Source organism: Leptolyngbya sp. Cla-17 (assembly GCF_016807185.1).
Lineage (GTDB): Bacteria > Cyanobacteriota > Cyanobacteriia > Leptolyngbyales > Leptolyngbyaceae > ULC077BIN1.
Genome location: NZ_JAEVYN010000002.1, coordinates 2,522,445 through 2,579,577, shown reverse-complemented (window position 1 = coordinate 2,579,577; position 57,133 = coordinate 2,522,445). Strand labels below are relative to the sequence as shown.

Below are 57,133 nucleotides of genomic sequence, written 5' to 3'. Positions count from 1 at the left end.
GAGCAGTGGCATACTTTCGATGCTGCTCGACAGAGCATGATCCCAAATTTCAACCAAGTACACGCCGCCGATCGTTATCGCCTCGTGACTTCTGATCAGAGCTAGCTTTCACGTGTGCAATCTCAATATTGAATTTGATGGAATCCAGTTTTAGAAGCGTTTGTTGGATCAACGATTCTAGCGACTTAGCCCTTTCAAATCGCCCTCGAACCTATCAGCCCCATCTTAATCGTGCTAGATGATCAGAATGACACGATCTCATCTTTGCCATGACAGGGAAAGACCATACGAGAAGGGCTGGATTGGCTCCAGCAAGCGATTTCTAAACTTGGTGCCGATGTCAGCAAAATTGTGTTTTTAGACTATCCACCGGATGACTTTCCCGATCATCCCCTTGCTCATGGTGCATCCTTTGATGCCAGCTTGGCACTGCATTGCGTGAATTAGCGGCTACTACATTACTACGCAGCGGCTGCTTCAGACGCTTGCCACAACGAATAAGAATACTTCAGCCATTCACATCTGCCCCACCATTTTGATATCGCAACGCTGATTACACTTCCTGACACCAAAAATGGGTCGAGTAGAGAGGGTTCCTCCAATGTTTAGGCTTGCTTTGTATTCCCCGTTGCTCTCCCCTTTCGGAATACGAGAGTGTCACACGATTTAGCCTTGCATCGTTGGAAACCTCCCCCTCACAGAAGCCTGCCTGCGGTTTTCCCGCACAAGCCTCTTCATTGAGCCATTCACCTGCTCTAATAAAGCGACACTAAGCGACCAGGTCTGGGGAGAGGATGCCACGCCAGATAGCGTAGAAAGCTCTCCCAGCGAAAGCTACGTCGTTGACTCCGTCGATTCAGCCATTTGAAGACCAGCTTGTGAACTGCGTCTTCAAAGTGGTAGAGCGCATGACCGTTGTCGGTGACCCCAAAGTAGTTGAAGTGTCCGCGCAGCTTTTGCCCGATTGCTTGCCATAGCTGAGGCAGCTTATGAGCATTGCGTTTTTGCTGCAACCATTGATTGAGGGTGACTAACGCACGGCGAAATCGTTTCTTTGAAGTCTTGCGCTTTAATCGGGCTTTTCCGTTGCGACTCTTGCCCCAGTAATGGGTGAACCCCAGAAAATCAAAGCTGGGGAATTTTCTCCCGTACTTGAGGGCTAGACCCGCTTGCCGCTTGCCGCAGGGAAGAAGTTGGGTTTTCTCCTCATTGAGGCGCAAGCCGAACTTCTCCAATCGCTTGGGCAGAACCCGCATGAATCGTCGAGCATCGTCCTCGAACTCAAACAAGGCAATGCTATCGTCCGCATACCGGATCAGAGCGCAGTAGCCTCGGCAGTGCTGGCGCACAATGGTGGTAAACCACTGATCTAGCACAAAATCCAAGAACACATTTGCAATGACGGGGGAGACTATCGAGCCTTGCGGGCTACCCAATTCATCCTGTACTACGCCGCCTAGGGTTTGGACTCCGGCTTTGAGCATTCGCGCAATCACCTGTAGGAATCTTCTATCCCGAATCCGCAGGGCTAATACCTTGAGGATTTCCTGGTGCGGCATGGTGTCGAAGAATTGAGCCAGGTCTAGGTCTGCAATCCACCCAACGGGTTGCCCCATGACCTCCTGATGCAGTTGCCGCAGGGCATCATGACATCCTTTATGGGGTCGAAACCCATAGGAGTTACTGAGGAATACCGGTTCGTAAATTGATTCTAAGACCCGACGAGTCATCTCCTGAACGATTTTGTCTTCAACGCAACTAATTCCCAGAGGGCGCAAGCTGCCATCTTCTTTGGGAATCTCGACTCGTCGTACCGCTTGGGGTCGATACGACATCTGGTTCAGTTTCCGGTGCAACCCCTGTAGATTTTCCTCCAGGTTCTGTCCGTACTCCGTTTTCGTCACTCCATCGATTCCAGGCGCTTTGTTGTCTAGCGACTGAAAGCAGGCTCGCAGATTCTCCACACTATAGTGGTGCATCAGGGCACTGAAGACAGTCCCTGGTTCTCTGTGAGCCCGTTCGGCTATCCGCTCGATTCCTGTTGTCACCATACTTCCACCTCTGAGTGTGGTTGATGTTGCCTTCGAGTGTTCGACCCAATGTGTCCCCCTTCGCTCCGTGGGCGTTACCCCACTTCTTCACTACTATGGGGACATCCGACTTCCCATGAATCGTTGAGCGTTCTTCCGGTTTGCCGGTTGTGCGGCTCTACCCCCCGATGGAGGAGTTCATGGGACCTCCCAAGTTCCCGACTCTACCTTGATGACGTGCTACGGTCTCCGACCCCGGTGGACCCTCCAGAACCCTGGCAGTTGGCTCTGTTGGTTTTGCCTTCCACAACACGAACTGTGTCGGCATCCACGTGTATGTCTAATTTCGGGGCTCAATCCCTTCACGCTTTCGCATTGCAGCCCATCATCTCCCTGTGTACGCTTCACTGTCCTCGTTGCCGATGACAGCGCAACACTCGGTACTTGGTGCCTTGCCAAGGCTTCCCTGACCAGGTTCTTCCCCTGGTTGGCAGAGCCGAGCTTCGCTCGGCGCACTAATGTTCTAGACCTGTGGATAGCTCTAAACCAGCAAGCCAAATTCATAGCGATTGATGAACAGTCCAATGACTAATCGTGCAACCAGATGGACTTAGAAAAGCAAATAGTTTTGCGAGCTAATCGCTTGATCCGAGTCCGTAAAGTCAAATGCTTACGCTCAATCGTCTGAGTATTGTGTTTACCAACGGTATGAAACGCTGGCTCCAGATGTCGCTCATAAGCACCCCAGCCGTCCGTATAGAACTGCATAATCCCAAATGGCTCCAACAATGACTTGAGTTCGAGAAAAGCCGTGTCTTGATGGTTCGACAAGACATATGCCAATACTTCGCCTGTTGCATGATCAATGGCGTGCCACAACCAACGTTGCTGTTGCTTGGAGTGGACAAAACGACCCATCTCATCCACTTCTGCCTCTACATCCTCCCATTGGCACAGCTTGACGATGGTTTGAGTCGGTTCAAGCTGGGCTAGACGAGCTTCATTGACTGCTTTGAGATGTCGATCTTTTTTTTAACTCTTCAATCACCGTAGTCGGACTAATCTTCAACACTCGTGCAGTATCTCGGATGCCACTCCCGTTGACTGCCATATCAACAATCTGCTGTTTGACTTCGGGCAAGTAGCCTCGGTAAGCATAGTCTCGAATGAAGGTGCTGCGAGCGCATTCCGAATTACGACATTTATAACGTTGCTTGCTCTCCTCAGAGCGACCGTGCTTGACCACGTTATTGCTTCCACAATCAGGACAAAGAACAGGTTCTAAAACCATGCTGTAAGTTCACGGGTAAACGCCTGTCTGTATTCTCGCATTTCCACAGGTCTAGAACATTACCTCCAGAATCTTATTGGTATGTGTCCCCTTATCCATATCCAGACATCGCCAATCTTCCGATTCTTGATGGTCAGGCTTTTTGGCATACCCAACATTGGGTTGGGGCGGTGCTGCAATCAGCTCGATTGACTGAGAATGCCAAGACTGAAACTCAGCAACAGCAGGTTGCGACATTTCTACATTCTGCTCTAAAAGCATCAATCACCCTGCTTAAAACAGAGCATGTCATGAGACCGAGCGTTTAACGATCCAGTGCGGCGAAGACAGCGCAAAGGACAACATGCAACGAAACACATTCAAAACGTCCGATGATGTCCACTTAAGCTACATCAGTGCGGGCAAAGGACAACCGATCGTGATGATTCCCGGTTGGTCGCAATCGGCGGAGCAATTCAAATATCAAATTCCCGTTTTTGCCGAACAGTATCATGTGATCGCGATCGATCCACGAGGACACGGTGAGTCAGAAAAAGTGACGTTCGGTTATCGCATTGCTCGCTTGGCTCAAGATATTCATGAATTATACCAAATTAAATTGGAGCCATTACAGATCAGATAAACTGAGCGATGTAGAGGTGAGAGTCTAACAATGGCTGGAGTAAGCGCAATCGCAATTAAAGAAAGTCTCGAGGAGCTAGGCACCCGTTTGCGAGCGGTTGAACAGCCGATACTCAAAGAGCGATTGCAAGTGTTGTACTGGCTCAAACAAGCGCACGCACCGAGTGTCAGTCAGATTGCGATTGCAATTGGCAGGCATCGGGGCACGGTGCAAAAATGGTTAGCCCTGTACCGAGCGCAAGGATTAGAAGCATTGCTGGTGGTTAAACCCACTCCAGGAGGAGGCAACCGGGTGATTCCAATGTGGGCGGAGGTTGCCTTAGCCAAGCGATTGCAGGAACCGAGCAATGGGTTTAGCAGCTATGGGAAGGTGCAGCAGTGGCTGTTAGAGAGTTTAGGGGTAGAAGCCGAGTATCATGCGGTCTACCAGATGACGCGCTATCGACTCAAAGCGAAACTCAAGGTCGCCCGTCCTCAAAACATCAAGCAGAACCGAGTCCAGCGAGAGGCATTTAAGCAAACCTCGCAGACGACCTCGACTTATTGAGTCAGTACTATCGGCAGGTGCGCCAGGATGAGCGACCGATTCGTTACTTCGCACAAGATGAGAGTCGCTTTGGACTTCACACGCTCATCGGACGATTAATTACGGCAGTTGGGGTTAAACCCATCGGGGCGTGGCAATGGATATTCAAAGCATTCTGGCTATACGGTGCTGTGGAACCTACCACAGGAGAGTCCTTTTTCTTGCAATTCTCCCATGTCGATACCGCATGCTACCAATGGTTCTTAGATGAGTTCTCCAAGGCTTACCCCGATAGTCTCAACATCCTGCAAGTGGATAACGGACGGTTCCACAAAGGCAAAGACCTTATTGTGCCAGAGAACATTATCTTGGTGTTTCAACCGCCTTACTGCCCAGAGTTAAATCCTATCGAGCGTTTATGGGAACATCTCAAGGCGGATCTCAAGTGGGCTGCGTTCAAAACGCTTGACCAACTGCAATCCAGGGTTGATCAACTCTTAGCCCAGCTAACCCCTCAAGTGATTGCTTCCCTTACAGGCTACCCCTTTATCCTCAATGCACTATCTGTCATTGACACCATTTAAATTGGTATTAATCAGCGCTCTGCAACTTAAAAACACACATCTATTCGGTCACTCAATGGGGTGTTCCCTAATCTGGAGCTATCTTGATCTGTTTGGATTCAATGAAATTGCTCGATTAGTGTTGGTTGATCAATCGCCGTTGGTCATTTCGAGGATGCATTGGAATGCTCAAGAAATAGTAGAGTCCGGGGCAGTGTTTACTGCCGACCAACTCGATGCAGCAGTACACGCACTAGAGAATTGTAAAGCTGAGGAATTTACCCGCAATCTTCTGGTTTCAATGGTCACGCCAATGATGTCAAAGGATCAGTTTGAATGGATTGTCGAGTGCAATCTGCGCTGTCCACGGGCGATCGCTGCGACACTGCTGTACAACCACGCTCACACCGACTGGCGCGATCAAATTGTCAGAATTCGCAAGCCAACTTTGGTCATTTCTAGAAGAAAAAGTATCATCCCATGGCGATCGCAAGCCTGGATTCATCAAAGCATTCCGAACTCTGAATTAGAAATTTTTGAAGCCGCTGAAGGCGGCGGACATTTTATGTTTATTAGACTTAATCGGAAATAGAATAGGATGCGAAAAAGATAACGCAAGTCGAACGGAACCAGCGATGTTGAGCTATAGCAAAGTTCAAGGTAAGCCCTACGTGTTGCAAAGTCTCACGGGATTAAAGCCTGCGGAATTTGAGCAATTGCTGGAAAGCTTTGAGGTGGCATGGCAAGAATATATCGAACGGGAATACATTAAGCGACCTCGTGCCCGTCGCTATGGGGGAGGACGACACGCTGAGGTGTCCAGCAGTGCAGACAAACTGTTATTTATTTTGGTGTACTTCCGAGTGTATCCCACCCAAACGGTGCAAGGGTTTTTGTTTGGGATTGGACAAACCCAAGCCTGGGAATGGATTCACAAGTTGAGCCGAATATTGAATCAAGCATTGGGCTATGAGAAACAATTACCGGAGCGAGAACCCGCACGGCTAGAAGCGGTGTTAAGGGAGTGTCCCAGTTTGGAGTTCATCATCGACGGCACTGAGCGCCCGATGAATCGGCCAAAAGACCCAGAGCGCCAGCAGGATTATTACAGTGGCAAAAAGAAGCGTCATACGATGACCAACAATATCATCAGTGAGCGGGGGGGAAAGGTTGTGTTTTTAAGCGACACCTACTGTGGCAGTGTGCATGACAAAGCCATTTGTGACGGCGAGGAATACCAGTTTCCACCCGGCAGTACCTTGTGGCAAGACAGAGGGTTTCAAGGGTTTGCACCCCCTGGAGTGACGATTAGACAACCGAAGAAAAAGCCTCGAAACCAGCAGTTAAGCGACCAAGATAAACACCACAACCGGGAGATTTCCAGCGAACGAGTCGAAATAGAACATCAAATCAGTGGCATCAAACGCTGCAACATTGTGGCACACAAGTTTCGCAACCGAACTGGCTATTATGCGGATGATGTGATGGAAACTGCCTGCGGACTGCACAACTTTCGGCTCACTCATCGTCAACTCACCCATCCTCAACTCAAAACCGCCTAAGCTTAAAATTGCTAGAAGTACTCTCTTGTCGTGCTTTCTAGTGCTTCGCTATTTCCAATAATGTCTATTGAAAATTCAGAGAAGTTCAACCGACGAGTTTTGCAGTTCCTGTGCCTACAAAACCAATTCATTCAGGGAAGATAATTTATGGAAAACTTTTCAAAACGAACGTTAGGCTGCTACTCGAGACAACGAAAGGAGCATATGAAAACTCATACATTGTTCGATCTCACCGGACGCGTTGCTATCGTAATTAGCGGGCATGGCGGAATCGGCCGCAGCATAGCGATCGGATTGGCCAAAGCTAGCGCTACGGTAATGGACTAGACCTGTGGAATAAATCTAAACATTTAAGCCAAACTCATAGCGGTTGATGAACAATCCAATGACGACATCATGCAACCAGATGGATTTGGAAAAGCAAATGGTTTTGCGAGCCAACCGTTTAATTCGGGTGCGTAAGGTCAGATGCTTGCGCTCAATCTTCTGAGTATGGCGTTTACCCACCCTGTGTAGACTTGGATCGAGGTGTCTTTCATAAGCACCCCAAGCATCGGTGTAGAACTGCATAATCCCAAAGGGTTCTAACAACGCTTTGAGTGCCAAGAAAGCACTGTCTTGATGATGAGACAACACATACGCCAACACTTCACCCGTCTGATGGTCAATGGCGTGCCACAACCACCGTTGCTGTTTCTTTGAACCGACGTAACTCCACATTTCGTCAGCTTCAGCCTCCAGATCTTCCCACTGGCACAGTTTCACTATCGTTTGAGTCGGTTCAAGTTCTGCCAAACGAGCTTCATTGATTGCTTTGAGGTGACGGTCTTTTTTTTAGCGTTTCAATCACCGTTGTGCGGCTAATCTTGAGAACACGGGCGGTATCTCGAATCCCACTCCCGTTGACTGCCATATCTGCAATTTGCCGTTTCACTTCTGGGAGGTATCCACGATACCGATAGTCGCGAATAAAAGTAGAGCGAGAACATTGGGAATTGCGACATTTGTAGCGTTGCTTGCCTTCACCTGATTGACCATGCTTGACGACATCGTTACTTCCGCAGGTTGGGCAAAGAATCGGTTCAAGCACCATATTCAAGTCTCCAGACAACTACCCTTTTGATTGTTACCTGTTTCTACAGGTCTAGTCCATTACCGAGCTTTATATTCTGGAGTTTGGCAAGCAATATACTTTGGGAAACGGATGACAGTCTTTCATCGGGGGAGAATTCAATGATTACCCTGCCTGGAATTACTATCCACAGCAAAATCTATGAGAGCTTAGCTTCTTTGGTGTATCGGGGCATCAGAGAGCAAGATAACTGTGCAGTGATTGCCAAAGTTCTCAAGCAGGATTATCCCTCTCCTCAGGATTTAACTCGCTATAGGCAGGAGTATGAAATTACTCGCTTTCTCAACATTGAAGGCGTAGTCAAGGCATACAGCCAGCAAGACTACCAGCGCACGCTGGTTATTCTTTTGGAAGACTTTGGCGGTGAGTCTTTAGAATGCTGGATGCGGCAACAATTAGACTTCTGTCCCATGCCGCTGTCGGTTTTTTTGAATATGGCGATCGCCATTACTGATACTCTAGGCAAAATCCATGCGGCTCATGTCATCCATAAAGATATTAATCCTGGCAACATTGTCTTTAATCCGAGGACTAGCGTTGTTAAAATCATTGATTTTGGCATTGCCACTCGCTTCAGTCGCACCAATCCCACATTCAAAAGTCTCCATCTTCTAGAAGGAACCCCCGCCTATTTGTCGCCAGAGCAAACCGGACGAATGAACCGGATGCTCGACTATCGCACTGATTTCTACTCACTGGGCGTAACCTTCTACGAACTGTTGACGGGACAATTACCGTTTCCCACTAAAGATCTCCTAGAGCTAGTCCACTGCCACATTGCCAGACCGCCGACTCCCCCGCATGAATTGAACGCAACGATTCCCCAACCTGTTTCAGATCTTATTTTGAAACTGATGGCAAAGAATGCGGAGGATCGCTATCAAAGTGCTTGGGGCATCAAAGCAGATTTAGAACGCTGTGCCCAGCAACTGGCAGAAGTGGGTTTAATTGAACCGATGCCATTGGGTCTGCAAGATGTTTCTGAACAGTTTTGCATTCCTCAAAAACTGTATGGGCGAGAAGCGAAGATTGCAGCCTTATTGGCGGCGTTCGACAGGGTGGCAGGAAATGAGGGAGTAGGGGAATGGGGAAGTGGGGGATTAGAAGAAGACATTACCCTACCATCGCATCGTGAAATGATGCTGGTCTCCGGTTATGCTGGCATCGGCAAAACGGCATTGGTGCAGGAACTCCATAAACCGATCACCGCAAACCAAGGCTATTTTATCTCTGGCAAATTTGACCAATTTGGGCGCAACATTCCCTACAGCGCCATTGTGAATGCCCTGCAAAAGTTAGTGCAGCAACTCTTGAGCGAACCGGAGGAGCAGGTGGAAGTGTGGCGATCGCGCCTGCTCACGGCTCTGGGCAGCAACGGACAAATCATCATTGATGTCATTCCCGAAGTTGAGTTAATCATTGGCAAGCAGTCGCCTATACCCGAAGTTGGAGCAACTGAGGCACAGAATCGCTTCAATCTCACGTTTCAAAGGTTTGTGCGGGCGTTTTGTGCCAGAGAGCATCCCCTGGTCATCTTTTTAGACGATCTACAGTGGATCGATTCTGCGACTTTGAAGTTAATCGAACTCATCTTACTGGATGAGCAAAGCCAGTATCTGTTTTTGATCGGAGCCTATCGAGATCATGAAGTATCTCCAACGCATTCATTAATTTTGATGCTGGAAAGCTTGCGAAAGCAGGGGGCAGCGCTTCAAGAAATCACCCTGACCCCCTTAACGCTGGAACCGTTAACTCAACTGGTGGCTGAGACATTACATCGCAATCCTGATACCGTTCGTTCTTTAGCCCAAGTCGTGTTGCGTAAAACCGAGGGCAACCCTTTCTTTGTGGGTGAATTTTTGAAGCTGCTGCATAGCGAAAATCTGTTGACCTTTGATGCCCAACAATTGAGTTGGCAGTGGAACCTGGAAGAGATTGAAGCTCAAAATATCACGGATAATGTGGTGGAGTTGCTACTGCGTCAGTTGCAGAAATTGCCCGAAGCAACACAGCAAGTTCTCTCCATCGCCGCTTGTACTGGGGCTGAATTTGATTTAGAGACATTGGCGATCGTTTGCGAAAAGTCACCGAAAGCAGTTTTTCAGGACCTACTAGCAGCAATACAAGCGGGATTAATTCAACCTCTGTCTGAATTGGACGAAGATTTGTTGGTTCAAGAGTATAAGTTTCTGCACGATCGCGTGCAGCAAGCGGCTTATGCCCTAATTGATGAGTCGTGCAAACAAGTGGTTCATCTCCAAATCGGTCGCAATTTACTCGAAAAAACTTCACCGGAGCAACGATTCGATCGACTGTTTACTATTGTGGATCATCTCGATCAAGGAACGGAGCTTGTCACTGCTCAACCAGAACGAACTGAAATTGCCAGATTGAATTTAACGGCAGGTCAGAAAGCAAAAACAGCAACGGCTTATGAAGCAGCTTTTAAGTATTTCACTACAGGTCTTCAACTTCTCGATACAGAGAGTTGGCAGAGTGAGTATGACCTGACCTTAGCGCTGTATTCAGAAGCAGCAGAAGCGGCGTATCTCCAGGGTCGCTTTGATGAGATGGAACAGTTGGTAAAAGTGGTACTCGATCGTGCCAAAACAGTGGTTGACAAAGTGCAGGCTTACGATAGCAGCATTCAAGCATATTTGTCACAGGGCAACCTGAAAGAAGCACTCAAAACTGGATTGGAAGCGCTAAAGCTCTTGGGAATAGATTTAATAGAAAATCCAAGTCAGTCAGATATTCAAAAGGAATTGAAGTCAACGGCTGCACTACTTGCTGAACGAGAAATCGAAGACCTGATTAATTTACCAGAGATGACTGCACTAGAACCGCTGGCAGCTATGTCAATCCTATCAAATATGGGATCTGCTGCATTTATAATGTTACCAGCCCTTTGGATACTGATTACTTGCAAAACAATAAATTTATTAATTAACTACGGTAATGCTATCTGGTCATCATTGTATTATGCCTGCTATGGGTTTGTTCTATGTGGAGTTGTTCAAGACATTGAATTCGGTTATGAGTTCGGCAAATTGGCTCTCAGTTTGGCAGAACGATTGAATGCCAAAAATGGAAACTCGAAAACATTAATGTTTTCGAGTTTCCATATCCTGCACTGGAAGGTGCATCTTAGGAAGATAATACCCATTCTGGCTGATGTGTATCGAAATGGAGTGGAAACTGGAGACTTTGAAACTGCTGGTTATGCTGCGTATGGCGTGTGCCACAACTCATTTTTTGCTGGAGAGGAACTTACCCAACTAAAACAAAAAACAGCAATTTACAGCAAAGCGATTAACCAGATCAGACGAGAAAGCCCCTCGAATTGGCTGGCAATATTGCGGCAGACCATTCTTAACTTGCTAGACGGGGCTGAGAATCCCAGCCGCTTAATCGGTAGACTATGTATTGAAGATGAGGCGTTGCCACACGCTATTGCAATCAAAGATGGAACTGCAATCCAAATACTCTATTTGCACAAAGTCATGTTGTGTTATCTATTTGGAGAACACCACCAAGCTGTACAAATTGCTATTTTGGCAAGGCAATATTTTGAAGAGGTGACAGCAATAACGGTTCTACCTATATTCTGTTTCTATCATTCTCTGGCGCTTTTGAGTCTATGGCTTGAGGCTTCAAACTCTGAAAAAGTAGCTTGGCTAAATTGTGTTAGCTCCAATCAAGAAAAGATGCAGAAATGGGCAGAACACGCCCCAATGAATTATCTCCATAAATTTCATCTGGTCGAAGCAGAGAAAGCGCGAGTCTCAGGACAATTCTTTGAGGCCGAGGAACTTTATGAACGAGCGATCGCAGGTGCTGCCGAAAATGAGTATATCCAGGAAGAAGCATTAGCTTATGAATTAGCGGCAAAGCATTATCTAGCGCGAGGTCGGTCAAAAATTGCTCAAACCTACATGAAAGAGGCGCACTATTGCTACGATCGCTGGGGCGCAACCGCTAAAGTTAAAGACTTAGAAAACCGCTATCCACAGTTCTTTTGTCAGTCGCCTAAAGCCGCTTCCACATCAATTCCTATTACTGCTGAAACTATCACTCATCCCTTCCATACTGCTTTCGATTTAGCAGCAGTGATGAAAGCTTCACAGGCGATTTCTCGTGAAATTGAACTGAAGCAATTGCTGCGATCACTGATGCAAACTTTGATTGAGAATGCTGGCGCACAAACCGGCTATCTGATTTTAGAAAATTCAGGAGAATGGTCGATTGAAGCGGCTTGTGAACTCAATGCCGATGAGAATGCTTGTGCGACTCAGGTGTTACAGTCTATTCCAATTGCCGATCAATTGCCAGAATCAATCATTCAATATGTAATTCGGACTCTGAAGCCTGTCACCTTAAATGATGCGACTCGTGAAGGTGCTTTTATTAATGAGCCATACATTCAACAGCACCAGCCTCAATCTATTTTCTGTTTGCCGCTGCTAAATCAAGCCAAGCTGGTCGGTGTATTGTATTTAGAAAATCGGTTAGCAGTTGGAGTATTTACACCAGAGCGATCGCAGGTCTTGCAGCTATTATCGACTCAAGCAGCGATCGCCATCGAAAATGCCAACCTTTACTCAGAACTGCAGGCTAAGGAAAGCAAGATCACCCAGTTCCTCGAAGCGATTCCGGTGGGAATTGCGATCGTGGATGCGACGGGTTGCCCTTACTATGCCAACCAATGCGGCAATCAACTCCTGGGCAAAGAAACTGATACTTCCATAGCACCGGAGCAGCTCTCAGAGGCTTATCAGCTTTATGTAGCGGGAACGGATCAAATCTATCCAGCGGAGAGCTTGCCTGCTGTGCGGGCATTAAGGGGCGAACGCATTAGGACTGAAGATATAGAAATTCGTCGAGATCATGTCACAACTCTAATTGAGGCACGGGGAACACCAGTTTTTGATCAACAGGGCAATATCACTTATGCGATTGCTACCTTTCAGGACATTACAGAGCGCAAACAAGCCGAGAAACTCCTAGCCGACTACAACTGCACTTTAGAGCAACAGGTCGCAGAACGAACTGCTGCGTTACGACAAAGTGAAGCCAATTACCGCAACCTGCTACAAACCGCGAATTCCGTCATCATTCGCTATGACACGCAAGGACGAATTCGATACATCAACGATTATGGGGTAAAACTCCTGGGCTATGAAGAACATCAGATTGTAGGGCGAACCTTATTTGAAACCATCATTCCAGACATCGAAACCTCTGGACGCGATGTCAAACCATTTGTTCACGATTTACTTCGTAATCCTCAATCGTACCCGCAAGGCGAGAGTGAAAACCTGTGTCGAGACGGTCGGCGAGTTTGGATGGCCTGGTCGAATCAAGCCATCTTCAATGACCAGGGAGATGTCATTGAAATCTTATCGGTTGGCAGTGACACCACCCAGCGTAGACAAGCAGAAGAGGCACTACAACGCAGTGAGGCTAAGTTCCGAACAATCTTCGAAAACTCACAGGTTGGTATCTACCGCACTCGCCCCTCGGATGGATTAATTCTCGATGCCAATCAACGCCTGGTAGAGCTGTTTGGCTTTGATTCACCCGATGAGATTATTGGCATCAAACGCACCACAGACTTTTATGTGAATCCAGTTGAATCGCACAAGCATCTGGGTAAGATGCAAATCTTTGATAAGCATGTGCGAAACATTGAAGTGCAGATACGAAAACGAAATGGCACGCTATTTTGGGGACTTTACTCCTCTCGTCCGAATACAGCCGATGGACACATAGAATGTGTAATTGCAGATATTAACGATCACAAGCGAGCAGAAGCCGCTCTACAAGCCTCAGAAACAGAGCTGCAAACTTTATTTGCGGCAATTCCCGACCCGCTGTATGTACTAACTGCTGAAGGGGAAGTACTCGATGCCGTCGAGAGAGAGCCCAATCAGTTATATAAACCAATCGAGGAGCAAATTGGTAAAACACTGCATCAACTCCATGCCAAGGAACAAGCCGATGAATTCCTGAGTTACATTCAGCAGGCGCTGAGAACCCAACAAGTCCTCACTGTTGAATACAGCCAGTGGATAGCTGGACGAGAAACCTGGTTTTCGGCTCGTATTGCCCCGATTCGGCACGAGCAGGTGATTTGGTTAGTGCGAGATATTACGGCGCTGAAGCAAGCAGAAGAAGCCTCAATTTTAGAGGAGCGCAACCGCATGGCACGCGAGATTCACGATACACTCGCTCAGGCGTTTACAGGCATTCTGGCTCAGGTAGGAGCTGCGAACCAGGTGCTAACGGATGATTTAGAAGCAGCTCAGGCACACCTAGACCTGATCAAAGAATTGGCGCGAACTGGACTGACTGAAGCGCGGCGATCAGTCGTCGCGCTCCGTCCTCAGCTTTTGGAGGAGGGTAGTTTACAGAGCGCTCTGCACCGTCTCATCGCTCAAATCAGAACTGCCGCACTGGATACCACTTTATATTATGAGATTGAAGGTACGGTGTATGCTCTACCGACTGAAGTCGAGAGTAACCTACTGCGGATTGGGCAGGAAGCCTTAACCAATGCGATTCGACACGCCAATGCTGACGAAATTCGAGTGGAGCTAGTCTACGATCGCGATCAGGTTTGCTTGCGCGTGAGAGACAATGGGCAGGGCTTTGGAGTTGGGAGTATGCCATCCTCTGAGGGTTTTGGCTTACTCGGCATGAGCGAACGGGCAGAGCGCATCGGCGCACAACTGACGATTAGGAGTCAACCTAGACAAGGAACAGAGATTATCGTCACCGTCAACCCTTGAGTGAGCATCACGATGAGCCAAGCTACGACCATTCGGGTTTTGATTGCGGACGACCATGCTATTTTTCGGCAAGGATTAGCCACGATTATTAACCATGACCCAGATATGCAGGTGATTGCCCAAGCCGAGAATGGGGAACAGGCGATCGCTCTATTTGGGGAACATCAACCGGATGTTACACTCATGGATTTGCGAATGCCGGAAGTGGAAGGAGTTGCTGCCATCGGCGTAATTTGTGCTGCTGCTAAATCGGCTCGGATTATTGTACTGACCACGTATGATAGCGACGAAGATATTTACCGGGGATTGCAGGCAGGCGCAAAAGGATACTTGTTGAAAGAAACTGAACCTGACGAGCTTCTGAATGCGATTCGTACCGTTCATCGGGGTCAGAAGTATATTCCGCCCGATGTGGGAGCAAAGTTGGTACAGCGCCTCAGCAATCCAGAACTGAGTGAAAGAGAACTAACGGTACTCTGTTCACTGGCACAGGGGATGAGTAACGCTGATATTGCGGCGGCTTTGAGCATCGGTGAAGGTACTGTTAAATCCCATGTCAATCGGATTTTGAATAAGCTAGATGTTAGCGATCGCACCCAAGCTGTGATTGTTGCCGTTAAGCGCGGCATTGTCAGTTTGTAGGGTGTACTTTCGATCAATTCGGCTTCTAACTTAAGTTAGAGCCAGCCTTCTACTCCGCGATAGCATCGTTACTCTATCAATTTGTACTGTAAAAGTTTTAACTCGCTATAGACGACGGCTTGAAAGCGATCTCCTATATTGAACTTATTCCGAAAGAAGCTGAGTACTAGAACTGGACACGCCCCAGATAGCTAGGAAAAAACGACATTGATTGAATTTGAATCAAAAGAGAGACAAACCCATGAGCAACACCATCGACACAATGATCGATCCCAATGACAGCGTGCTGCTGCTGATTGATCGTCAAAGCGGACTCTTCCAACTTGTGCGTGACATTGAACTCCCAGTGCTCCGCGCCAATGCCACCCCAATGCGCGGCATGTGCCGTGCGGAGAAGACCTTACAGGGGTAATGAAATGAAAGGCAATCAAACAATCAACGCAACAGAACAGAGCCGCCGAGACTTTGCTGGGCGCGCTGGCCGAGCAGAGTTTGACGTCATCATCGTCGGTGGCGGATCCGCCGGCGCAGTGCTGGCCAATCGCCTGAGTGCTGATCCATCTCGCCGTGTCTTGCTGATCGAAGCGGGCAAGGCCTATCCCCCAAACGCCTATCCCGACCCAGTCCGCCGCCAGGACCTAGTGGGTGGCGATCCGCAGCACGACTGGGGCTTTTACAGCGAGCCTGGCGTGCTGGGCAGAAGGCTTCAGCTCAACCGCGGCAAGGTGCTGGGTGGCTCGTCTGCCATCAACGGTGCAGTGGCGATGCGGGTGCCGAAATACGACCACGATCGCTGGGCCAAGGCGCATGACCTCGACGCCTTGAACTGGCAAAGCTCGCAGGCCTTCTATCGTTCGCTGGAGCGTACCTCCGGCACTGGCGGCGACGGCCGCGACGGCTGCGTCCCCATCCACCAGCTCGGCGATGAAGAAGTGTCTGACCAGCATCGCGACTTCATCGCGTCGGCACTGGCTGCGGGCTACCAGCGCACATCGGGTTTTACGACGGGGCAGCCGCTGGGCGTTGGTCCCTATGTGATGAATACCCGCATGGGTGTGAGGCTTAACACAGGAATGACTTTGTTGGGCGATGCGGTGCGCGCCCGACCTAATCTGACCATCCGCGACGAGACGCTGGTCGATGCCGTGTTAGTGGAGCATGGCCAGGCCCAAGGCGTCCGACTGGCTGGCGGGGCGATCATCCTAGCCGGTGAAATCATCCTTTCAGCGGGCACCTATGTCAGCCCGGCGATCCTGATGCGTTCCGGCATTGGCCCCTCTGAGGTGCTGCGAGGCCTTGACATCCCGGTCGTGTCCGAGTTGCCGGTCGGTCGCCGTCTACAGGATCACCCGATGGTCCCGACCGTCTGGTCGATTCGCAAGGAAGCAGTAGGCCTTCCGTATCCACCCATCGGCGCAATGCTGTGGACGGCATCCAACCACGCGACGAACGGCGAGGCAGATCTGAACATCAGCACCGCGACCCTGCCCGACGGTGGGCAGACTTCCGACGGCGCGATATTCCTGCTGTTTGCTGCGCTCGTGAGACCGCGTTCCATAGGTTCCCTCACCATCGCCAGCCGTGATCCCTATGCTGCGCCCATCATCGATCTCGGCTTCCTGACGGACAGCGGTGACCGCGAGCGATTGGTCGATGGTGTCGAAGTCATCCGGAACATTGCGCGTCAGGAGCCTTTTGCCGATATGGTGGGTGCAGAACTGGCGCCGGGCGCGGCAAAGAGCGACCGCGCTTCGATCAACGCCGCGCTCGCGACCTCTGTGCAGAGCTATCAGCATCCGACCTCCACTGTACCCATGGGCGGACCGCGCGATGCCGGGGCCGTGGTGGATATTGACGGGCACGTTCGTGGCGTCAAGAGCCTGCGAGTCGTCGATGCCTCGATCTGGCCTGACGTGCCCTCCGTCGCAACGGCTTTCCCGACCATGATGCTGGCCGAAAGCATCGCTGCCCGGATGGCCTAAGAGAAGTACGCAATCAGTGAAAGCAACCCCGCCCAAAAGAGCGATAGCTCTGAGATTTGCCGCAGGGGCAAGTCAACATCATCAACCCCAACTTGGACACAATCACATGAAACAAGATCATCTCACAAGCGACGTCACGCTCGCCACCGCCGCACCCGCATACACGCAAGAGGCTGGCAAGGGTCTGACCGCAGCGCAATTGCTGAAGCGCAGTCTGGACACTTTCCTAGCCAAAGATATTAAGGGCTGGGCTGAACTCTGCGACGAAAACGTCATCGTCGAATTCCCCTTCGCGCCCGACGTGGCGTCCAGAAAGCTGGTGGGCCGAGCGGCTATCTACGAGTATTTGAAGAACTATCCCAGCGTCATTGACGTGCAGCGGACTCCCACGCTGAAGATCAACTCTACCGATGACCCCAACATGGCTATTGCCGAATGGAGCGTCTCAGGCCGGGTGATCAGTAACGGCAACCCCTATGAAATGAGCTACGCCACGTTTGTCACGGTCAAGAACGGGCTAATCGTCACCTACCGCGAGTACTGGAACCCGATGGCGTTCATGGCCGCCATGGACGGCGCAAAGTTCTGGTGACCTTGGCGAGTTGCTAAAACCGTTCGTGTTCCTTGACCTAGCCAGTTTTGATGCCACTGTGGGGAACCCTTGGTTCCCCATGCACCCGCACTCCGGCATCGCGACGCTGACGTTCATGACTCAGGGTAACTTTCGCTATGTGGACACGACCGGTCAGCAAGGCGTTTTGGCGGCTGGCGGTGTTGAATGGATCAAGGCAGGAAACGGCGTGTGGCACTCAGGCACCCCCGTTGGCGACACGCAGGTTAAAGGCCTCCAGCTCTGGATCGCCTTGCCCGCTGCGGAAGAAAACACGCCTGCGCAAAGCGTCTACCTGGCTCCGTCCGACGTGCCGCAGGAAGGGCCTGCGCGGGCACTGCTCGGGCGCTATGGCGAGGCGAAAAGCCCTATCAACGCACTGGCGCAGATGACATACCTCTCCGTCTCCATGCGTCGTAGCCAATGCTTGAATTTCTGTTGACTTTCCATCGCAATATATTCAAAGGAATTTACGTTGATTGGCTACGGATTGTTGCGATCGCCTTTTCCAACCAATCTAAATAAGTCTGTTCCCGTTGCTTCACTAAGTCCAAAACCAATCGATGCAGTTTTTGTTCACACGATGCAGTCGGATTACTCAAAGATAAAGCCTCGATCGCCTCACACTGGGCTAGCTTTTCTTGGCGTGCTTCCAGTTCCTGCTCTAGCAGATACACGATCGCTTCGTTAGGCAACTGAGCCGCAAAATAGAGTTGCACCAGTAACGGCTCTCGCAACACGGGCAACGGATGATGCGTCTGAAGCCAGTGGGTTAACTCTGCTTCACCTGCTTCGGTAATCCGGTAAACCTTGCGATTGGGGCGATCGTGCTGAATCTCAACAGTACAGGTAATCCACCCCTGTGACTCCAGTTTGTCTAAAGTCCGATAAATCTGTGCCTGATCTGCTGGCCACAGATGGGAAATACAATCGTCAAAGCACTCGGTTTTGAGGTCGTAGCCGGTCCGCTCCTGTTGCTGGAGCAGACCCAGAATCACATGGGCAAGAGACATAGGCGGTTTACCAAACGAACAGGGAGGACAAGCCCTACCCATAGAGTTTATATCCTTCTATGCTAGTATATGACTAATCATATATAGGATAAATCTTATAAACTGTCTGATTGGAGGCAACTGTATGACAACTCAAACTCAAACACTCCGAACCGTTGCTGGAATCATTAATAGTGTAGAAACGCTTGAAGGAGCAGGCTTCTTGGTGCGTCGTCCCTTTCCCAAGAGTAGCTTTTCCGAGTTTGATCCCTTTCTCCTCCTCGATGAATTGGGTCCCGTGAATCTGAAGTCCGGTCAAGCAAAGGGCGCACCGGATCATCCCCATCGTGGCTTTGAAATCGTCAGCTACGTCCTGGATGGACGGCTGGAACACAAGGACTCGGTCGGTCATGCCGGACTGCTCAATCCCGGTGATGCGCAGTGGATGACCTCTGGGGCAGGCGTAGTGCATTCCGAAATGCCAGAAGCTGAGTTTACTCGCACGGGTGGGCGACTGCACGGCATTCAACTCTGGGTCAACTTGCCGCAGCGGGACAAGATGATTGCTCCTCGCTATCAGGAAATTCCATCAGCGCAGATTCCGGTGGCTCAGACCAAAGATGGGTCCGTGACGGTGCGCGTGATTGCGGGAGAAGCGTTGGGGGCGAAAGCGGTGATTGAAACCCGCACCCCGATTATCTACCTGCACTTCACGCTACAACCGGGAGCAAGCATTGTTCAACCGGTACCGAAAGAGTACAACGCCTTTACCTATGTCCTCGATGGGTCTGGTTTGTTTGGCACTGAGCAGGAACGGGGTGAGGATGGGCAAATGGTGATTTTTGCACCGGATGGTGAGGAAGTGGCGATCGCCAATCCTGCGGATGCCACCCAACCCCTCGATCTACTGCTAATTGCTGGAGTGCCGCTGAATGAACCTGTGGTGCGCTATGGTCCCTTTGTGATGAACACTGAAGCCGAAATACAGCAAGCGATCGACGATTACCGAAATGGAAGGATGGGACAGATTCATGCTTAACACGCTTCAAAACCGCATTACCCAAGATCAACTGCTGACCGATATACGCATCAAGCTATTGCATTTGCATCAACTGTTGTTGGATACAGAGCGTATTCGTTACGAACAAGTGCGCGGACAGGTCTCTAAAGGTGAATTGCTGCAACTGGTGATCAATCACGATCAATTTGCCTGGTTGCATCACCTCTCAGAATTGATTGTGCAAATTGATGAGTTAATCCACTCTGATGAGCCTATCACCTCCGAGGCGATCGCTGCTCTCATTGCTGATGTTCAGATTCTACTCACACCTGATGAAGTTGGAAATGACTTTGCTGTGAAGTATGATACGGCGTTTCAGCGTAACCCTGATGTGGTGTTAGCTCATGCTGATGTGGTCACGCTGCTAGCGACTAAAGTTCAACTATAAATTGAGCAGTTCGTCCAGATTAAAATTAACCTGGACGAACTGCTTTTATGTATTATATTTACCGAATCGTAAGCATTCGCGGCGTGTTCAGGTGTTTATTGATTTCCTGATTCAACGATTTGGGAATCTGCCCTATTGGGAAAGAAACCTTTGACGAACGATACTGCCTACTCTGACAGTTAGTTTGCGAATTGATATATTTTCTAAACGAATCGATAAGCCCGATTCTAACTTAAGTTATAGCCCGCCTTCTACTCTGCGATCGCATGGTTGCTCTATCAATTTATACTGCAAAAATTTTAACTTACTGTAGACGACAGCTTGAAGGTAATCACTTACATTGAATTTATGCGAACAGTCACGCAGGCAATGAATTGAGCAAGTTAATTGCAAAGTTCCTTGCTTGATGCAGATGTAGAAAGATGAACGACGATCGTAACCACAGTTCCTTGCTTGTACCACCTTCAACCCAAGATCATATTCAAGGTGTGTTGAGTGCCAAGGTAGTGCTGGTGATGTATGGAGACTATCAATGCTCCAGAAGTGCAGACGTTTACAAGCTGATTAAAGCCATCAAACGAGAGCTTAGGGCTTCCTTTGGAGAGAATTATTTATGCTTGATCTTCCGTCATTTTCCGCAAGTACAGATTCATCCTCATGCTCAACGGGCTGCCCAAGCTGCTCAAGCCGCCGCCGCCCAAGGAAAGTTTTGGTTGATGAGCGATACTTTATTTGACCATCAACAAAGGTTGGAGAACGGTTATCTTGTCGAGTACGCCAATGATTTAGGGCTTGACATTCCTCAATTTCTCAAAGAGTTGTCTAAACAAGTGCATGTCGATCGCATCAATGAAGATATCGACGGCGGAATAGAGAGTGGAGTGACGACTACCCCAGCCCTGTTTATCAATGGAAGTCGGTATATCGGGCACTGGAACACGACGGAGTTGATGGCAGCCATGATTGCTGCAAGTCATTAAGCTCCCCGATCCTTACTCCCGATTCACATCTGACTTGTTGGTTAGTGCCAGTCAGCGATCGAATGCGCGATCGCTAGTTTTACCTGTTTTGTTGAACAACTTGCCAATTTTTGAACCATGCTAACAACTACAACGCCAACCATTGAAGCCAATTACCAAGGCTTAACGCACACCCGATTGCAGCAAGTACTTGACTATATTCAGACTCACCTTGATCGAGATTTGTCACTGTCCAAACTTGCAGAAGTGATCAACATTAGCCCAACTTACTTTGCCAGTGCATTCAAACAAGCGATCGACATTTCTCCACACCAGTATGTGATTCAACAACGAGTGGAGCAAGCGAAATTGATGCTGTCGAAAACGGATTTGGCGATCGCAGACATCGCTCTACAAGTCGGCTTCTCTAGCCAAAGCCATCTGACACAACAATTCAAGCGCATTACGGGAATGACCCCAAAACAGATTCGCTAACGTCCAAGCGCTACATACACGCACGAGTCAAGGAGACAAAGATGAAGATCAACGCAATCAAAACAGAAGTGCAAGATGCGACTTACGTGGAGGCCGCCCGGTGGGGTAAGCATCGGGGGTGGCGGTATGTTCTGGGACTAGTGATCATCCTCTTTGCGTGGCTGGTGGTCGGAACTGGTGCCAGCGTACTCGTCGCGAGCGCGCTCACCGGCCAGGATTACTTCGTGCTGGATTACTTCGTGCTTGGTCCTTTCGGGAAGTTCCTGTTTGTTATGGCAGGTTTCCCATTTTTCCTCGCGGGGGTTCTCATCGCCGTTACCCTTATCCTGCGCCGCTCCCCCCGGACGCTGGTTACGGCGCAGGAGCGGATCGATTGGCGTCGCATCGGTCAGGGGTTTGTGGCGTGGTCCGTTCCAGCGTGTCTGATAGGCGTGCTGGGACAGTACCTCTTCTACCCCGACACCTTTTCCTTCAACTCCTACCTGGCGACGTTCGCGCTCTTCGTGCCACTGGCACTGGTCTTCACCGCGATCCAGACCACCACGGAGGAGCTTTTCTTTCGCGGATACATCGTGCAGGGCGCGAGCATGATCTCGACCAACCGCGTTTTTCTGGCGCTCGCGGCAGCCATGGTATTCACCTTGCCGCACCTCTTAAACCCGGAGGTGAGCACAGGCGGCTGGCTCACGGTTTTCTCCAACTACTTCCTCGTTCCGGGTCTGTTGTGGACCGTGGTCTCGTTGATTGACGGAACCACTGAACTCGCCATCGGCGCACACTTCGCGAACAACATCGGCAGCATACTCCTGTTTAACATCACTGGAAGTGCCGTGACCACACCGGCTCTGTTCACAATCAGCAAATTCCATGCGACTTACGGGGCGCTATCAGTGCTGGTTGCAATACCCATATTCCTGGCGATCGCCTACAAGGTGTTCAAACGCGACAAGGCATCCGAACCCGTTTTTCAGAGCGATCGGATTGGTCGTTGGTGATCTCGTCAGTTCGTTGCTGAAGGTCATTTAATTACAACAGGAGAAACAAAATGATACTGCAAGATAAAGTGGCGTTAGTCACTGGTGGAATTTCAGGAATTGGTCGTGCAACCGCGTTAGCGTTCGCGTAGCGTTCCGAAGGAAAGCTTAACGAAGTTATCGCCTTCGGTGCTGCTGGAGCAAAGGTAGTATTTTCAGGCAGACGCGACGCAGAAGGTGAAAAAACCGCCAAACTGATTCGCGAAACAGGCGCTGAATGCTTATACGTCCATTGAAACAAGTTCACTAACATCACAAGAATCTGACAAATCATTTTAAGAATCTGAAAGCAGTCAAGCATTGGAACTCAAGACACTTTAGATAGAACCAGGAGTATCTAATCATGGTCAAAGAGCAAACTGTAGACGGACAAGCAAATTTGCAAGCAGCTACCAATTTGACACCAGCCCAGGAGTCTTTGCAAGCACTTTGGGAAGAGCATTTACAGTACGAGTTTGGCACTCACAGTGCTGAAGATGCCCTCGCTACGATGGTTGAAGATGCTTACGTTAACCACATCCCGGTAATGACTGGGGGAGTCGGGAAACCAGCACTGCGCGAGTTTTATTCCAAATACCTCATTCCACAGATGCCGCCGGCCATGGAGTTGACCCCAATCTCGCGCACGATCGGGACAGATCAACTCGTGGATGAAATGGTGGCTAAGTTCACTCATACTGTTTGGATGGAATGGATATTACCCAGCGTTGCTCCCACCGGAAAACGGGTGGAAGTGCCACTAGTAGCGGTCGTCCAGTTCCGTGACGGCAAACTAGCCCACGAACACATTTACTGGGATCAGGCAAGTGTATTGGTTCAAGTCGGCTTGCTCGATCCGGGTACACTTCCCGTCGTGGGCGTTGACAGTGCGCGTAAGGCGATCAATCCCAACTTACCTTCAAACACACTAATCGAGCGCGACTAAGTGTAGGAGTCAGCAAACATCAATGCCTAAACCCGCCATTTTGCAACCAGGATCGTTTAGTGTCAGCCCGCAGAAACCATCGAGAAAATATGTCAGCGACGTGTACATCCAGCACAACCCAGCGGTGGCCGACGGGAAGCAGACCATCCCGGAAGCGTCGGCTAACGATAACACGATGTTCTGAACAGTTGAGTGCTGGTAGGGTGAAGGCCGGTTTGTACAACGGCACTGTTTATTCTAAATCAAGGAGAGTTGGCACAGATGGAATCTATGAAAGCAGCCGTATTAACTGCGTTTGGTGATGCTGAGAAGTTTGAGATTCAAACTGTTCCCACACCAACACTGAAGGCGAATCAGGTGTTAGTCAGAGTTTGTGCAACCTCGATTAACCCGGTCGATTACCAAACTCGTCGTGGTGATTACAAGGAACTGGTTCAATTACCCGCCATCCTTGGAGTCGATGTCTCAGGGTTGATTGAGGCAATTGGCGAAGCTGTGACTGATTTCAAGGTGGGAGACAACGTGTATTACTCGCCGCAAATTTTTGGAGAATTCGGTAGCTACGCTCAGTATCATGTGGCTGATGCAGCGATTGTTGCATTGAAGCCTGCAAATCTATCGCACATTGAAGCAGCTTCTTTTCCGCTTGCAGGCGGAACTGCTTGGGATTGTCTAGTGACTAGGGGCAATCTACAAGTTGGTGAAACAGTTCTCATCCATGCGGGTGCGGGTGGAGTGGGTTCGATCGCAGTTCAACTCGCCAAAGCGATGGGGGCATACGTTTTTGCAACGTGTAGTTCTAGAAACCGAGATTTCGTGACAGAACTGGGCGCAGATCGGGTGATTGATTACAAAAATGAAGATTACGTAGAAGTCATTCGTCAAGAAACAAATGGACTGGGTGTGGATTTAGTTCTAGATACGATCGGCGGGGAAACAATTCAGCGTAGTCTAGAAATCATTCGTCCCTTTGGTAGGCTTACAAGCATTGTAGACATTGCAATACCGCAATCGCTTCTTAAAGCATGGGGCAAGAATCTGACGATTCATTTTGTTCTTTCACCCCAGTACCGAGCAAAATTAGAGGCTTTGACAAAACTCATCGAGCGTCATCAGCTTCGGCCAGTGATTGATTCAGTATTTTCTTGGGATCAGGTCATTCTGGCACATCAGCGTCTAGAGCAGGGAGGGACACGGGGCAAGATCGTGCTGAAATTTACAGAAGATTAAACCAGCCTTACGAGGTTGGTAATTGCTAAACGGATCGGAGTTTGATTTTGTGCTGAAGGTCAATTTAATTACAACAGGAGAAACAGAATGATACTGCAAGACAAAGTGGCGTTAGTCACTGGTGGCACATCGGGAATTGGCAGAGCAACGGCGATCACTTATGCCCAACAACAGGCAAAGGTAGTGGTGGTAGGTCGTCGAATGGATGAAGGTGAAGAAACGGTTCGATTAATTAAGGACGCTGGCGGAGAGGCTATTTTTGTGCAAGCAGATGTCACAAAAATAGCCGATGTTAAAGCAATGGTTGATAAAGCAGTTAGCGTTTTTGGTCGGTTAGATATTGCCTTTAATAATGCAGGAATGGTCGGCGAAAACCCCTCATTGATTGAGCAAACAGAAGCGGAATACGATCGCATTATGAACGTCAATGTCAAAGGCGTTTGGTTGTCAATGAAATATGAAATCGCTCAGATGTTGAAACAGGGAAGTGGTGCAATCGTCAATACGGCATCTGCGATTGGAGTCGTTGCACTTCCTGCCGTCCCACTCTACACCGCGAGTAAACATGCGGTAGTAGGCTTGACAAAAGCAGCCGCGCTCCAATACGCCAAAGCGGGTATTCGCATCAATGTAGTTGCGCCAGCGGCAATCGAAACAGATATGTTTGAAGCTGCTACAGGTGGACAGGATGAAGCTAAGGCATATATGGCAGGACTTCACCCGATCGGACGAGTTGGCCAGCCTGTTGAAGTTGCAAATGCAGTCCTGTTTTTATCATCTGACATGGCATCGTTCGTAACAGGTGAAACGTTGATGGTAGATGGTGGGTATATAGCACAGTAGTCGATCGGCAGTGCGAAAGGTTGGGACCAAGTGGCGATCGACCTGCATCATCCGCTCGATCCCTCTCCATACCGTTGGTTCCTCAAGGACATCCCGATATTAAGCAGTGTTTGATTGAGCAGTAATACATCTAAATGAGTCCATCATGACGACAACACTTGCAGGCAAAGTTGCACTGGTAACGGGTGGTTCTCGCGGTTTAGGAGCGGCGATCGTAGGGTATGCGAAAGGTGTCCAGCGCGATCTTGATCCGCGCAACATCACTGTGTGCATCCAGGTATCATGCCGACGGACATGGCAACAGCCGCAGCCGACAAATTGCCGGAAGCAGCGGAAGCGATCATGGATCTTCACGCCATCCGCCGGATCGTAACCTTGGAGGAGGTAGCGGCGACCGTTTGCTTCCTCGCAGGTTCAGACACTGGCTACATCAGCGGCAATGTAGTGGATGTGGCCGGCGAATTCCAAATCTGAGCGTCGCAGTTCAGTCCGAAGCAGATCAAAACTTTTACCCGCGCAATCAAAGGAAAAGAGATGAAAATACGCTACGGGTTTCGACAGGTTGGTGATGTCGAAGTGTTCTACCGCGAAGCGGGGGCAAGCGATGCGCCGGTAATACTTCTGTTGCACGGCTTTCCGACCGCTAGCCACATGTTCCGCGACCTGATCCCTCTGCTCGCCGATCGCTTTCGGCTCGTCGCGCCGGATCTGCCTGGTTTTGGGCAGACCAAGGTACCACCACGCGGAACGTTCGACTACACGTTCGACCGCCTTGCCGACGTAATCGAGGGCTTCGTCGATGCTTTGTCCCTTGATCAATACGTACTCTACATCTTCGACTACGGTGCGCCAGTAGGTCTGCGTCTGGCGATGCGCCATCCTGAACGGGTATCTGCGATTGTCTCGCAGAACGGCAACGCCTACATCGAGGGTTTTAGTGATGAATGGGGGCCGTGGGAAACCTATTGGCGCGAACCGAGCGCAGCGAACCGGGAAGCCTGCCGCTCCTCGCTCGCGCCAGACACAATCCGGAATTGGCAGTATGGCACCGGAGCCGATCCAAACCTTTTGTCGCCCGACGGCTACGAACTCGACATCGCCTACATGGGGCGGCCAGACGCGGAGGAGATCCAGCTCGATCTGATCCTCGACTACCGCAGTAACGTCGCGCTCTATCCAGCCTTCCAGTCGTACTTTCGCGAGCACCGTCCACCGCTTCTCGCCGTCTGGGGAAGTCATGATCCGGCATTTCTGCCCGCTGGTGCCGCCGCTTATCAGCGAGATCTCCCGGATGCAAAGATTCATCTGCTCGACGCCGGACATTTCGCGCTGGAGACGCATGCGGAAGAGGTGGCAGCTTTTATCCGCACGTTCCTCGACAGAGAGATCGGTTCCACACTGCATCTTGAAGGTAATTGCACAAGAATCTGACAAAACACCCTAAGAATTTGAAAGAAACCGAGCCTTGGAACTCATTACATTTAATTTAAGTTAGGCAAGAATCTGAAGCAGCACTCATAGGAGATTTCATTGCCTTACGTTGCCATTCCAAAAAAGTTCTGCAACCATCGATCTCTAAAAGGAAACCTATAGCTATGTCTGAAAATCAAAAAATCGGTCTAGAAGGACTGCTTCGTCTAAAAGATATCATCCTGGTACTGATTGACCACCAGCCCTATCAGTTCACCAACATGAACAGCCATGAACGAACCCACGATGATCATTAACAATGTTATTGGTCTTGCCAAATCGGCAAAAGTGTTCAATGTATCAACATTTCTTACTATCTTATGAAACAGAACTAAGACTGTATCTTCGTCCACAACGTCAACTAAGAATGGATCGTACAAAAATGAGTATTCAGCAATTAATCACACCTGAAAAGCACAACTTAGGTGGGTTTAGTGTACAGCGCATCTTACCGAGTGAAACCCTAAAAATGGTTGGACCTTTCATCTTCTTTGATCACTTAGGCCCAGCTATTTTCCCGGCTGGAAAAGGCGTCGATGTTAGACCCCATCCACACATAAATTTGGCGACGGTTACCTATTTGTTTGAAGGAAGCCTTCTGCATAGAGATAGTTTAGGTACAGTACAAGAGATTTTTCCGGGCGAGGTGAACTGGATGACAGCGGGCAAAGGTATTGTTCATTCTGAGCGATCGCCCGAGAGCTTTAGAGAGAAAGAATCTACTCTTCACGGCATTCAGACCTGGATCGCCCTCCCCGAAATCGCTGAAGAAGTTGAACCCAGCTTTTCACATTATCCGGCGACTGATTTACCGAGGTGGATTCAAACAGGAACCAGCGCGACCTTGATCGCCGGTAGCTACCAGTCTCACCAATCACCCGTTAAAATCTACTCTGCTACTCTTTACCTAGCGCTCGTTTTCACGGAGGGTAGTGAATTTCAGCTAGCGCCAATGGAAGGTTTAGAAAGGGCAGTTTATAGCGTCACATCCGGCCTATTCATAAATGGAAAGCCTTTAGAGCCATATCGTTTAGCCGTTTTAGCGTCGGATGAATCAGTAGATATCCGTGCGGGGGCTGAGGCAAAAGCAATGATTATCGGCGGGGCCCCAGTGGGCGATCGCACAAAGTACTGGAACTTTGTGTCGAGTCGCTCAGCGCGTATCGAGCAGGCAAAACGAGATTGGCAAGACCGCCGCTTCCCGGCGGTTCCCGGTGAAACTGAATTCATTCCGCTTCCTGATAATTCAGATCACGGTAGTAGCGCGCCCCCTCTGAGCTGATGATGGTTAGGCGTTTTTGCTGAGCGAGAGAACAGCAGCTTAACTCGTACAGCAAGGTTCTCTACTATTTCGGATTAAGTCTATTTCATTCGCAAAACGCTTGGGAAATGATATGGAAGTCGGAATTGACAGTTTTGCCTCGGTTGGAACGAGTGAAAATGGTGAAACGGCGGATGCCACGCAGTCTGTCGCCGAACTGCTGGAGAGAATAGAGCAGGCGGATCGTTCCGGCTTGGATATCTTCGGTATCGGCGAGCATCATCGGCATGAATTTTTAGATTCGGCAAACGCGGTTATTCTCGCCGCTGCCGCCGCACGCACTGAGCGCATCCGTCTAACCAGCGCGGTTACGGTGCTGAGCGCGGCTGACCCGGTACGTGTGTTTCAACAATTCGCCACGCTCGATTTGATTTCAAAAGGTCGCGCCGAAATGGTTGTCGGGCGCGGATCGTTCACCGAAGCCTTTCCGCTATTTGGATTTAGTCTCGGCGATTACGACGAGATTTTCGCTGAGAAGCTCGAACTCTTGCTCAAAATTCGGGACAATGAAACAGTCGATTGGTCGGGCAAATTTCGCCCCGCGCTGGAAAACCAAGCAATTTATCCGCGTCCGCTGCAAAAACCGTTTCCCATCTGGATCGGGGTCGGCGGTACGCCGCAATCCTTTCTCCGCGCCGGAATGCTTGGACTGCCGCTCGTGGTTGCCATTATCGGCGGCGAAACGCATCGCTTTCGCTCGCTCGTAGATTTATACCGCGATGCTGGAGCGCGCGCCGGGTACGCGCCCGAAACATTAAAAGTTTCATTGCATTCAATTGGTTATGTCGCCGACACGACTGAACAAGCCGTTGAAAAATTCTTTCCGGGCTACGCCGAAACTTTCACTAAAATCGGCAGAGAGAGAGGCTGGCCGCCTGTTACGCGTGCCGCTTTTGACGCGCAGCGCGGCGCGACCGGCGCGTTACTGGTCGGCAGTCCCGAAGAAGTGGCGGAGAAAATCCGCCGTCATAGCGAATCGCTCGGCGGCATTTCGAGAGTAACTTTTCAAATGGACAACGCGCAGATGAACCACACCCAACTGATGCGCTCCATTGAACTGATTGGAATGCAAATGTCGCCACTCTTGAACGATTAAAATATGCGGGCATGGTTCAACTCAAGTTCCGCTAGAGTAACAAGACAGAGAAAACGGATATGAAATTGGTTCTGCAAGTCTGTGCTGAATTGGTGAAAACGGATTTTAGCGATAACCCTCCGGGATAGCTTCGCTTAGCACAGACGTTGCCCTACAAGTAGGCTTCTCCAGTTAAAGCCATTTGACGCAGCACTTCAAGTGATTCACGGGAAAGACTAGTCACCAGTTGTCATTCTCTATCTTGGCATTGTTTTTACCCAGTATTCTGATGTCTCTAGAGGTTAAATCAATGGCAGTTTTGAAACAATTTGGGATTCTATTTGTGTTGGGCATTGCGGGCATTGCGATGGTTACGATTACGTCGATTCCATTAGTTGAGCAACAGTTGGCGAAACTGTCTCCAGAAATACTGGCAAAAGTCCCGCCACTGTGGGTTTTAATACTCCTACAAGGACTACAGCTTACAGTTCTACTGGCAATCAGCATTCTGATTGGAATTGGCTGTGCCTATCGCGTTGGATTACGCTCACATTTGATTGACTACTGGGTACTTCATACCTCTAAGATTCCATATTCTGTCATTGAGATGAAATGGAGCTTGGGTGTGGGTGCAGCGACAATGATCATTCTCCTGTTGCTCGATCGGTTCATGAAACATGCTCTACCTGAAGCGCTACAGGCATCCAATAACACAGAACCGAATTGGCTGAGTTCACTTACAGCAATGCTTTATGGCGGCATCACTGAGGAAATTCTGATGCGCTGGGGCTTAATGTCGCTGCTTGTTTGGATAGTGTGGAAAGTCTTAAAACAAGGTATTACGTTGCCAAGCCAAGGAATATACCAAGGTGCGATTGTGCTAGTAGCGCTGGTATTTGGGCTTTTACACCTGCCCGCAACTGCCGCGATAGTTCCACTCACTCCGCTTGTGATTATCCGAGCGATATTACTCAATGGGATAGCTGGCATTGCTTTTGGTTGGCTCTTTTGGCAATACTCACTTGAGGATGCGATGTTATCCCACGTCAGCTTTCATGCCTTTTCCTTTGCTCTTAGCCTTTTGCTGGCAAGATTTGTCTGAGCTTTCTTCTAAAGCGATTTCACGATCATTTCAAGAGAGAACAACCGGACTTAGATTTTAGGAAAAATAGAATGATACTTCAGGATAAAGTGGCGCTTGTCACTGGCGGAACTTCAGGAATTGGTCGTGCAACGGCGATCGCTTATGCCCAACAACAGGCAAAGGTAGTAGTGGTTGGTCGTCGAATTGATGAAAGTGAAGAAACAGTTCGATTGATTCAGGAAGTTGGCGGAGAAGCTGTTTTTGTGCAAGCAGATGTCACGAAAGAAACTGATGTTAAAGCAATGGTTGATAAAGCGGTTAGCGTTTTTGGTCGGTTAGATATTGCCTTTAATAATGCAGGAATAATCGGCGAAAATCCCTCATTGATTGAGCAAACAGAAGCTGAATATGACCGCACGATGAACGTCAATGTTAAAGGCGTTTGGTTGTCGATGAAATATGAAATCGCTCAGATGTTGAAACAGGGAAGTGGTTCAATCGTCAATACGGCATCTGCGAATGGAGTCGTTGCATTTCCTACCTTCCCCCTCTACACCGCGAGTAAAAGTGCAGTAATAGGCTTGACAAAAGCGGCTGCGCTTCAATATGCAAAAGCGGGGATTCGCATCAATGTCGTTGCGCCAGCGGTAATCGAAACAGATATGTTTGAAGCAGCGACAGGTGGGCAGGATGAAGTTAGAGCTTACATGGCAGGACTTCACCCGATCGGGCGAATTGGAACACCGCTTGAAGTTGCAAATGCAGTCCTGTTTTTATCATCTGACCTGGCATCGTTCACAACAGGTGAAACGTTGATGGTAGATGGTGGCTATGTAGCGCAGTAGTAGATCGGCAGTGCGAAACGTTTGACACAGCACTTCAAGCGACTCACTAAAGCAACACTGAAATCGGTTCGCTAATGACCTAGGAAACTCCATAGGAATCTGCAAGAAGTTGAGTGTTGGAACTGACTACACTCAAGTGAACTAAGACAAAGAGAACTTAGGAGTTGATGATGATGTCCAAAGTGTCTTCTACCTCACCACCACAAAATTAAAGAAAGGAATCGTTACCATGAGTACCCAACCGACCGAAGTGATCAAAGAGTTTCTGGCGAATACGGCAACCGAAAAGGTTGAGGCGGCTGCCCGACGGCTCGTCGCGGAGGACGCAACATACATTTCCCTGAATTTTGACAACCCTGAACTGAAGCAAATCTTGCCTTGGACGGGAACCTCCAAAGGTCCCCAAGCGTTCATCGATACGTTCTCCCGGGTTGCGCAATGGTGGACGCATGAGGACTTCGCCATTACCGCCCTCTTCGGTGAAGGCGAGAACGTCGCTGTGTTCGGCAGGTTCACGTACCGCTCGGTCTCGCTGAGCAAGGCGGTGACCTCACCGTTCTCGATTCACGCAAAGGTGCGCAACGGGAAGATCGTGTACTTTCAGTTCATGGAGGATACTTTCGCGACCGCTCGCACTTTCAGCCAGAAGGGGACTTGGACCATCAAAATCGCTCCGAACCAGCCGGAGTTCGAGGTGTAATAGCAGCCTACGACGCCTACTATGCGCTGCAGCGAAACCGGCCCTCGCGCTCCGGTTGCAATCCGCGCTGTCATCGAGGGCCGGGTCGCTGAGCTTGGGTAGTTGGGCGTTTCGGGTAATGTGAGGTGTGGAACGGATGACGGATAAACTTGAGCAGAACAAACAGACGGTCACAGCATTTTATGACCTGATGTTCAATCAAGGGCTTTCGTCATCAAAACCGAGGTCAAGGATGAAACCAGTAGCTCGGCGTAAATAATTTGCCAACGTCAGGATGTCTTCTTGCAAAACAAATTGTCCGGCGAGTGATAACCTCCATACCAACTATTTGAGGCAATCGAATGACGAAGCGATTAGTTAATCCGGCAAGTCTGTACGATGGGAGTCCGTTGGGTTTATCGCACGGGACAATTGACCAAGAAAGTTCGCTATTGTTCATCTCCGGGCAGGTCGCTTGGGACCTTCAACACTTAGTCTCCGACAATTCCGTCGCAGGTCAGTTTAGCCTGGCCCTGGAGAATATGCGAAGAGTCCTTACCGAAGCGGACTCTAATGTGGATGACCTTCTACATATGAGAATCTATGTTCGAGGGGAGCTTGAAGACCATATGGAAGTATTGGCACCCATCTTATCTAACTTCCTCGGTAAGTCTCGCACGGCAATCACGGGAATTGGCGTTTCCTCCCTTGCATCTAGAGCAACGCTTGTGGAAGTGGAAGCAGTTGCTAGGTTGCGACGACTTTAACACCTGTACCTGCCCAATATTTCGCGACGAAAGACCCACGTAAATGCTACCCGTTTCTTACCCAATCGGAACGATAACCGAAGTGATGGATAACCAGCTAATGGAGCGGACGGCGCGTTGTCCTTACTCTGGGAGGTTCTCTCAGGATGAAACTTTCGTGACAATTTGTAAAAACGCAGGAGCCTTACCACTGGGCAAAGCAACGCTTTCACACAGACAAAAACACACCATCGATTTACACAGGAGAAACTCTTATGCCTTACGTTACTGTCGGTCAAGAAAATTCTGCAACCATTGATCTCTACTACGAAGATCTTGGGACAGGTCAACCGATTGTTCTCATTCATGGATTTCCATTGAACGGACATTCCTGGGAGAAGCAGGTCTTGGTTCTGCTAAACGAAGGATATCGGGTGATTATACGGAATTGAGTAGGGGAGTATCATTTAACAAGATGAAAAAGGTACTCTGTCAATGCCTCGGCGACGCACTCAAATTAGCCCTCATCTAGACTACGCAGATCTAACTCAGCGGTATGTTCAGTGCCAAGATGCTGGCGAGAAAAACCGTTGGTTAGTGATTCGATTGCTCAGTCATCCAAAGACTCCGATGAGCATTGAACAAACCGCTGAAATTTGTGGACTCAGTTGTAGTGGAGTGCGAAAAATCGCTCGTCGCTACAACGTCGAGGGTGCAGTGGGACTGGTGAATCGTCAGCGCTTGAACCCTGGAGGCAATCGTCTGGCTTTACAGCGATTTTCAGATAAATAAGCCACAGTGAGCGAACCAACCGAGCGCGTCATCAGCGGAAATACAGTCATTGATAATTTTGCTCAAGGCTTGGTCGAGTGCTTCACGGGTTCGAGCCTTAGCCGAGCGCAAAAGTTGCTTCAGTTTTGACCAACACAATTCAATGGGTGAAAGATCTGGTGAATAAGGGGGCAAAAATACAACTTTTGCCCCCACCGCTTCAATTGCCTCTCGCACCACTACGGCATGATGAACAGGTAAGTTATCCATGACAATAATCGCTCCTATCCACAGTTGAGGAATCAAAATCTCCTGGATGTAGAACAAGAACACCTCAGTATTGACGCTGCCGACAAGGCTCATCGTGGCAATCAAACCATCGATACTCATCCCTCCGATTAACGAGATATTCTTTCCTTGATCGCCAGGAGTTTCACTGTCGTACAAGCGTTCACCGATTGGGGCGCGACCATAGAGCCGAGTCATGCCCAGATGGATGCCAGTCTCATCAATGAAGACCAAGTTACGCGGGTCTATCGTGAAACTCCACATCCGATGAGCAAATCGTAAATCTTTGACTCGTTGCGTGTCTTGTTCAGAGGCAATCAGTGTTTTTTTTGACGCTTAACTTGAGCTTACAGACAGTTCGTTGCATGGTCGATACACTCACCTCCACCCCGGTTGCCCTTGCAAAGCGCTCACACAACTCTTCGAGCAGGGCATCCGGTTGGGCCGTAACCAACGCTTCAACGATGGGCAACTGTTCTTTCCCTAACTTGGCAACTGCTCCTCCCCCGTGGGGCTTGGGTTGCACGGTGCCCGTTTCACGATGGTGTCGTCTCAGATCTCTGATGAAGGATAAACTCACCTTAAAGCGCTCTGCCAGTTGCCGCTGTGACCCTTCTTTGGCTTCATACGCTGCCATAATTCGTTGACGTAAATCGACAGATAAGGCGGCTGGCATAGGCGACAATTTTGATATTGCATTGGTTGCCTCTTAGACTGGCAAATTGTGGCTGACTCAAGCAAGAACCGCTGTAAGTGATGAGCAACAACAAGAATTGCAGCAGCGCTTACAGAGTCCCCCTGAGGATGGCGGACTCTGGAGCGGTCCGAAAGTCGGGGAGTACATCGAAACCTACTTTGGCATTTCTTTACACTCCTCAACAGCCTGGAAGTATCTACGACGTTTGGGGTTGAGCTTGCAGGTGCCGCGTCCGGTGCATCATCAAAGCGCAACCCTTGAGCAGCAAGCAGAGTTCAAAGCAGGATTGGCAGGTCATGTGGCGTGGTTGCGCTCGTTGTTTCCCAATCGGGAGATTGTAATTTGGGCGGAAGACGAAGCTCGATTAGGCTTGCAACCCATTGTCAGGCGGGTTTGGGCACCCATAGGAGAGCGCCCATCAGCGCATCATTGTCGCCGCTATCAATGGGTCTACACCTATGGTTTTGTCCATCCTGCCACTGGAGCGAGCTACTTCCTTTTATTGCCCCGTGCCAATGTCTCCATGATGCAGATGGCGTTAGAGCTATTTGCGGCTCAGGTCAATCCCCATCGTCAGCAGTTGATCATTCTATTGGTTGATCAGGCCGCGTGGCATATGAGCCAAAAACTTCAGGTGCCCCCCGGCATTTTCTTCTACCCGCTATTGCCCTATACCCCCCAACTGCAACCCACTGAATGTGTCTGGTCTTTGCTGCGCGAAGCAATCGCTAATCAAGTGTTTGACAATCTTGATGCTTTAGAGGATGTCTTAGTCAAGCGGTGCCAATGGTTGATGCAGCATCCTGTGATAGTTCAAGGCAAAGTGGGCTTTGATTGGATTCAAGCAATTTAATCTGGTCAAAAAGTACTGCCTTCCGCAATTCCGTATTAGATGTTATGGCTTTGATAGTTGACCTACCCCAATACAATCTGTTGCGAGGACAAGTCGGTACAGTGGTAGAAACATTAGCGAATGGTGCAGGATTATACCAAATTAAATTGGAGTAGTTACAGATCAGATAAACTGAGGAATGTAGAGGTGAGAGTCTAATCATGGCTGGTGTCAGCGCAATCGTAATTAAAGAAAGTCTCGAGGAGTTAGGCACCCGCTTGCGAACGGTTGAACAGCCGATAGTTAAAGAACGATTGCAAGTGTTGTACTGGCTCAAACGAGCGCAAGCACCGAGCATCAGCCAGATCGCGGTTGCAATTGGCAGGCATCGAGGCACGGTGCAAAAGTGGTTAGCGCTGTATCGAGCACAAGGATTAGAGGCATTGCTGGTGGTCAAGCCAACGCCAGGAGGAGGCAACCGGATGATTCCAATGTGGGCAGAAGTTGCCTTAGCAAAGCGATTGCAGGAACCGGACAATGGGTTTGACAGCTATGGGGAGGTGCAGCAGTGGCTCTTGGAGAGTTTAGGAATAGAAGCCCAGTATCATGCGGTCTACCAGATGACCCGTTATCGGCTCAAAGCCAAGCTAAAAGTGGCTCGTCCCCAACAACCTCAAGCAGAACCGAGCACAACGAGAGGCATTTAAGCAAACCTTGCAGACGACCTCGATTTGTTGAGCCAATACGCTCGGCAAGTGCGCCAGGATAAACGACCTATTCGCTATTTTGCTGGGGATGAGAGCCGCTTTGGGCTGCATACCATTATCGGGCGTTTGATTACAGCCTTTGGAGTGAAACCCATTGGCTCATGGCAACGGGTGTTCAAAGCATTCTGGCTCTATGGCGCTGTGGAACCTGCCACCGGAGAATCCTTTTTCTGGCAGTTCTCCCATGTCGATACCGAGTGCTACCAATGCTTCTTGGATGAGTTCTCCAAGGCTTACCCCGATAGTCTCAATATCCTGCAAGTGGATAACGGACGGTTCCACAAAGGCAAAGCGTTGATTGTGCCACAGAACATTATCCTGGTGTTCCAACCGCCTTACTGTCCGGAGTTAAATCCAATTGAGAGGCTATGGGAATATCTCAAGGCGGATCTCAAGTGGGTTTCGTTCAAAACGCTTGACCAACTGCAATCCAGAGTAGATCAACTCTTATCCCAGTTAACCCCTCAAGTGATTGCTTCTCTCACGGGCTACCCCTTTATCCTCAATGCACTATCTGTCATTGAAACCATTTAAATTGGTATCAGAACCTCAGATTGAGTTTGCCCGGTCGTATCTTGAATCAGTTGCAGAGCAGTATAGTGATCGGGTGGAATTTTCTCCGCAATGTGAAAATTTTTCATTCGATTAATCAGGTTCACTTGTGACCCATCACCCCTTCCACACTTCAGAAAATAGAGATGCAAAAACAGGGTGTTAGTCCAAGTCTAGTCCAAATTTCTGGGCTGATTCTAAGCGCCTTATTTAACAAGCTATATAGTAGCTTGACTAATTGTGTAAATGGCAATTAGTCTACGAGTTTATTGCGTTTCAGCCGTTTTAGGCAGTGGATTTAGTCCAATCAGTAGGTAGAGCGATCGCTCAATTCCCCCAGTACTCTCCAGGAAGATCCTTTCTTTTAACAGTAACCCTGCCAACTTTCTTACCTGACATTCTCAATAATTCATCACCTGAAAATTCAAAACCAAGCTTTAGTGCTATTTGTGCAACTTCATCTGCTGTTGATGAAGCAAGCACCTCATTTTTAAGTGCAGGTTCAGACTGCATTTTCTTTAAAAATGCCTCGAGTTGATCTAAAGCCATATTTGAAACTCCTATTCTCGCTCTTTGGTGTGCGGAGTGGGTGACTGCTCCGCTGAGTTTAACTTAACCCCGAAAAGCTTCCCACACCTCTGATGCCCATTGGCTGGACTCATTACCATTCATCTGGGTCCATCACACTGCTTCTGGATTCAGGTCAATCATACGGCGAGTCGTGTAGGTTCCAACCGGACTCCAGAGCAGATAGGGCAGTAATAACAGGGCAGCTTCAAGGGATTGTTGCCCTACCATCACCGCCAACACAGCACCTAAAACAACTCCCAAACCACCTAAAAACGTCCCGAGCGCCAAACTCCGCGATCTTAACGTGGCGGGAATGTAGGCGACTGTCACTACTTCCACCAACAGGTAAAGCCCCATAAAGATACAGGTTTTGAGACTGCCTGGTTCATTTTGCCAAACTAGCCCCGCCGACCAAGCACCGCAGAAAAATGCAGCCATCCATATGAGCGGAATGGCAGGCTCAAAGAATAACCACTTGGGGCGATCAAGTCTGGCAGCCCAGGGAATATCACGCGGTCTAAAAAAGAAACTGCCAAAGGCAACCAGAGTCGTGATGCCACTGATAATGAGCCAGGAGTTTGACATCCTTGTTTCCTGCAAAACACAGCATTATAGCCTTTTCCTATTGAATGAGGTACGATTCTAGTAATGTTTAGTAGCCTAAATGAATCGGTAGTGATGAAAGCGTATTCTACAGACTTGCGCCAAAAAATCATTGACGTTTACAAAGACGAACCCATCTCTCAACGCCAACTAGCCAAGCGATTTAGCGTGGCAACCAGTTTCATTATCAAACTGCTTAAACAATACCGAGAAACGGGCAGCATTGAGCCAAAACCTCATGGAGGAGGTAAGCCCGCTCAACTGACGCTTGAGCATCATCAAGTGCTTGCCGAATTAGTCGAGGCTACCAATGATGCCACGCTTGCCCAGTTATCTGAGCAATTCGAGGCGAAAGTAGGAATGCGAGTAAGTCGTTCAACGATGGGACGAGCGGTGCAACGCTTAAAGCTCACCGTCAAAAAAAACCTTTCGAGCAACTGAACGAGACCAGGAGCAGGTGCAGCAGGCACGGGTTGAGTTTTGGCAAATGATTACTCAAGTCGAAGCCAAAGACCTAGTATTCATCGACGAAGCCGGAGTAAATCTAGCAATGGCAAGGCTCTATGCCAGAGCCCTTCAAGGACACCGCGCTTACAGTCATCGTCCACAGAACCGAGGAAAAAACCAAACCATCATTGGAGCGCTCACCCTTGATGGCATCATTGCGGCACTGACCTTTGAAGGGGGAACGGACGGACGGGCGTTTCAAACTTTTGTCCAACAGGTGTTAGTGCCAAACTTGTGGAAGGGAGCCTGTGTCGTTATGGATAACTTTAGTTCTCACAAAGTCGATGGCATTGCCCAAGCGATTGAAGCAGTGGGTGCAAAATTAGTCTATTTACCCTCCTACTCACCCGACTTTAATCCCATTGAGCAGTTTTGGTCAAAAGTCAAAGCAATCCTCCGCGCGATTGCTCCACGAACCAAACAAGCGTTAGACGAGGCGATGACTCAAGCGTTTGCTCAAGTGTCGCTTAAAGATATTCGTCATTGGTTTACTCATTGTTGCTACTGTACCTCACTCGACTGAGAACCGCTATAATGGTAGCAAGCTGCTTTAGTGTCAACATCCATCTTAGGGACAGGTAAGGGGCATCTCCAAGTCAACCAGTGCTCTGGCTGAGTTCTTGCTCAAGCTGCTCATCCCAGAAGGCGGCTTCTACCTTGTGCCATCGGGATCGCGAACAGTGAGCCATAATATGGCTCACTGTATTCGGCTCTGCCACCGGGCGCACCTTCGGCTTTGCCGCCTGCTGCCAAGGCCGCTTCATAGAAGGCGTGGACGGCTTCTTTGGTGGGAGCGATAAAGCAAATGTGAGTACCATTGCCAACGGTTGCAGGCTGCCCATCGAACGGGGTTCCCACCCAAAATTCGGGGTATTGTTTACCGTACGCGATCGCTCCCGGATGCTCCATCAATCGCTTACAGCTCAACGTCGGCAACACAGCATCATAGAACGAGATCGCTTCAGAATTTCCCTTTATTAAGCCACCATACCGATATGGGCAGCGACGATGTGCCAAGTTCCGCTCGAAGAGACAACCCAAACTCGCGTGAAGCGAAAGTCACCATTTGCAGGGCTGCCATTATAACTACCAGACAATTGCATTCGGACTGAAACGATCGTTACCTCTCCATGGATTTGAATATGCTGCTCAGAAGGTTTCAACTCATGTATCTTAATCAAACCAGATTCGTGGGCGGCTAGGTCATCTTGTTTTTCTAATAATTCTCCAAGATGACTAGTGATGATAATTTCGGGAGCTAGTAGTTCATTCAAAACGCTTACATCAGAAGCAAGCATTGCCTGCCTGAGCCGTTCTTCGGCGTTGATAATCTGAGTTTCAACTGTTTCAGTCATGGTGGTTCTTTCCTGAGTATCAACAAACAAACTGCAATCTTACCCCCATCGAAGACTCGCAGCACAACGGCAAAATGCAGCAGCGACAAATAACCTCGACCTTAACACCTAGATCTCTCGACTGCCCGCGTAGAATTGTTAGGCATCGTCATCGCTGACCCCAACAGCAATATCAAAATGAAGCACATCTTCGCGTACACCAAGCTTCGTGTAGAGTGCAATCGCAGGGTCATCCTCAATATCTGCCTGTACAAAAATAATGTAGGCTGCTCGCGCTACAGCGATCTTCTTTAATTCCTGAATTAATGCTGTGGCAATGCCTTCGCGGCGATGCGCTGCGGCAACAGCCAGATCGTAAATATAAATTTCACTACGCTCCTGCTCGAACTTCTGAAGTTCGTAAGCGGCGATACCTCCAACTACTAATCCATTTTTCAACGCTGCAAGCGCGATGAAATAATTGCTGTTTAGCAACCGCTTGAGATAGGCATTGCTGGGGCGAGATGAGCTATAGGTATCAACTTCATCGAAAGCCTCGCCAAAGGTACCAATAAGCCCTCCATCAGTGCTAATATCAAGTCAGGATGAATACCCATAATTAAGATACAGCCTTTACATCTGGCAACCAGTAGTAAGAGGTGAGTCCACGAATCAATTCTTGCTGCTTGAGTAAGCTTTGACAGCGCTGGTAGATAATCTGTTCAACCTGTGCAATGGAGTCAAACGCTGTATTGACCAATGGCTCATCCACAAGCACCCACAAGCGCTCGGCGGGTTGTAATTCTGGTGAATAGGGTGGCAGGGGGAACAAATGAATGCCTTCTGGCACCTGCAAGGCTTTGCTCAGATGCCATCCTGCCTGATCAACCGAGAGAATCACTTGCTTGGTTATGCCCACCTTGAAATGCTCAGCAAAGTCCTGGAGCACTTGATTGAATAGGTCCGTGTTGACATAGGGTAACAGCCACCAGTAGGTTTCTCCGGTTTGAGGGTGGACAAAGGCATACAGCCATAACCATTCGCGTTTCCAGTTGACGGTAGCAATCGGTTGCTCATCTTGTTCCACCCACACCCGTCGCAACACCGGTTGCAAGCCCAGTCGATGTTCGTCTTCAAACCAGGTTTCAACGTCGTCGTCGGGATGGTCGGCTTGCACTTGCTCCACTTTCTGGTGCAGTTTTTTTTTCCACGCCTGTTGCTCATCTAGGTCTGCTTCCTGATGCATCGGTCGGGGCACTCGTAAGCGCAGTCCCATCTGCTTGAGCAATTCCCACCCTTGTTGACGACTGATTGGGCGAGTGAGCAATTCACTGAGATAATCGGCGACTTTGCGTCCATTCCACAATCCACCGTCCGGGGCAGACCCTCGTATCACCTGCAACAGTTGGGCTTGCTGCACTTCATCGAGCAATGGTGGTGCTCCAGGGTTGCGATGTCGTCCATCTCCCAGGCTTGCCGGACCCATGCGGTTGTAGCCCCAGACTAATTCATAGATCCAACTGCGACTGTACCCAGTTATCGCTGCCACCTCTTCAGTCGGTCGTCCTTGAACCAGTAGCCAGATAATTTGGTAATGCGATCGCTCAATCGGATCGCTTGCTTGGCGGTATCGGGTTACCAATTCCTCTGGACTCAAATGAGGTTGAATGGTGATGCGTTTCGGCATAACCCTCATATGTCACTCTAATTAAAGTAAAATCCAGGCAAAACGCTGAACGTCTTTCACCGACTGCTGTCTGGTATATACGCTTCATTGTCAAATGTTTTGAAATATCGGAAATAAGCTACATATGCTAAGACTCAAGCCGTATAGAAGCTTCAGCATTTTTGACTAAATTTGCTTTTCCGAAAGTGATTCAAGAGGGATAAGGTAACCAAGATAAGAGCCTATCTCTATATTATGGTCATTTAAGCCGACCTGATATAAGTCGTTAGCGGAAAGCTGACGAATGCTAATTGGCTCAGAAGATGACATTTTCTACCTGATTAATTGGAACGACACAGAATTAGAGCCACACAGAAAGGTGATGGGTAAAATGCATAACGGCGACATTCACCAGCTGTTAGCCGCCTCTCAATCCCAACTGATCGCCCTCAACAGTCTGGTGCAATGAAGGGTTAGGCAGCATGAGGCGACCAGATTAGCGGTGCATCATGTGCAATAACCCACGCTTGAAGTTGTTGTCCAAGATTATTGATGGCAGAAACTTCAGTACGAATAAAGAAGCTTGTTTGGGCATGATCAAGTGACGTTGCATTATTATCAACAGCAAATTCAATGGCAGCATGGCCAACCGAATCAAACAGAAAAGCCCGAACAAGCACGAAGTAAGCCCATTTACCAGTTCGATCACCTAACTCTAATCGCACCTCGTCTTGTATGCTGTGCGGAAACTTGTAAAAATCTGCTCCAAGAGCGTCTAAATCCTCTGGCTCAGTGTAGAAGTCTTGAACCCCAGAAAAATAACCATTGCTAGCACTAATTTCAACACGCCAAGCTGAATCATCATAGAGCAGTCGTTTGAGCGAGATAAAAGCATTAGCCATTAGCTGACCATAGAGAACTACCCTTATTCTCTGTCTAGTGCTCCAAACTTCACACAGACGAGTCTAAAATACTGCCTCAACCAGGAAATTAAGCAGCCTAACGGCAAAGATGAGCAGCAGATACGACCTTAAAAATAGATGAAAAGGTTTTTACTTCCCGCTCCATCGTGTTGTTATGCGGCATCAATTTTGCCATCAATGCTAGACCTGTTGGGCGATCTCACGAGGACTACCATTGATTGACTCGATGCGGGCGTATTACTCAGCTAACTTGGGAAGAAACGAAAGATCAACCAAGTATTTCTTAGGATTTTCTCTCTCGATAAAGACGGTAATTAGGTCGCTCGTTATAAATTCGGATGGGTCGTACCATATGCTGTTGCTCTCGAATACGTGTATCTCTTTAGTAGACGGATTCTGCCATTGTGTTATGACCCGGAAAGGGTGCCTGTCATTAATCGATTCTGTGGTATCAATCTCTACGCTCTTAAATTTGGTCTCGATGGGAGTTCCTTGCTGCTTCAAGTATTTTTCTTCCCGTTCTTTCCTCATGAGCGCAATGAGCAGACTAGCGCCAACTGTGGAGAATATGCTGCCTATTGCACCCAAAATAGTTGGCGCACCCCACAGCGAAAAGAATCCATTAATCTCTGCTTTCTGGGGTTCATTTGGCAGATAAAAAATCTCTACTGTTTGTCCCTTCGAGTAACTTGGCGGGTTAGAACTTGATGACGAGGTGAACTCAATTTTTTCGCCTTTTTGACTAACAAAAACTACAACCGGTTGGTATGTTATTGAATCGTCTGATCGAGACCGTATAAGCTCTATCACCGTTCCTTCTGTTTTGATGGCATCTTTAAGGAAAGTATTGGTATTTATGTACGTAAAGAATGTGGCTGCCAACATACCAATTCCGGCTAGGAGGAAAGGATATCCTATTGCTTTCATGGTTTGGTCTCAACTGCGGGTAATTTAGTGCTTTGGCTTGAAACCTGTGTCGGTCTCAGGGAGGCTGCTGTTGTAATTAGCAAGTGAACTTAGCGTTCCCAAAGGGTGTCATTTATCACCAGCGTGAACTCTCTCTTTTCCACCAAAAGGTAACAGTCTCTGCGATCGCTCCTACTAGGGGTTTGAGTATCATCCGAACAGAGAGTACCGTTAAGCTGCTAGATCAGCGTGTATCAGTTGAACCCTCTGACACTTAGGAGCCTCAAACCTCTGCTATGCCGTTTCTCATGGCTGTACCGTTCAAGTGGTATGTCTCGTTGAGACTAAAAAGTGCTTTTTGAAACATCTGCCAGTAAAGACTTTCAGCCTTAATGGTACATTCTGTTCCGTTGCTTCTCATCGGTAATGGACTAGACCTGTAGAAACAGGTAACAATCAAAAGGGTAGTTGTCTGGAGACTTGAATATGGTGCTTGAACCGATTCTTTGCCCAACCTGCGGAAGTAACGATGTCGTCAAGCATGGTCAATCAGGTGAAGGCAAGCAACGCTACAAATGTCGCAATTCCCAATGTTCTCGCTCTACTTTTATTCGCGACTATCGGTATCGTGGATACCTCCCAGAAGTGAAACGGCAAATTGCAGATATGGCAGTCAACGGGAGTGGGATTCGAGATACCGCCCGTGTTCTCAAGATTAGCCGCACAACGGTGATTGAAACGCTAAAAAAAAGACCGTCACCTCAAAGCAATCAATGAAGCTCGTTTGGCAGAACTTGAACCGACTCAAACGATAGTGAAACTGTGCCAGTGGGAAGATCTGGAGGCTGAAGCTGACGAAATGTGGAGTTACGTCGGTTCAAAGAAACAGCAACGGTGGTTGTGGCACGCCATTGACCATCAGACGGGTGAAGTGTTGGCGTATGTGTTGTCTCATCATCAAGACAGTGCTTTCTTGGCACTCAAAGCGTTGTTAGAACCCTTTGGGATTATGCAGTTCTACACCGATGCTTGGGGTGCTTATGAAAGACACCTCGATCCAAGTCTACACAGGGTGGGTAAACGCCATACTCAGAAGATTGAGCGCAAGCATCTGACCTTACGCACCCGAATTAAACGGTTGGCTCGCAAAACCATTTGCTTTTCCAAATCCATCTGGTTGCATGATGTCGTCATTGGATTGTTCATCAACCGCTATGAGTTTGGCTTAAATGTTTAGATTTATTCCACAGGTCTAGTCCATTACCCTTCTCATCCCCTCTCTCGATGTCCCATGTCTCAGGCGGCAGTAGTTCATGGCTGCTGTCATTGAAAGCAGCGGTAGGTCATTGACATGAGTAGATTCTCGGTTCTTAGCCTGCGTAGAAGAGAGATCACGGATTTGTTTAAGTGGAAGTACTATTTGTTACCTTGAACGCGGGTGTTTAACTAGCGTTAGTACTATCCCAGTGAGGGGCTATATGCCGAAAAACACCATGATCCGAGGCGTTGCAGCAGCGATCGCGCTATTAACCATCTCACTATTCGCCAGCCTACCTGCCCAGGCTGAGTCCGCTACCTTTACGCTAGTGAATAAAACCAGCCGCACCCTAGAAGAATTCTATGCCTCTCCTCCATCCACAGACGACTGGGAAGAAGACATTTTGGGGGTTGATGTTCTTGAACCAGGAGCGTCGGTCAAGATCAATATGGATGATGGTAGAGAAGATTGCCTTTACGACTTCAAGGGCGTTTTGGGTGCCGGCAACGGGGTCGGCAGCGGAGCGCTCATTCAATCTAACGTGAGTGTGTGCGATGGCGGCACCTACGAGTACACGGAATAACTAGAAAGTTCAATTGCAACACCTGCGCTATTGACCTTTTTGGATCATAGATGAAGTACGAAAGGGAGGGGGTAGAACTGGCTACCCCTAATCAATCCAAGCAGTCAGGCTGATTTTCTACTCTTCATTAGGGCAGCCAGTCGGTAACGATGCACGTAAAAAGTTGCGATCGCTCGTCAGTGCAGTAGGGAATCAGGTGATTGTGTTTCCGTCAGAGCGAGATCGAGAAGGTCAATTATTGGCAGAAGTTTTTGTAACAGCAGGAAAAAGTACGGAAGAGAAGAAGCTGCTGAATTACGAGATGGTTCAAGCACGCCTTTACGGGGTCGAGCCGATATACGACCAAAAAAGTGCAAGATGAGCTGGAAAGCCTTATTTGGATTGAGTTTCAGAGAATCTATTGAAGGCGAGGCTCAGCAGCAGCACTTCTGTGGGAGCGGCAGAAGTGCTACGAGAGAATGGGGCTTTCAGCCGTTGAAACCACATCAAAAGAGGCTATGTACGACTGATTTTTGATTAGTACAATGTCCAAAAGTAGTCCAAACCTCTACTACTCAAGGGTTTCAGCAGTACAGCTTAAATCATCTATTTCCTGAAACTCTTACAGGGAAAGAGTTTCAGCCTCATGTTACACTTTTTTGGTCGTATGTCGGCTCGACCCCATTCCCTCTCACCATTGGGCACACTGATCTAGCAACCACACTTTGGCACCTGATAGAAAACCTTTAGCCCTGATCATTGCGTCGGGGCTTTTGCATTAATTTCCTAAAGGCGTAGAAGTAGGGGTATCAAAACCCGTCACACCTAACTCATTTTGATACATAGATTGATTGACAAGTTGTTTTACAGTATTTGGAGGCTGAAACGCTACTTTGCCCTTACAAACCCTGGCCGTAAAACAAACGGTCGTTTGATTGACACTCCTTGGTTCCATTAGCCCACAAGCTTTCTAAATAAGAAGAATGCTGCACTGTCGAGTCTCAACAGTGCAGCATTCATAGCTTTCTCACCTAGCTTATCTATATCAGTGCCGGATTCATCCTATGGCACTTAAGCATTCGCTTTACGCTGAAGCTTCTTGCGACCTAGAATAGCGCTCCCTGCTGCAATTGCACCTAAAATGGTCATGGGTTCAGGAGCCGCCGCAGAGTTCTCACCAACAGAAATAGGCGTAATTTCAGGAGCCGAAGAGATTCCACTCACCAGACCACCTAAAACTTTATCGCTGCCACCTCCTGCATTTACTTGCTGGAAGCGACCAACGATATTTAAGGAGTTGTTCTTGATACCGCTCAGGAAGGAATTCTCAACCAAGCTAGCCGTTAGTCCAGTACCAGAGAATATGAAGCTGACCAAAGTAGAGTTCCCAGCGGTTAAGCCTGTTTGAGGATTGCCGCCTGCAAAGGTCCCTGGCCCGGCAGAACGAATACCGACATCAAAGGTGCCAAAGGGGTTTAGAGCTGCCTCACCTACGACCGACTGATTCAAGCTGGAGTCGCCATAAAGCTTAGTAAACGCACTGCCTGAGGCGTTGTAGCTAAAGCCTTTGATTAAAGCAGGTAGATCAAATCCAACGCCAACTAGAGTTGAGGCTGTAGCACCCAACCCAGTGGACCCATTGGTTGTGTTTTGGAAGCCCAGGTTGAGCTTGACGTTAGAGCCATCTTGGACAAAGTTGAAGTCAAGCAAAGCAGTAGAGCCAGTGTTCTCGGTACTGCCTTGGGAGGGGTCGAGTGAAATGGTAAAGGCTTCGGCTGGATTGATAGCGGCAACGGATGAAACGAGAGCCACACCAATCGCGAGAGCAGAAAGGGATAGGGAGGAGAGAGTGCGGTTCATAGCTTAGTCCTAGATAAGTGGCGAGTTCAGGTGTCTTAGGCTGCAAAAGATGCTTATGTAGCCTAAGCTACCCAAATGAACGGCTCTTGTCCTCGGTTAAATAACTGAAAGGGGACTATCTTCAATTAAGCCTGCTATTGAATGAAGAGCTGGAAAAACACGTAGAAGGCAGTGAACGTGGCACTAGCAACTAAGGGTTTGCACTTGGAGGGGGTGTCATTAGTTATTGATGCTGACTTGAAAATCCCCCAACACAGCGATTAGAGCGTACGAATGGGATTGTTCGACAACAAACAGGAAGATGGCATCGACGACAGAACCAGTTTGGCGAGGTGTGTGGACAGACGAAAGTGACCACTCGGTTAGTCGTAAGCGACTTCAATTGGATTTGGCGGCACAGTCGCTTCAACTCCACCACCGCACAACGGGTAGGATTCGCCTCTCGTCCTTGGACTTGGCACAAGCTAGCAGCTTATCTCGCATTGTCCTGACGCACTACCGAAAGTAGGAGCATTTTGCATCATTCAAGGGAACTTTAAGCTTGGCAACTTCAAATTCTCCTTAAGCGAACCTCCCTATGCTGTCATCGCACGACGCTATTTCGCCCTTAACTCAGGAAGGGTTACTTCACCGCATTGCGAACCGGGTGCGCCAATCCTTGGAACTTGAGAGTATCTTAAGTACTACAGCAGCAGAGGTTCGAGCCTACCTGGGAACAGATCGAGTCAAGATCTACCAATTCTACCCGGATGGTCATGGGGTCGTTGTAGCAGAATCACTTCAAGCAGATCGCTTACCGTCTCTTCTAGGACTTCACTTTCCCGCAGACGACATTCCTCGTTATGCCCGTGAACTGTTTGTGCGTGCCCGTCAGCGATCGATCGTCGATCTAGGCAATCATACGATTGGGATTAGCCCACTCAACTGCCCAGAAACCGGAGAAGCCCTCAACACAGGTGATATTCGGTATCGTCCAGTTGACCCTTGCCACCAGGAATACCTGACAGCAATGGGAGTCAAATCCTCAATCGTTGTGCCAATTGTGCTCGAAGGGGAAGCCTCCGGGTTTTACGATCCTCCCTCCCTCCAGTCTGCCAACCATCTTTGGGGGCTTCTAGTCTCCCATCACGCTGAACCTCGTAGCGTGACGGAAGCGGAGTTGCAGTTCATCCAGGCAGTGGTGGATCAAGTAGCGGTTGCCATTGCGCAATCGGTTTTGCTAGAGCAGGTGCGATCTCAGGCACGCCGCGAAGCCAATATGAACCAGGTTACGGCACGACTGCAAATGTCGCCGACTGTCGATTGGCAAGAGGCGCTGGAATTAGCCTCGCACACCCTGAGTGCAGGCGGCAGGTTGTATCTAGCTTCAGAGACTGATTCACCTAAAGAAATTTATACCTGTGGGGAGCAACCCGCACTCATTGATCCCACCCAAGAGCGCTCGATTGAAGAGAATCTAGTGTGGCAAAAATACTTGCACTCTGTCCTAAATCATTCTGTAGATGAAACGGGGCGTACTCCCTGGTCACCTGAGTGGATGCGAGCGGTGTACGAACTAGTAGAACCGTCTCAGAGCTTCAAGCCTGGCGCTTCATCCTGGGCAGTCGATGATCTTTACCAAGAACCGCTATTTCGCACCCTCGCACCCTTCTTTGATGGCACAAACATTCGCAGTGCTCTGATTATTCCCCTCAAGCATGGGACTCAAATCATGGGGTGCTTAACCTTCTTCCGTCGCGAAATTGATACCGAGATTGAGTGGGGTGGCTATCACAACCCGGATACGCGTCAGTTAATGCCCCGTCAATCCTTTGAAGTGTGGCGGCAGATCAAGAAAGGGCAGGCGCAGCGTTGGACAGAAGAAGAGATCAAATATGCTCAAGCTCTAGGGGAACGCTTTGCGGCGACCGTGAAACAATATCGGCTGTATCAGCAGGTACAATCGCTCAATGCCAGCCTGGAACGGCAGGTGGAAGAGCGTACGGAAGCACTGAAACAGCAATCTGAGCAACTTCAGCAGTCCAACACCGAGTTAGAACGGGTCGTGGAACGGCAGATGACGCTGTCTCGAATCGTTGCCAAAATTCGTGAATCCTTAGACATTGACACCATCTTTCAAATTGCCACTCAGTCGCTGAGCCACGTTGTCACAGCAGAACGGGTTGCTATCTACCGCTTTAATGCGGATTGGGGTGGAGCCTTTATCGGCAACTATGAAGCGGTCACGCCTGAGTGGCAGAACAATGGTCAGCTTGGAGTGAATACCGTTTGGAACGATACTCACTTACAGGAGACTCAAGGTGGACGCTACCGCACGGGTGACAGCTCAATCGTGCATGACATTTACCAGCAGGGCTATGCTCAGTGTCATGTGGAGATCCTGGAGCAGTTTCAGGTGAAGGCATTCATGGTGATGCCCATCTTTGTCGGTCAAGCGCTTTGGGGTTTGCTGGGTGTGTACCAACATTCTGCGCCGCGTCACTGGAAACCCTCTGAAATTGAGTTTGTCAGTCAGATTGCAGCGCAACTGGGAGTCGCTCTACAACATGCAGAGCTACTGGTTCAAACCCGACAGAAAACTGAACAGTTGGCACAAACGTTGAATGACTTGAAACAAACGCAAGTTCAGTTATTCCACAGTGAGAAGATGTCCAGCCTAGGGCAGTTAGTTGCTGGGATTGCCCATGAGGTGAACAACCCCATTAACTTTATTAGTGGCAATCTGGCTCATATCCAGGAGTATATTCAAACTTTATTTGAGTTGGTTCGGGCGTATCAACAACATACTTCAGCCCCGTCGCCGGATTTACTACAGCTTTTGGAGGACAGTGATTTTGCTTACATTGAAGCAGATTTCCCCAAACTATGTGCATCAATGAAAATGGGGACTGAGCGAATTGGAGAAATCGTTGAATCGTTGCGCAACTTCTCACGAGTGGATGAAGCGGCGGTCAAAGCGGTAGACCTGCATGAAGGATTGGAAAGTACGCTCCTGATCTTGCAGCATCGTTTGAAATTAGTTTCTGGAAAGCCGATTGAGATTGAACAACACTATGAAGAATTGCCTCCAGTTCATTGCCATGCAGGACAGCTCAATCAGGTATTTATGAATTTGATTGGCAATGCGATCGATGAATTAGAAACCACTGCCACAGGCCATACATCATCCAAAACCGTCACTATCTCGACTCGCTGTGTCAATGCTGACTGGGTAGAAGTCTCGATCAAAGATAATGGTCGAGGCATTACACCGGAGATTCAAGCCAAGCTGTTTGACCCGTTCTTCACTACTAAACCCATAGGGAAAGGAACCGGACTGGGCTTATTTATCAGCTATCAGATTGTTGAAAAACACGGAGGTCAATTAGTCTGCCACTCTCAACCGGGTCAGGGCACAGAGTTTGTGATTACATTACCTGTTCAGTGAGAAGCAACGGCGTACTTAGTAGGACGAGGTGACGGACAAAACTACCCTGTTTCCGAAATCTTCATGATTTTGACTGAGAATAGGCGTTTCGATTGTATCGCTATAAGCTTCAACTCATGAATTTTCAGCTGTGCCGACCAACATCTTTTCGTTCCTGCAACTCAGTCTTACAGGAATCTGAATCACAAATTCAGTCCCCTTGCCAAGGGTAGAGCAACAGCTGAAGTTGCCGCCATGTTTCTCGGTGATGATTTGATAGCTAATGGACATGCCCATACCCGTGCCCTTCCCAATGGGCTTGGTGGTAAAAAATGGATCAAAAATGTGTTGATGGGTCTCCTCTGACATTCCAGGACCATTGTCAGCGATCGCAATTTCTACCCACTCGGCATCAATCACTGCGGTACGAATTGTAATCTGATTAGGATTAGCTTCTATCGCTTGATAGGTGCGGTTGATATTACTTTCTTCTAAAGCATCAAGCGCATTGACTAAGATATTCATGAACACCTGGTTCATCTGCCCAGGGTGGCACTCCACCAGCGGCAGGTCGCCATAAGCCCGAATCAGCGTGGTCGGTGGACAATTCACTTTGGCTTTCAAGCGATGCTGCAAAATCAGGAGCGTGCTTTCAATGCCTTCGTGAATATCCACCTCTTTCACCTGCGCTTCATCCAGCCGTGAGAAGTTCCGCAACGACGTGACAATCCCTCGAATGCGCTCCGTTCCAACTTGCATCGATGTCAGTAGCTTCAGGACATCTTCATTCAGAAACTCCAAATCAATCTCGTCCATCTTGTCTCGAATGGCTGGAGTAGAGTCTGGAAATTCAGTTTGATAGAGTTGCAGCAGTTCCAGGAGATTTTGAGTGTATTCATTGATGTGAGTCACGTTGCCATGAATGAAGTTCACAGGGTTATTAATTTCATGCGCGACTCCAGCCACCAACTGTCCTAAACTCGACATTTTTTCGGCTTGAATCATCTGAGTTTGAGTGCGTTGCAGTTCTTGCAGCGTCTCCTTCAGATCCGCTGTTCGTTCTTCCACCCGATGCTCTAGCTGCTCGTTGGTTTGTTCTAATTGGGTAAATGAGCCGCGTAGCTGCTGCGTCATTCGATTAAATGAACGAGCTAGCACATTTAGCTCTCGCACATTTGAGAGTTCGACGTTTTGATCGAGTGCCCCATCCGCCATCGCCTCAGAGGATTGGCTTAAACGTCTAAGGGGCTGAGCAATTAATTGTGCCGTGTAGATCCCTAAAATGGTTGCAACCACCAGTGCCGCTAGACAAAGCAACATAGTCGTGCGCGTGTTGGCGTCAATTTCTGCTGTGAAGTCGGACTCCGGCACCACCACAACACTGAACCAGTCAATGCCCTGCTCGTCTCGAATGGGTGAAATCTGCACAAACTGGCGATCGCCATCTACCACAACATCAAGCTGTTGGCTCTGATTGATGCGGCTGAAATCACCAAAGCGCTCAAGCACAGCTGTGGCTGTGGCACGAATGACAAGATTTTCAATGGCTGTCGCTGGAATTTGCTCTAATTCCTCGTCCTGAATCTTGTAAGGTTGCTCAATCAGCGAGCTAGCAATTAACTGTCCAGAGCGATCCACAATAAACGTTTGTCCAGTCAGTCCGACCTTGACGCTTTTCAAAAACTCGTGAATCCGTGAAAGGCGAAAATTACTATTTTGCACACCCAAAAGGTTGCCGATTTCGCCGTAAATCGGTTGCGACAGAGAAATTGTCACTTTTCCTGAAGCCCCGACAAAGATTTTGCTCCAGCTTGGCTCACCCGCTTGTAATGCCGCCTTGTACCAGGGTCGAGTCCGTGGGTCAAACTTTTTAGTTTCCAGCAATTCAGCTCGGTTCCCCTGGTCATCCAGGCGGTAAGTCTGGCGATTGGGTAGACTGGTGACAACACGAGCCTCGATCGAGCCATTCTCTACCCTTTCAACCGTCACGCTAGTTCCCTGAGGCGTGGCGGTTTGGAGAAAGCCCACGGTGTTTTGGTTCACCAACCGCCAGGAGAAATGCTCTAAGGCTTTAATATCTTTGATGTCAATTTGTCCTTCCGAAATTCCAGCCGCAATTGTTTGATTAGTGAGGTAGGGCTTTTCTAGATAAAAGAGAATCTGCTGATTAATCCGATCGCTGGTTTCACTGCGGAGTTGAGAGACCACAGTGTTGATCGATTTTTGACTATTACGAATACCCAGATAACCCGTCAAGCCCACCGCTACAAAAATTTGCATTACGAACGGCACAACCAGAATCAGGCGCAGTGGCATCTGCCCAGTCACCGACCATCGGCTTACAGTTTTTAATAACATGGTTAGAAGGGTTACTCACAGGTTACTTAGCGGGTTAACTTAAAATTTCCTACGATCAATTAATAATCTCAACAATTGCCCCTGACTATGCTAGGTCAGTCAGTCTGAATCTGGACAATCCTTGCAATGTGGAAAGTTTGAGCAGGCTTCCTTGAGAAGAGCATCTCAATTTGTCCTATCGAAGTAGCTAGAGGGCTTATGGATGGAGTTTATTGGCTGCACCACTGCCATACCTAAACTCCAGCCTAAAGGTTGTTTGTCCATCGCCACTGCAAACGTGAATCTGACCACCCAAACGTTCGGTGAGTTTTTTTACCAGGGCTAACCCCAGCCCAGTGCCGCCATGCTTCCAGGGATCACTGCTAGGAATACGGTAGAATTTGTCGAAGATGCGATCGCATTCTGCGGCTGGAATTTCGACCCCCGTATTGCTGACGAAAATCTCCAGGATTCCTGAAGCCGATTGAGCAGACACGGTAATTGTTTCTCCAGCAGGGGTGTATTTGCAGGCATTGTGCAGGAGTTCGGTTAAAATGCGTTCCAGATAAGGCAAATCGGTGCTGAAGTCTGGCAGATGATCAGGAATGTGAATAGCTAAGTGCTGCTGTTGTTGGCGAGTGCGTTCGCTAAAAGCTTCTGCCAGGTGAGGAATGTAGTACTGAAGCGCAATGGTGGTGAGGGTGAGAGGCTCCGTCCCAGCGTCAAGTCGGGCCATATCAAGCAAATCATTGATTAAAGTAATCTCGCGGTTTGCTTCTTCTCGCAGGATGTTGAAATAGCAATGGATCGGGTTGGCTTTATCTTCCAATACACCGAGCGGCTCCAAACTAATTTCTAGCATTTGGATTGCCATTTTAATGCTGGACATGGGAGAACGCAATTCATGGGAGGCGGTGCTGAGGAAGTCATCTTTCAGTTGGTTAAACCGTTCCAGCTCTTGTACCTGTGTCTGAGCCGCTTGATACAAACGTGACTGCCGCAGGGAGATCGCGCATTGGGTTGCCACTTGCTTCACTAGGCGCACCTCCTGGTCATGAAACACACTACCGGGTGGTTTGAACAACCACAAATCCCCTAAGCTGCCCTGATCATCTACAATAGGCACTGCCAGCGTAGTCTGCCGCTGTTGATCAAGACGGAGTGGATCAGGAGTGATGTCGGTGAAATGACAGGTTTGCCCACTGAGCAATTGGGGATAGACCTCGACATGGGGCGCGGTCGCGATCTCAAACGTATAGCCTTGAGCGGGAGTGAGGGTGTTGGTATATTCATAGGCGATCGTAGACGTAGTTTGTTCAGCGTTATAGATACCTGTATCGCAAGCAGCAACTGGCAATCCGTGAGCCAGCGCCTCCACGGCAGCTTGCAAAATTTGTCCTTCATCCAGGCTATCGCGCACTCGATCCGTAATGCGTTTGAGCAGCGCCTCAAAGTCTAAAGCCTGTTGGAGTTGTGCTGTGCGCTCCTGCACCTGCAATTCCAGACTAGTGTTCCAGGTTTGTACCTGCTGATACAATTCTGCTTGCTGAATGGCGATCGCAAGCTGCATTGCCAGTTGTCGTTGCAGTTCAATTTCCGATGCCTCCCAGTGCCGGGGAGATCGGCAATGTTGAGCAATTAAAAATCCCCACAGGTGATCGCCCTGCAGAATGGGAACTACCAGTTTCGCCCGTGTCTGTATGCGCTCTAACAGTGCCAAATGGCAAGGCTCTAGATTATCAGCGTAAATATCATCGCTTACCCTAATTCGACCTCTCTTATAGGCTTCTCCCTGAGTATTCACAAAATAGGTGTCAGTGATTTCCATGCCCAGGATAGATTGCCATCCCGCTGCTACCGACTCCGCAATAACGCTACCGCTCCAATCAGAATTAAACTGATAGATAAACACCCGATCGGTTTGCAGGAACTGCCGCACCTCAGTTACGGTGGTTTCGAGGATGTGGCTTAAATCAAGCGTTTGCCGAATATTTTGGGTGACCACCATCAGCAACCGTTGACGCATTGCCTGCTGATGCAGAACTGCCTGGGTTTGCTTCTGAACCGTGATATCGGTTGCCACGCCCAAGAGTTGTTTGGGCAACCCGTCCGCGGTTCGACTAAAAATCCGATCGCGGCTAAGAAACCAGCGGTAGTCCCCTGTTTTGTGGCGTATCCGGTATTCCGTTTCCACAAATTCGTCATTCTGAGCCATCAAAAGACGTTGATGATTTGCCATTAGATGGGGCAGGTCGTCTGGATGGGTCAGCCCCGGCAGGAGATCGCTATCCATCAGCCGGATCTCGTCTACGGAATAGCCCAAAACTACTGCAATCTGTTGATTGCAGTAGATATTGCGTTGCTCAATCAGGTCATACACATACAGAATTGCCAGGGTAGAGTCGGCTATCTGTTCGGTAAACTGCTGCTGCTCCCGCAATGCCGCTTCGGCAGCTTTACGCTCCGTCACATCCCTGGAGATACAAAGCAGTGACTCGATCGTGTTTTGATCGGATAACTCTGGAGCGATCGCCATTTCATAGGAACGAATTCCCTCAAGCGTCGGCGCTTTAAACTCGATGAGTTGCTTTTGACCCGTTGTGATCAGAGAGCAAGCGGCGGCTTCCCAGGTTCTGACCATAGCCTCATCCATACCAAATTCGCGGCAGGTTTTGCCCAACAAGGCATCTGTGGCAATGCCAGTAATTTTGGTGAGGGCTGGGCTGATGTAGAGATGTCGCAGTTGTGGATCAAACTGTTCAATAATATCGGGAGAATTTTCCACCAGGGTTTGGTATTGTTTTTGCGACCGCTCCAGTGCAGCTTCAGCAGCTTTGCGATCGTCAATAATCATCCAACACCCTACGATTTCAAGCGGCTCTCCCTCAAGGTTTCGGATCAGCCTCAGATCATCTTGCACCCAACAATAGTGTCCATCGCGATACTGAAAGCGGTATTCATGGCTATGGTGTCCTTGCTCAAATAGAGCAGGCAGTCCAGCGAAGAGCTTCGGCGCATCGTCGGGATGCAGACGCTTAGCCCAAAAGTCTGACCCTCCCAAAAAATCAGCCGGGGTATAGCCAAACATCCTGGTCACGTTCTCGCTGATGTAGGTACAGGCAAAACTTCCCCCTGCTTCGCAAGAGTAAATCACGCCAGGGCTGGCAGCAAGGAGAAATTGCATCCGTTCTTGCAATGCTTGATTTTCGAGTTCTGCCTGTTTAAGTGTGGTCAGATCCTGCACATTGATCACCACACCGGAAATCGTGCCATCCAGTTCTATATAAGGCGCATAGGTGGCTTTGGCATAGCGCCGCTGACCATCACCATAGTCCTTCCATAACTCCACGGTCTGCTCAGTTGCTCCTGCAAGGCAGTTATCCAGTAAAGGCTTGCAGATATTCTCAAAAAAGTCTTGACCAAGTAAATCGCCGAATGAATGCCCCACGATTTCATCGTAGGCTTTCTGATGCCAGGTTAAATAGGTCTGGTTGACGACTTGGTAAATATAGTTGCGATCCATTAAGGCCACGCAATCAGGGGTGGCGGAAACAATTCGCTCGTAGCTATACAGCATCGCTGCAAGTTGCTGCCGCTCTGGCTCAGAAGCGGCACATACTGCAAACCTTTCACCTTTCTCACCCTCATATTTAGCTGCGTCAGAGTAGTTAGCTGGACTGAGTTTGCCTTGACATCTTTTAGTTAAGGCAAACGAATCTTGAATCGCTCTGGAGAGAGACATAATGCACCGTAAGCCCTGATGTAACAATTAAGGAGACTGATACTAACGAGTTTGAATTTGCAATCACTGTGGAACAGCTAAAGGTCTCCGTAAGCCAGTCCACACGATATATCGCTGTTTCGAGACGCTAATGAGGGTTGGAACACCTTGTCCAAGCAGCTCACATCCGTAGCGATAAGCCTCTAACCGATCGCTTACAACAAACTGTTTTGCTAGCCGATACAGCTCCTTGCCATAGGTCACTCCATCTTGCATAGACTGATCCATGTAGAACTTGAACAAAGTAATTTGTTGTTCTGGGATCATGCGAGGAGCAGATTCGAGAGTGGTAGTAGATGGAATGGTAAGGACTGACATCTGCGTTTTCCTAGCTATAGTTGGAACAAGCAATCAGAGGAATTTGCAACATAAGCAACCCATAGCGAACTGATACAGTTACTGCTCTAAATCGCTTTGCCCTGATGAAACTTATTCAAAAGGGTGAAATTGAGCCTGGAAGCTAGCTCAGGCTTTTGATACGTAGTCAACCTATCTCTAGGTATAGAATGGCAACATTTCTACACGAATTCAAGTAATCTTTGATACATTTCTTTAAATATCATATTGATTTTATATTGACTACCTGATCAGCTTTTTTGTGACGTACCGAAAAAACT

The 57,133-nt window shown here is 48.9% G+C and carries 58 protein-coding genes and 4 pseudogenes (1 of these 62 running past the window's edge); 43 read left to right on the top strand and 19 right to left on the bottom strand.

Annotated features, from left to right (window positions below):
• Positions 1–105, top strand: partial view of an SDR family NAD(P)-dependent oxidoreductase gene (locus JOY44_RS22730; protein WP_171575704.1) — the final stretch only. 702 nt of this gene lie to the left of the window's left edge; 105 of the gene's 807 nt are visible here — the last part of the coding sequence; its start codon lies off the left edge, out of view; it ends in the stop codon at positions 103–105.
• 650 nt (positions 106–755) lie between these two features.
• Here JOY44_RS22730 and ltrA read toward each other — a convergent pair.
• From ltrA to JOY44_RS22710, 3 genes and pseudogenes are all read right to left on the bottom strand, one after another.
• Positions 756–2,051 (bottom strand): group II intron reverse transcriptase/maturase, encoded by a 1,296-nt coding sequence (ltrA, locus tag JOY44_RS22725; RefSeq protein ID WP_171574387.1) that lies wholly within the window; start codon positions 2,049–2,051, stop codon positions 756–758.
• 520 nt (positions 2,052–2,571) lie between these two features.
• Positions 2,572–3,321 (bottom strand): annotated as a pseudogene (locus tag JOY44_RS32490) (IS1 family transposase).
• A 51-nt stretch (positions 3,322–3,372) separates the two neighbouring features.
• Complete coding sequence (locus JOY44_RS22710) at positions 3,373–3,582, bottom strand: hypothetical protein (RefSeq protein ID WP_171575703.1); 210 nt, start codon at positions 3,580–3,582, stop codon at positions 3,373–3,375.
• 82 nt (positions 3,583–3,664) lie between these two features.
• Between JOY44_RS22710 and JOY44_RS22705 the strand changes: the two genes are divergently transcribed.
• Genes JOY44_RS22705 through JOY44_RS22685 form a run of 5 tightly spaced genes read left to right on the top strand, consistent with a single transcriptional unit; the run spans position 3,665 to position 6,593 of the window.
• Positions 3,665–3,943, top strand: coding sequence for an alpha/beta fold hydrolase (locus JOY44_RS22705; protein ID WP_171575702.1), 279 nt, complete (start codon positions 3,665–3,667; stop codon positions 3,941–3,943).
• A 30-nt stretch (positions 3,944–3,973) separates the two neighbouring features.
• Positions 3,974–4,489 (top strand): helix-turn-helix domain-containing protein, encoded by a 516-nt coding sequence (locus tag JOY44_RS22700; protein ID WP_171572405.1) that lies wholly within the window; start codon positions 3,974–3,976, stop codon positions 4,487–4,489.
• The gene (locus JOY44_RS22695) at positions 4,486–5,052 is read left to right on the top strand and encodes an IS630 family transposase (protein WP_171572406.1); all 567 of its coding nucleotides are present in this window, start codon (positions 4,486–4,488) and stop codon (positions 5,050–5,052) included. The genes JOY44_RS22700 and JOY44_RS22695 overlap by 4 nt, the downstream gene beginning before the upstream one ends.
• Positions 5,024–5,623 (top strand): alpha/beta fold hydrolase, encoded by a 600-nt coding sequence (locus JOY44_RS22690; RefSeq protein WP_281063321.1) that lies wholly within the window; start codon positions 5,024–5,026, stop codon positions 5,621–5,623. Before JOY44_RS22695 ends, JOY44_RS22690 begins: the two co-directional genes overlap by 29 nt.
• A 43-nt stretch (positions 5,624–5,666) precedes the next feature.
• Positions 5,667–6,593: a transposase family protein gene (locus tag JOY44_RS22685; protein WP_197985628.1), complete on the top strand. Its 927-nt coding sequence runs from the start codon at positions 5,667–5,669 to the stop codon at positions 6,591–6,593.
• Between the two features lie 342 nt (positions 6,594–6,935).
• Here the strand turns inward: JOY44_RS22685 and JOY44_RS32980 are convergent.
• A protein-coding gene (locus JOY44_RS32980) for an IS1 family transposase (protein ID WP_415881097.1) occupies positions 6,936–7,686 on the bottom strand; the annotation gives its coding sequence in 2 pieces (ribosomal slippage) (positions 6,936–7,415 and positions 7,417–7,686; 750 coding nt in all).
• A gap of 140 nt (positions 7,687–7,826) precedes the next feature.
• Here JOY44_RS32980 and JOY44_RS22670 point away from each other — a divergent pair.
• The 6 genes from JOY44_RS22670 (at position 7,827) to JOY44_RS22645 (ending at position 18,192) form a co-directional block, all read left to right on the top strand.
• Positions 7,827–14,516, top strand: coding sequence for a PAS domain S-box protein (locus tag JOY44_RS22670; RefSeq protein ID WP_171575700.1), 6,690 nt, complete (start codon positions 7,827–7,829; stop codon positions 14,514–14,516).
• Positions 14,517–14,528: 12 nt separating this feature from the next.
• Positions 14,529–15,158 carry a response regulator gene (locus tag JOY44_RS22665; RefSeq protein ID WP_171575699.1) on the top strand — a complete coding sequence of 210 codons (630 nt, stop codon included), beginning with the start codon at positions 14,529–14,531 and terminating at the stop codon, positions 15,156–15,158.
• A gap of 241 nt (positions 15,159–15,399) precedes the next feature.
• A complete protein-coding gene (locus JOY44_RS22660) occupies positions 15,400–15,570 on the top strand; it encodes a hypothetical protein (RefSeq protein ID WP_197985687.1) in 171 nt (56 codons plus the stop codon).
• Positions 15,571–15,574: 4 nt separating this feature from the next.
• Positions 15,575–17,140, top strand: coding sequence for a GMC family oxidoreductase (locus tag JOY44_RS22655; protein WP_171575698.1), 1,566 nt, complete (start codon positions 15,575–15,577; stop codon positions 17,138–17,140).
• A gap of 106 nt (positions 17,141–17,246) precedes the next feature.
• Complete coding sequence (locus JOY44_RS22650; RefSeq protein WP_171575697.1) at positions 17,247–17,732, top strand: nuclear transport factor 2 family protein; 486 nt, start codon at positions 17,247–17,249, stop codon at positions 17,730–17,732.
• 10 nt (positions 17,733–17,742) lie between these two features.
• Positions 17,743–18,192: a pirin family protein gene (locus tag JOY44_RS22645; protein ID WP_171575696.1), complete on the top strand. Its 450-nt coding sequence runs from the start codon at positions 17,743–17,745 to the stop codon at positions 18,190–18,192.
• Between the two features lie 28 nt (positions 18,193–18,220).
• Here the strand turns inward: JOY44_RS22645 and JOY44_RS22640 are convergent, their stop codons facing one another.
• Positions 18,221–18,763 carry a PadR family transcriptional regulator gene (locus JOY44_RS22640; RefSeq protein WP_171575695.1) on the bottom strand — a complete coding sequence of 181 codons (543 nt, stop codon included), beginning with the start codon at positions 18,761–18,763 and terminating at the stop codon, positions 18,221–18,223.
• Positions 18,764–18,887: 124 nt separating this feature from the next.
• Here JOY44_RS22640 and JOY44_RS22635 point away from each other — a divergent pair, with 124 nt between their 5' ends.
• From JOY44_RS22635 to JOY44_RS22545, 20 genes are all read left to right on the top strand, one after another.
• Positions 18,888–19,781, top strand: a complete 894-nt coding sequence (locus tag JOY44_RS22635; protein WP_171575694.1) for a pirin family protein — start codon at positions 18,888–18,890, stop codon at positions 19,779–19,781.
• The gene (locus tag JOY44_RS22630) at positions 19,774–20,190 is read left to right on the top strand and encodes a hypothetical protein (protein WP_171575693.1); all 417 of its coding nucleotides are present in this window, start codon (positions 19,774–19,776) and stop codon (positions 20,188–20,190) included. The genes JOY44_RS22635 and JOY44_RS22630 overlap by 8 nt, the downstream gene beginning before the upstream one ends.
• 422 nt (positions 20,191–20,612) lie before the next feature.
• On the top strand, positions 20,613–21,170 hold the full coding sequence (locus JOY44_RS22625; protein WP_171575692.1) for a DsbA family protein: 558 nt from the start codon (positions 20,613–20,615) through the stop codon (positions 21,168–21,170).
• Between the two features lie 117 nt (positions 21,171–21,287).
• Positions 21,288–21,644: an AraC family transcriptional regulator gene (locus tag JOY44_RS22620; protein WP_171575691.1), complete on the top strand. Its 357-nt coding sequence runs from the start codon at positions 21,288–21,290 to the stop codon at positions 21,642–21,644.
• A gap of 41 nt (positions 21,645–21,685) precedes the next feature.
• Positions 21,686–22,639 (top strand): CPBP family intramembrane glutamic endopeptidase, encoded by a 954-nt coding sequence (locus tag JOY44_RS22615; RefSeq protein WP_171575690.1) that lies wholly within the window; start codon positions 21,686–21,688, stop codon positions 22,637–22,639.
• A gap of 382 nt (positions 22,640–23,021) precedes the next feature.
• Complete coding sequence (locus JOY44_RS22610; protein ID WP_171575689.1) at positions 23,022–23,603, top strand: nuclear transport factor 2 family protein; 582 nt, start codon at positions 23,022–23,024, stop codon at positions 23,601–23,603.
• Positions 23,604–23,873: 270 nt separating this feature from the next.
• A complete protein-coding gene (locus JOY44_RS22605; RefSeq protein WP_197985769.1) occupies positions 23,874–24,833 on the top strand; it encodes a zinc-dependent alcohol dehydrogenase family protein in 960 nt (319 codons plus the stop codon).
• Between the two features lie 87 nt (positions 24,834–24,920).
• Positions 24,921–25,676 carry an SDR family oxidoreductase gene (locus JOY44_RS22600; protein WP_171575688.1) on the top strand — a complete coding sequence of 252 codons (756 nt, stop codon included), beginning with the start codon at positions 24,921–24,923 and terminating at the stop codon, positions 25,674–25,676.
• Between the two features lie 145 nt (positions 25,677–25,821).
• On the top strand, positions 25,822–26,049 hold the full coding sequence (locus tag JOY44_RS22595) for a hypothetical protein (RefSeq protein ID WP_197985775.1): 228 nt from the start codon (positions 25,822–25,824) through the stop codon (positions 26,047–26,049).
• On the top strand, positions 25,959–26,150 hold the full coding sequence (locus JOY44_RS32975; RefSeq protein WP_415881122.1) for an SDR family oxidoreductase: 192 nt from the start codon (positions 25,959–25,961) through the stop codon (positions 26,148–26,150). Before JOY44_RS22595 ends, JOY44_RS32975 begins: the two co-directional genes overlap by 91 nt.
• Positions 26,151–26,210: 60 nt before the next feature.
• Entirely contained in the window at positions 26,211–27,107 is an 897-nt protein-coding gene (locus tag JOY44_RS22585) for an alpha/beta fold hydrolase (protein ID WP_171575687.1), read from the top strand.
• A 164-nt stretch (positions 27,108–27,271) separates the two neighbouring features.
• Entirely contained in the window at positions 27,272–27,403 is a 132-nt protein-coding gene (locus JOY44_RS32485; RefSeq protein ID WP_281063320.1) for a hypothetical protein, read from the top strand.
• 125 nt (positions 27,404–27,528) lie between these two features.
• Positions 27,529–28,428 carry a pirin family protein gene (locus tag JOY44_RS22580; protein ID WP_171576208.1) on the top strand — a complete coding sequence of 300 codons (900 nt, stop codon included), beginning with the start codon at positions 27,529–27,531 and terminating at the stop codon, positions 28,426–28,428.
• Positions 28,429–28,540: 112 nt separating this feature from the next.
• The gene (locus JOY44_RS22575; protein ID WP_171575686.1) at positions 28,541–29,563 is read left to right on the top strand and encodes an LLM class flavin-dependent oxidoreductase; all 1,023 of its coding nucleotides are present in this window, start codon (positions 28,541–28,543) and stop codon (positions 29,561–29,563) included.
• Between the two features lie 289 nt (positions 29,564–29,852).
• Entirely contained in the window at positions 29,853–30,644 is a 792-nt protein-coding gene (locus tag JOY44_RS22570; RefSeq protein WP_171576207.1) for a CPBP family intramembrane glutamic endopeptidase, read from the top strand.
• Between the two features lie 71 nt (positions 30,645–30,715).
• Positions 30,716–31,471 (top strand): SDR family oxidoreductase, encoded by a 756-nt coding sequence (locus JOY44_RS22565; RefSeq protein ID WP_171575685.1) that lies wholly within the window; start codon positions 30,716–30,718, stop codon positions 31,469–31,471.
• Between the two features lie 229 nt (positions 31,472–31,700).
• Positions 31,701–32,171 (top strand): nuclear transport factor 2 family protein, encoded by a 471-nt coding sequence (locus tag JOY44_RS22560; RefSeq protein ID WP_171575684.1) that lies wholly within the window; start codon positions 31,701–31,703, stop codon positions 32,169–32,171.
• A gap of 341 nt (positions 32,172–32,512) precedes the next feature.
• Positions 32,513–32,917 (top strand): RidA family protein, encoded by a 405-nt coding sequence (locus JOY44_RS22555; protein ID WP_171575683.1) that lies wholly within the window; start codon positions 32,513–32,515, stop codon positions 32,915–32,917.
• A 254-nt stretch (positions 32,918–33,171) separates the two neighbouring features.
• Positions 33,172–33,348 carry an alpha/beta fold hydrolase gene (locus tag JOY44_RS22550; RefSeq protein WP_197985683.1) on the top strand — a complete coding sequence of 59 codons (177 nt, stop codon included), beginning with the start codon at positions 33,172–33,174 and terminating at the stop codon, positions 33,346–33,348.
• Between the two features lie 43 nt (positions 33,349–33,391).
• Positions 33,392–33,688: a helix-turn-helix domain-containing protein gene (locus JOY44_RS22545; RefSeq protein ID WP_171575682.1), complete on the top strand. Its 297-nt coding sequence runs from the start codon at positions 33,392–33,394 to the stop codon at positions 33,686–33,688.
• Here the strand turns inward: JOY44_RS22545 and JOY44_RS22540 are convergent.
• Together JOY44_RS22540 and JOY44_RS22535 are read right to left on the bottom strand one after the other, a co-directional pair.
• Positions 33,677–34,219, bottom strand: coding sequence for an IS630 family transposase (locus JOY44_RS22540; protein WP_203031937.1), 543 nt, complete (start codon positions 34,217–34,219; stop codon positions 33,677–33,679). The genes JOY44_RS22545 and JOY44_RS22540 overlap by 12 nt on opposite strands.
• 43 nt (positions 34,220–34,262) lie before the next feature.
• Positions 34,263–34,631 (bottom strand): helix-turn-helix domain-containing protein, encoded by a 369-nt coding sequence (locus JOY44_RS22535; RefSeq protein ID WP_171572621.1) that lies wholly within the window; start codon positions 34,629–34,631, stop codon positions 34,263–34,265.
• Positions 34,632–34,695: 64 nt separating this feature from the next.
• On the opposite strand from JOY44_RS22535, the pseudogene JOY44_RS22530 reads away from it, so the two are divergent.
• The 4 genes and pseudogenes from JOY44_RS22530 to JOY44_RS22515 form a co-directional block, all read left to right on the top strand.
• Positions 34,696–35,505: pseudogene (locus JOY44_RS22530) on the top strand (IS630 family transposase); the annotation flags it as partial.
• 44 nt (positions 35,506–35,549) lie between these two features.
• Positions 35,550–35,660, top strand: coding sequence for a DUF4926 domain-containing protein (locus JOY44_RS22525; RefSeq protein WP_171575680.1), 111 nt, complete (start codon positions 35,550–35,552; stop codon positions 35,658–35,660).
• A 45-nt stretch (positions 35,661–35,705) separates the two neighbouring features.
• Positions 35,706–36,191: a helix-turn-helix domain-containing protein gene (locus tag JOY44_RS22520; RefSeq protein ID WP_171571905.1), complete on the top strand. Its 486-nt coding sequence runs from the start codon at positions 35,706–35,708 to the stop codon at positions 36,189–36,191.
• 27 nt (positions 36,192–36,218) lie between these two features.
• Positions 36,219–36,785: an IS630 family transposase gene (locus JOY44_RS22515; RefSeq protein WP_171571904.1), complete on the top strand. Its 567-nt coding sequence runs from the start codon at positions 36,219–36,221 to the stop codon at positions 36,783–36,785.
• Positions 36,786–37,130: 345 nt separating this feature from the next.
• Here JOY44_RS22515 and JOY44_RS22510 read toward each other — a convergent pair whose 3' ends face one another.
• Together JOY44_RS22510 and JOY44_RS22505 are read right to left on the bottom strand one after the other, a co-directional pair.
• On the bottom strand, positions 37,131–37,352 hold the full coding sequence (locus JOY44_RS22510) for a Nif11-like leader peptide family natural product precursor (protein ID WP_171575679.1): 222 nt from the start codon (positions 37,350–37,352) through the stop codon (positions 37,131–37,133).
• A gap of 132 nt (positions 37,353–37,484) precedes the next feature.
• A complete protein-coding gene (locus tag JOY44_RS22505; RefSeq protein ID WP_171575678.1) occupies positions 37,485–37,958 on the bottom strand; it encodes a TspO/MBR family protein in 474 nt (157 codons plus the stop codon).
• Positions 37,959–38,051: 93 nt separating this feature from the next.
• Here JOY44_RS22505 and JOY44_RS22500 point away from each other — a divergent pair.
• A protein-coding gene (locus JOY44_RS22500) for an IS630 family transposase (protein WP_197985745.1) occupies positions 38,052–39,006 on the top strand; the annotation gives its coding sequence in 2 pieces (ribosomal slippage) (positions 38,052–38,386 and positions 38,385–39,006; 957 coding nt in all).
• Positions 39,007–39,116: 110 nt separating this feature from the next.
• Here the strand turns inward: JOY44_RS22500 and JOY44_RS22495 are convergent.
• The 4 genes and pseudogenes from JOY44_RS22495 to JOY44_RS22480 form a co-directional block, all read right to left on the bottom strand.
• On the bottom strand, positions 39,117–39,500 hold the full coding sequence (locus JOY44_RS22495; protein WP_197985682.1) for a VOC family protein: 384 nt from the start codon (positions 39,498–39,500) through the stop codon (positions 39,117–39,119).
• A complete protein-coding gene (locus JOY44_RS22490) occupies positions 39,461–39,838 on the bottom strand; it encodes a nuclear transport factor 2 family protein (RefSeq protein WP_171575677.1) in 378 nt (125 codons plus the stop codon). The genes JOY44_RS22495 and JOY44_RS22490 overlap by 40 nt, the downstream gene beginning before the upstream one ends.
• A gap of 138 nt (positions 39,839–39,976) precedes the next feature.
• The gene (locus JOY44_RS22485; protein ID WP_171576206.1) at positions 39,977–40,411 is read right to left on the bottom strand and encodes an AAC(3)-I family aminoglycoside N-acetyltransferase; all 435 of its coding nucleotides are present in this window, start codon (positions 40,409–40,411) and stop codon (positions 39,977–39,979) included.
• Between the two features lie 85 nt (positions 40,412–40,496).
• Positions 40,497–41,504: pseudogene (locus JOY44_RS22480) on the bottom strand (IS630 family transposase); the annotation flags it as partial.
• Between the two features lie 283 nt (positions 41,505–41,787).
• Here JOY44_RS22480 and JOY44_RS22475 point away from each other — a divergent pair.
• Positions 41,788–41,952 (top strand): hypothetical protein, encoded by a 165-nt coding sequence (locus tag JOY44_RS22475; RefSeq protein ID WP_171575676.1) that lies wholly within the window; start codon positions 41,788–41,790, stop codon positions 41,950–41,952.
• Positions 41,953–41,956: 4 nt separating this feature from the next.
• On the opposite strand, the gene JOY44_RS22470 is transcribed toward JOY44_RS22475, so the two are convergent.
• Positions 41,957–42,385, bottom strand: a complete 429-nt coding sequence (locus tag JOY44_RS22470) for a hypothetical protein (RefSeq protein ID WP_171575675.1) — start codon at positions 42,383–42,385, stop codon at positions 41,957–41,959.
• Between the two features lie 258 nt (positions 42,386–42,643).
• A complete protein-coding gene (locus JOY44_RS22465) occupies positions 42,644–43,333 on the bottom strand; it encodes a DUF3592 domain-containing protein (protein ID WP_171575674.1) in 690 nt (229 codons plus the stop codon).
• Positions 43,334–43,798: 465 nt separating this feature from the next.
• Here JOY44_RS22465 and JOY44_RS32970 point away from each other — a divergent pair.
• From JOY44_RS32970 to JOY44_RS32965, 3 genes are all read left to right on the top strand, one after another.
• Positions 43,799–44,549 (top strand): IS1 family transposase gene (locus tag JOY44_RS32970; protein WP_415881097.1). Its coding sequence is split into 2 segments (ribosomal slippage): positions 43,799–44,068 and positions 44,070–44,549, totalling 750 coding nucleotides; the frame shifts between segments, so codons are not numbered across the junction.
• A 241-nt stretch (positions 44,550–44,790) separates the two neighbouring features.
• Entirely contained in the window at positions 44,791–45,153 is a 363-nt protein-coding gene (locus JOY44_RS22450) for a hypothetical protein (RefSeq protein WP_203032090.1), read from the top strand.
• Between the two features lie 94 nt (positions 45,154–45,247).
• Entirely contained in the window at positions 45,248–45,514 is a 267-nt protein-coding gene (locus JOY44_RS32965) for a thermonuclease family protein (RefSeq protein WP_415881131.1), read from the top strand.
• 689 nt (positions 45,515–46,203) lie between these two features.
• On the opposite strand, the gene JOY44_RS22440 is transcribed toward JOY44_RS32965, so the two are convergent.
• Positions 46,204–46,992 (bottom strand): hypothetical protein, encoded by a 789-nt coding sequence (locus JOY44_RS22440; protein ID WP_171575670.1) that lies wholly within the window; start codon positions 46,990–46,992, stop codon positions 46,204–46,206.
• A gap of 251 nt (positions 46,993–47,243) precedes the next feature.
• Between JOY44_RS22440 and JOY44_RS22435 the strand changes: the two are divergent.
• Both JOY44_RS22435 and JOY44_RS22430 read left to right on the top strand, forming a co-directional pair.
• A pseudogene (locus JOY44_RS22435) lies at positions 47,244–47,483 on the top strand (IS1 family transposase); the annotation flags it as partial.
• An 86-nt stretch (positions 47,484–47,569) separates the two neighbouring features.
• Positions 47,570–50,419, top strand: coding sequence for a GAF domain-containing protein (locus JOY44_RS22430; protein WP_171575669.1), 2,850 nt, complete (start codon positions 47,570–47,572; stop codon positions 50,417–50,419).
• A gap of 114 nt (positions 50,420–50,533) precedes the next feature.
• On the opposite strand, the gene JOY44_RS22425 is transcribed toward JOY44_RS22430, so the two are convergent.
• The 3 genes from JOY44_RS22425 to JOY44_RS22415 all read right to left on the bottom strand — a co-directional run bounded on the left by JOY44_RS22425 (position 50,534) and on the right by JOY44_RS22415 (position 56,834).
• The gene (locus JOY44_RS22425; protein ID WP_197985681.1) at positions 50,534–52,756 is read right to left on the bottom strand and encodes a sensor histidine kinase; all 2,223 of its coding nucleotides are present in this window, start codon (positions 52,754–52,756) and stop codon (positions 50,534–50,536) included.
• A gap of 196 nt (positions 52,757–52,952) precedes the next feature.
• Positions 52,953–56,477 carry a PAS domain-containing protein gene (locus JOY44_RS22420; protein ID WP_171575668.1) on the bottom strand — a complete coding sequence of 1,175 codons (3,525 nt, stop codon included), beginning with the start codon at positions 56,475–56,477 and terminating at the stop codon, positions 52,953–52,955.
• 63 nt (positions 56,478–56,540) lie between these two features.
• The gene (locus JOY44_RS22415) at positions 56,541–56,834 is read right to left on the bottom strand and encodes a hypothetical protein (RefSeq protein ID WP_171575667.1); all 294 of its coding nucleotides are present in this window, start codon (positions 56,832–56,834) and stop codon (positions 56,541–56,543) included.
• Positions 56,835–57,133 lie beyond the last annotated feature (299 nt).

Excerpts from the sequence above, each read along its gene's own strand:
- JOY44_RS22620 (WP_171575691.1), top strand. The coding sequence starts at position 21,288 with ATGCTAACAACTACAACGCCAACCATTGAAGCCAATTACCAAGGCTTA.
- JOY44_RS22605 (WP_197985769.1), top strand. The coding sequence starts at position 23,874 with ATGAAAGCAGCCGTATTAACTGCGTTTGGTGATGCTGAGAAGTTTGAG.
- JOY44_RS22465 (WP_171575674.1), bottom strand. The coding sequence starts at position 43,333 with ATGAAAGCAATAGGATATCCTTTCCTCCTAGCCGGAATTGGTATGTTG.
- JOY44_RS22450 (WP_203032090.1), top strand. The coding sequence starts at position 44,791 with ATGCCGAAAAACACCATGATCCGAGGCGTTGCAGCAGCGATCGCGCTA.
- JOY44_RS22585 (WP_171575687.1), top strand. The coding sequence starts at position 26,211 with ATGAAAATACGCTACGGGTTTCGACAGGTTGGTGATGTCGAAGTGTTC.
- JOY44_RS22555 (WP_171575683.1), top strand. The coding sequence starts at position 32,513 with ATGACGAAGCGATTAGTTAATCCGGCAAGTCTGTACGATGGGAGTCCG.
- ltrA (WP_171574387.1), bottom strand. The coding sequence starts at position 2,051 with ATGGTGACAACAGGAATCGAGCGGATAGCCGAACGGGCTCACAGAGAA.
- JOY44_RS22470 (WP_171575675.1), bottom strand. The coding sequence starts at position 42,385 with ATGGCTAATGCTTTTATCTCGCTCAAACGACTGCTCTATGATGATTCA.
- JOY44_RS22420 (WP_171575668.1), bottom strand. The coding sequence starts at position 56,477 with ATGTCTCTCTCCAGAGCGATTCAAGATTCGTTTGCCTTAACTAAAAGA.
- JOY44_RS22610 (WP_171575689.1), top strand. The coding sequence starts at position 23,022 with ATGGTCAAAGAGCAAACTGTAGACGGACAAGCAAATTTGCAAGCAGCT.
- JOY44_RS22595 (WP_197985775.1), top strand. The coding sequence starts at position 25,822 with ATGACGACAACACTTGCAGGCAAAGTTGCACTGGTAACGGGTGGTTCT.
- JOY44_RS22565 (WP_171575685.1), top strand. The coding sequence starts at position 30,716 with ATGATACTTCAGGATAAAGTGGCGCTTGTCACTGGCGGAACTTCAGGA.
- JOY44_RS22690 (WP_281063321.1), top strand. The coding sequence starts at position 5,024 with ATGCACTATCTGTCATTGACACCATTTAAATTGGTATTAATCAGCGCT.
- JOY44_RS22600 (WP_171575688.1), top strand. The coding sequence starts at position 24,921 with ATGATACTGCAAGACAAAGTGGCGTTAGTCACTGGTGGCACATCGGGA.
- JOY44_RS22655 (WP_171575698.1), top strand. The coding sequence starts at position 15,575 with ATGAAAGGCAATCAAACAATCAACGCAACAGAACAGAGCCGCCGAGAC.
- JOY44_RS22430 (WP_171575669.1), top strand. The coding sequence starts at position 47,570 with ATGCTGTCATCGCACGACGCTATTTCGCCCTTAACTCAGGAAGGGTTA.
- JOY44_RS22580 (WP_171576208.1), top strand. The coding sequence starts at position 27,529 with ATGAGTATTCAGCAATTAATCACACCTGAAAAGCACAACTTAGGTGGG.
- JOY44_RS22550 (WP_197985683.1), top strand. The coding sequence starts at position 33,172 with ATGCCTTACGTTACTGTCGGTCAAGAAAATTCTGCAACCATTGATCTC.
- JOY44_RS22670 (WP_171575700.1), top strand. The coding sequence starts at position 7,827 with ATGATTACCCTGCCTGGAATTACTATCCACAGCAAAATCTATGAGAGC.
- JOY44_RS22640 (WP_171575695.1), bottom strand. The coding sequence starts at position 18,763 with ATGTCTCTTGCCCATGTGATTCTGGGTCTGCTCCAGCAACAGGAGCGG.
- JOY44_RS22510 (WP_171575679.1), bottom strand. The coding sequence starts at position 37,352 with ATGGCTTTAGATCAACTCGAGGCATTTTTAAAGAAAATGCAGTCTGAA.
- JOY44_RS22535 (WP_171572621.1), bottom strand. The coding sequence starts at position 34,631 with ATGCCAGCCGCCTTATCTGTCGATTTACGTCAACGAATTATGGCAGCG.
- JOY44_RS22705 (WP_171575702.1), top strand. The coding sequence starts at position 3,665 with ATGCAACGAAACACATTCAAAACGTCCGATGATGTCCACTTAAGCTAC.
- JOY44_RS22545 (WP_171575682.1), top strand. The coding sequence starts at position 33,392 with ATGCCTCGGCGACGCACTCAAATTAGCCCTCATCTAGACTACGCAGAT.
- JOY44_RS22520 (WP_171571905.1), top strand. The coding sequence starts at position 35,706 with ATGGCTGGTGTCAGCGCAATCGTAATTAAAGAAAGTCTCGAGGAGTTA.
- JOY44_RS32975 (WP_415881122.1), top strand. The coding sequence starts at position 25,959 with ATGCCGACGGACATGGCAACAGCCGCAGCCGACAAATTGCCGGAAGCA.
- JOY44_RS22630 (WP_171575693.1), top strand. The coding sequence starts at position 19,774 with ATGCTTAACACGCTTCAAAACCGCATTACCCAAGATCAACTGCTGACC.
- JOY44_RS22710 (WP_171575703.1), bottom strand. The coding sequence starts at position 3,582 with ATGCTTTTAGAGCAGAATGTAGAAATGTCGCAACCTGCTGTTGCTGAG.
- JOY44_RS22425 (WP_197985681.1), bottom strand. The coding sequence starts at position 52,756 with ATGTTATTAAAAACTGTAAGCCGATGGTCGGTGACTGGGCAGATGCCA.
- JOY44_RS22525 (WP_171575680.1), top strand. The coding sequence starts at position 35,550 with ATGGCTTTGATAGTTGACCTACCCCAATACAATCTGTTGCGAGGACAA.
- JOY44_RS22650 (WP_171575697.1), top strand. The coding sequence starts at position 17,247 with ATGAAACAAGATCATCTCACAAGCGACGTCACGCTCGCCACCGCCGCA.
- JOY44_RS22415 (WP_171575667.1), bottom strand. The coding sequence starts at position 56,834 with ATGTCAGTCCTTACCATTCCATCTACTACCACTCTCGAATCTGCTCCT.
- JOY44_RS22665 (WP_171575699.1), top strand. The coding sequence starts at position 14,529 with ATGAGCCAAGCTACGACCATTCGGGTTTTGATTGCGGACGACCATGCT.
- JOY44_RS22615 (WP_171575690.1), top strand. The coding sequence starts at position 21,686 with ATGAAGATCAACGCAATCAAAACAGAAGTGCAAGATGCGACTTACGTG.
- JOY44_RS22700 (WP_171572405.1), top strand. The coding sequence starts at position 3,974 with ATGGCTGGAGTAAGCGCAATCGCAATTAAAGAAAGTCTCGAGGAGCTA.
- JOY44_RS22635 (WP_171575694.1), top strand. The coding sequence starts at position 18,888 with ATGACAACTCAAACTCAAACACTCCGAACCGTTGCTGGAATCATTAAT.
- JOY44_RS22575 (WP_171575686.1), top strand. The coding sequence starts at position 28,541 with ATGGAAGTCGGAATTGACAGTTTTGCCTCGGTTGGAACGAGTGAAAAT.
- JOY44_RS22490 (WP_171575677.1), bottom strand. The coding sequence starts at position 39,838 with ATGACTGAAACAGTTGAAACTCAGATTATCAACGCCGAAGAACGGCTC.
- JOY44_RS32485 (WP_281063320.1), top strand. The coding sequence starts at position 27,272 with ATGTCTGAAAATCAAAAAATCGGTCTAGAAGGACTGCTTCGTCTAAAA.
- JOY44_RS22625 (WP_171575692.1), top strand. The coding sequence starts at position 20,613 with ATGAACGACGATCGTAACCACAGTTCCTTGCTTGTACCACCTTCAACC.
- JOY44_RS22505 (WP_171575678.1), bottom strand. The coding sequence starts at position 37,958 with ATGTCAAACTCCTGGCTCATTATCAGTGGCATCACGACTCTGGTTGCC.
- JOY44_RS22660 (WP_197985687.1), top strand. The coding sequence starts at position 15,400 with ATGAGCAACACCATCGACACAATGATCGATCCCAATGACAGCGTGCTG.
- JOY44_RS22440 (WP_171575670.1), bottom strand. The coding sequence starts at position 46,992 with ATGAACCGCACTCTCTCCTCCCTATCCCTTTCTGCTCTCGCGATTGGT.
- JOY44_RS22540 (WP_203031937.1), bottom strand. The coding sequence starts at position 34,219 with ATGTGGAGTTTCACGATAGACCCGCGTAACTTGGTCTTCATTGATGAG.
- JOY44_RS22475 (WP_171575676.1), top strand. The coding sequence starts at position 41,788 with ATGCTAATTGGCTCAGAAGATGACATTTTCTACCTGATTAATTGGAAC.
- JOY44_RS22685 (WP_197985628.1), top strand. The coding sequence starts at position 5,667 with ATGTTGAGCTATAGCAAAGTTCAAGGTAAGCCCTACGTGTTGCAAAGT.
- JOY44_RS22570 (WP_171576207.1), top strand. The coding sequence starts at position 29,853 with ATGGCAGTTTTGAAACAATTTGGGATTCTATTTGTGTTGGGCATTGCG.
- JOY44_RS22560 (WP_171575684.1), top strand. The coding sequence starts at position 31,701 with ATGAGTACCCAACCGACCGAAGTGATCAAAGAGTTTCTGGCGAATACG.